Here is a 57,671-nt window from a genome sequence, read left to right as displayed (position 1 = left end):
CGGCCTGCGCTATGACTATGAGCGCCGCCAGGTGCTCGAAGCGCCGCCGATTCCGGACTTCCTGTTGCCGCTTCGCGTCAAGGTCGCCCTCTTCGCCGGCGTCCCGGCATCCGAATTCGCGCAGGCGCTGATCAATGAGTATCGCCCGGGCGCCGGCATAGGCTGGCACCGGGACAAGCCGCATTTCGAGCTCGTCGCGGGCGTTTCGCTGCTGGCGCCCTGCAGCTTCCGACTGCGCCGCAGRAAGGGCGCGGCATGGGACCGTGAAACGATCGAAGTCGAGCCCAGGTCCATCTATCTCATGGCCGGGCCGGCGCGGAACGAGTGGGAGCACTCCATCCCGCCTGTCGAACGCCATCGCTATTCGGTGACGTTCCGGACAATGCGGGCTCTTTAGGCAGTCGCACCGGCGACMATCCGGGAACCATCGCCGGGCCCCGGGGTTGTGTCGTCAGATTTCGAGATCGAAAGGAAAGACGATGCGTATGTTGACGATGGTCCTGACGCTGTCGGCAATGGCATTGGCGCAGGCGGCTTCCGCTCAACGCGCCGATCCGCAGCCGCCGCAAGCCCTGCCTCCCGCCCAGGAGCCCATCCCCGGCCAGCCCCAGCCCGGCCAGGACGATGCCGCCCAGAACGTCACCAATATCGTCGTGGTGGCGATGGAGGACCTGCCTTCGGAAGTGAAGGCGCAGGCCGAAGCCATAGTCACCAGGACGACCGCCAAGGAACTGGCCAAGCTGCAAAGCTCGGTCGACGCCTCCCCCGAGGCGACGTCGGTTCTGCATGCGAACGGGCTGAATTCCTCGCAGGTCGTCRCCGCCAACATCGACGGTGACGGCACRCTGACGCTGATCATTCAGACGACGGCCTGACTAAAGCATGTCTCCCGAAAGCGGGAACCGGTTTCGGGACTAAAGACATGCGTAGAATCAAGAACCTAAAGCGCAGGGAGCGAATCTGAAAGATCGCGACGCGCTTTAGGGGCATGACCCGGCCGAATGGCGCTGACGGCCGCGGTTCGTATTCGATCCTCACTCTTGCGGAGGCCGTCATGACCGAAGCCGCAGTCCGCAACTTCACGCTCAACTTCGGGCCGCAACACCCTTCGGCGCATGGTGTGCTCAGGCTGGTGCTGGAGCTGGACGGCGAGATCGTCGACCGCGCCGATCCGCATATCGGCCTGCTGCATCGCGGCACCGAGAAGCTCATCGAATACAAGAACTACCTGCAGGCCCTGCCCTATTTCGACCGGCTCGATTATGTCGCGCCGATGAATCAGGAGCATGCCTTCTGCCTCGCCGCCGAAAGGCTGCTCGAACTGTCCGTTCCGCGGCGTGGCCAATTGATCCGCGTGCTGTTTTGCGAGATCGGCCGGCTCTTGTCGCACCTTCTCAACGTCACCACGCAGGCCATGGACATCGGTGCGCTGACGCCGCCGCTCTGGGGTTTCATCGAGCGCGAGAAGCTGATGGTTTTCTATGAACGCGCATCCGGCGCCCGCATGCACGCGAATTATTTCCGCGTCGGCGGTGTGCATCAGGACCTGCCGGAGGATCTGCTCGACGACATCTGGGATTTCTGCGATCCGTTCCTGAAGGCATTGGGCGATCTCGATGAACTTTTGACCGAAAACCGTATCTTCAAGCAACGCAATGTCGATGTCGGCGTGATCTCGCTCGATGACGCCTGGGGCCTGGGTTTCTCCGGCCCCATGGTGCGCGGCTCGGGCGCCGCCTGGGACCTGCGCAAGGCGCAGCCCTACGAATGCTATCCGGAGATGGATTTCGACATCCCCATCGGCAAGCACGGCGACTGCTACGATCGCTATCTGGTGCGCATGGAAGAGATGCGCCAGTCGGTGCRCATCATGCGGCAATGCCTGGAAAAGCTGCGCTCGGYCGATGGCCGGGGTCCGGTCGCCGTGCCGAACCAGAAGATCACGCCSCCGCCGCGCGCCACCATGAAGCGCTCGATGGAAGCGACGATCCAGCATTTCAAGCTCTATACCGAAGGCCACCGCGTGCCCCCCGGCGAAGTCTATGCGGCGGTCGAAGCGCCGAAGGGCGAGTTCGGCGTCTATCTGGTCTCGGACGGCAGCAACGTTCCCTATCGCTGCAAGATACGCGCGCCCTCCTTCGCCCATCTCCAGGCGATGGATTTCCTCTCGCGCGGGCATATGGTGGCGGATGTCGCGGCGATCATCGGCTCGCTCGACATCGTCTTCGGCGAGATCGACCGCTAGAGCAATTCCAGGAAAAGCGCGCATCGGCTTTCCGTCGGGAATTTGCGTGAAAACAGGAGGCTCGGGCGGCTCTGCGCGAAACGCTGAACCACTCTGTTGAACCACTCCAGAGAGGGAGCGCGGAGAACCGGTCAGGACTCCACCGCTCCCATCAAGGTCTGATCGGTCGCGATTGCATGCATCGCGGCCGTCGCTAATGCATGAACACCGCTCTCAACCAGGCAAGAATACCCGCGCCCGGAGAGATCGCCGCGCGCACGCGCGATGCCGCCCAGCGGGCCGGCATGTTGGCGCCGACATGGCAATGGCAGACGACCTCGTGCAGCTGCCAGTCGCTCATCTCGAAGAAGCGCTTGGCTTCACCGTAAGTGTCGTCCTGCAGGCCTTGCGCGCGAAAGATCGGATCCTCGAAAGCGACGGTGATCGCCGATCCGTCCGTGCGCATCCTTTGACGCACATCGGGCGAAGCGTATTCGGTCCCCGTCAGCGCCGTGAGGCGGCGGCCGGGGTTTTGTTCGAGGAGTTGCGCCCAGCGCTCGAGGCGCTGGCCCCGATTGGCGATGAAAGCCGGCGCTTCGGCATGAACGTCGGCAACGGCGTTGATTTGGTCAAGGGTTTGGTGCTTCACGGCCGTCTCCTTGTACAGGCACAATTGGCCACCCGCTGACAATGGAACTAAGGCACGGCCAGTCGCCGGCAAGAGCTGAAACAGGCGCGCGGAATCATTTGATCGCCACTTGCCGTCGTGGCGCGGCGCGGTCGTGTTGGAACCATCCGTGGGCATGGCCGTTCTGCCAGCTTGCGCTGCCGCGCGCTCCCGACGAAGCGTCTGAATGCGGCGGCGACCGCACCATCGTTTCAGGGCGGGCAGCAGATTCCGGGTTTTGGATCGCAGCAAAGCTCGTCGGGCGCAGAGCGGAAGGAAAACGCGATGGCCATTCTCCCCAATCCGGACCCATCCCCCACCCCGGTGCCTACGCCGCCGCCGATCCCGGAGCCGAAGCCGATGCGCGAGCCGGATCCCGACCGGTTGCCCGACGAGGAGCCGATCCCCAATCCCGACGAGAATGACGCGCCCCCCAAGCATTCCGCAACCGGGCGGCGCCGGCGCTGACGGCCTTGCGGGAGGCGCGCCGATGCGCCTCCCGAGCCACCATCATTCCCCGCGCATCGTCGCCTGGAAGGCGGGCAGGTGCTTCTTCTGCGCCTCGATCATGCGCTCGCGGTAGACGCCGTAGATGACGTCGGTGTCGTGCAGCGTCACGCCCGCGATGGTCGGCGAGGCGAAGACCGGCAGCTCGATGCCGCGCTTCGACAATTGCTCGGCGGTGCGCGCGAGCAGCTCATGCGCCATGATCATCGCCAGCACCGTCGAGGACCCCGCCACCGGGCGGCTCCAGCCTTCGATCGGCACCACCGCGTCCTCGATCGGCGAGCAGGTGTCGATGACGAGGTCGGCGGCGTCCGCCAGCCTTTTGCCCGAGGAATGCGTGGCCGGCTTGTCGAGATTGTTCTTGCTGGTGACGGCGACGACGAAGATGCCGCGCTTCTTGGCATAGAGCGCGGTGTCAATGCCGGACGAATTGCGGCCGCTATGGCCGAAGATGATGATTGAATCGCCCTTGTTCAGCGGCTGGTGGTCCAAGAACTTCTCGGCGTATTTCTCCGTCCGCTCCAGCCACAAGAGCTCGCGCACGCCGCCGGCGCCGAGCACGTTGTGCCACATCACGCGCGGGTCGGTCAGCGGATTGAAGCCGACGAAGCTGCCATAGCGCGGGAACATCTCCTGCGCCGGCAGYACCGAATGGCCCGAGCCGTAGAGATGGACCAGCCCGCCATTTTGCAGCGTGTCGGCGAACCGGCTTGCCGCCTCGCCGAAGGCTTCCGAATTGGCCTTCGATGCCTGTTCGATGAGGGCGACGAGACGGGGGATGTAAAGATCGGACACTTCGGTACTCCTGTTTGATCGTGTCAGCTTCTGGTGTTCGGGAGGCGGCCGGCGCGCAGCGTCGAGCGTATCTCGTATCGGTCGCCGCGCATGACGGAGACGGTGAATTCGAACGGGCCGCGCTCGTCGATGGTGATGCGCTCGACGACGAAGGCGGGACTGCCCGCGGGTAGGTCGAGCAGCTCGGCGTCGGCGACGCTGACGGCGCCGACGCGATAATTCTCGCGCGCCTCGACCGGCACGATGCCGTATTGCCGCTCCAGCGCCTCGTAGAGCGAGCCCTTGAGCAGCCCGGCATCCAGGAAGCCCGGCACGCGCGCCGCCGAAAGCTGCGCGGTCTGAATGCCGATCGGTTCGTTGTTGCCCAGCCGCAGGCGCCGGATCCGCACGATGGGATCGCCCTCCTCGATCTCCAGCGCGCCGGCCGCAGCCGCATTGGCAGTGGTCAGGCTGCAATCGAGCAGGCGCGAGCCGGCGACCACGCCGATATTGCCCATTTCCTGCGTGAAGGAGGTGAGCTCGCGCGTGCCGGCGACCAGCGTGGCCGAGCGCACGAACGTGCCCCTGCCGTGCTCGCGCCTGAGCAGCCCGCTTTCCTCCAGGTTGCGCAGCGCGTGGCGCAAAGTGATGCGGCTGACGCCGAACAAGGCGCAGAGCCGGTCCTCGGCCGGGATCTGGTCGCCGGTTGCCCACTCGCCGCTCTTGACGATGGCGCGGATCGCCTCCTCGACCTGATACCAGAGCGGCTCGGGCCGCCTGCGGTCCGGCTGCTGAAAGCTCGCTTCGCTCATCGGATCTGCCTCCACCCGCTTCCCGCCTGCCCGGCAAGCGCGGCACCGACCAGGCCGGCGCGGGAGCCGAACAATCCAGGCTTGAGTTCGATGCCGCGCAGATGCGGCGGCAATTGACGCCGAAGCGCCGCAAGCAATGGCGGCGCGATCACATCCAGAGCATCGGCAAGGCCGCCCGAGACGAGGATGACGCCCGGATCGAGCAACCCCACGGCGCCGGCGAGCGCCGTGCCGAGCTGGCGCGCCGGCACCTCGAGCAGGGCCTGCGCGGCAAGCTGGCCTGCCTTGGCGGCTGCGATCAGCTGGCGGCTGTCGGCCAGTCCGATCTGCGCGGCAAGGGCGTCCAGCGCACGACCGGAGGCGACACGTTCCAGCCAGCCGCTGCGCTCCTCGCCGTGGTCCTTGATGTCGGCGCTGGCCCAGCCGAAGGAGCAGGCGCCGCCGTGCGCGCCGGCGACGATGCGACCGTTGGCCAGCACCGCCGAGCCGATGCCTGTGCCGATGGCCAGCAGGATTGCATCGGATACGTCCTTGGCCGCGCCTTGCGCCGCTTCCGCCAGAAGCGCGATCTGCGCGTCGTTGCCGACCGCCACGCTCATATCTCGGAACAGCGCCGCGATATCGACGCCATCGAGCCAGGGCAGGTTCGGGATCCAACGGCAGACCGACCCTTCAGTCAGGCCGGGCACCGCAAGCCCGAGCGCTTTGGCTTCGCCTGCGGCCGCAAGCGCGCCAACGCGCGCGGCGAACGCGTCAAGGCTTGCCGGCGCCGGCTCGCGGACCTGCGGCGCAAGGACGCCGATATCGCCGGTATGGACGGTGGCGCGCAGATTGGTGCCGCCGAGATCGATGGCGAGAATCGGTGTCATGTCTCGCGGCTCCGATCGGCGGGCGGCGCGAACAGTCCGCTGCCGGCATTCCAGGAATGCGAGGCCGCCGCGAAGGCCTGCGCATGGCGCGTGCCGCGCAGGCAGCCGCGCAGCCGGTAGAGTGCGCTGTAATAGTCGACATAGGGAAAGCTGCTCAGGCCCCGCGCCAGCTCATACTCCATCACCGCCTCCTGCCAGGCGTCGAAGCCGGCGCTGACGTCGACGAGATGCTCGGGGCGGAAACCTTCGTCGTCCTCCCAGTTCTCGCCGAAGAGCAGAAGCTGCGGCGTATGCGCGGGATGGGCACGCTTCAGCGTCGGCAGAGCAGAGAAGAAAATGCCGGTCTGCGTGAGCTGCGCCGCCGCGCGATGGTCCTTGTGCCAGCTGCCGTGCCAGTGCGTGATGACAATCTCCGGCTGCACCCCGCGGATGACGTCGCAGACCTRCAAGGCGGTCGCGTTGTCATTGGGCAGGAAGGCGTCGCGCAGCTTCATGTTGCGCATCGAAACACCGAGCCGCGCGGCGGCCTTCGCCGCCTCGTCCTCCTTCTGCGCCGAATAGTGCTCCGGAATCAGGCAGGGATGGCCCTGCTCGCCCATCGACAGATGCAGGAAGGTGACCTGGGCTCCATTCTTGGCGGCGGCCGCCGCAAGAGGCCCGGCGATGACCTCGGCGTCGAAGGCATGCGCCCCGACGACCAGGATCGAGCGCGCGGCATAGACCTTGTCCTCGATCATTTCATGCCTCCCCCGGCGCCGACGCCCTCGCGAATCTGGCGCGCCAGCAAACAATACATGATCAGGATCGGCGCCATGGAGATCGCCAGCGAAGCGAACACCAGGCCCCAATCGGTGCGGAACTGTCCGACGAACACGCTGATGGCCAGCGGCACGGTCTTGTAGCGGTCGTCGAAGATGAAGATCAGCGGGAAGAAGAAATCGTTCCACACCGCGATCGCCGTGAAGATGGCGACGATCGACACCGCCGGCTTCACCATGGGCAGCACGATCTGGAACAGGATGCGCGTCTCGCCGGCGCCGTCCATGCGCRCCGCCTCGTCGAGCTCGGACGGCAACACGCGCATGAAATTGGCGAAGATGAAGACGGCGAAGGGAATGCGGATCGCCGAATAGACGAGGATCAGCCCGGTGAGCGAGTCAAGCAGGCCGAGGGAGCRCATCAGCGTGAACAGCTCGACCGAGGCCAGCCGGATCGGCAGCATGATGCCGGACAGGAAAAGGCCAAGCATGATGCCGTTCCAGCCGAGCCTGTAGCGGCTGAGCGGATAGGCGGCCATGGCCGAGACGATGATGGTGAGGACCACCGCGCCGCCGGTGACGATCAGGCTGTTGACGAAGTTGTGGCCGAGATCGGCCCGCGTCCAGGCGCGGACGAAATTGTCGAACGCCCAGCTCTGCGGCAGGCCGAGCCGGTTGTCGTAGATCTCGGCTGTCGTCTTGAAGCAGGAAACGATGAGGATGTAGAGCGGCAGCAGCACCGCCGCCGTCCAGGCCAGCAGGATGGTCCAGCCGGGCAATTGCGCGAGCCTCTGCGGAATTGCCAATGTTTGCTGACTGGGCGGCGTGTTCATAGCTCGACCGTCCGCTTGTCGAAGAAGCGCAGCATCAACAGCGTGCCGATGCTGAGGATCAGGAACAGCATCGTGCCGAGCGCCAGCGCCAGTCCGATGTCGGTGATGCCGACCGCGCCTTCCGCGCCGAAGGCCAGACGGTAGAAATAGGTCACCAGCGTGTCGGTGGCGTAGCTCGGATTGCCCTGCACCCCCTGCATCACATAGACGATATCGAACTGGTTGAAGGTGTYGATGAAGGAGAGCGTCGTCAGCGTGCCGAGCGCCGGCATCAAGAGCGGCAGCGCTATCGCATAGAGCATGCGCGCATTGCCGGCGCCGTCGAGCTTCGCTGCTTCGAACACCTGCGGCGAGATTTGTCTCAAGCCCGCCGTGTAGATCAGCACCGGCAGGCCCATCCAGTTCCAGGCGTCGACGGCGATCAGCATGCCGAGCGCGGTGTGGCTGTTGCCGAGCACGGTCAGGCTGCCTTGATGCAGGCCAAGCCCGTTCAGCGCCCATTCGACGATGCCGCCCGGCGCCAAGAGCAGCCGCCACAGCGCGCCGACGATGACGGGGCTGAGCACCGCTGGGAAGAAGAACACCGACTGGAAGAAGGCAGCGCCCCTGCCACGCAGGAAAAGCAGCCAGGCGAACAAAAGGCCGAGCCCGTTCTGCAGCACCATGATGYCGAAGAACCACACGACGTTGTGCCAGAGCGCGCCGTAGAGCCGCGCCCCGCTCGGGAACACGAAGAGCCGCGAGAAGTTTGCCAGCCCCGCGAACTCCTGCATGCGCAGCCCCTTCCAGGTGAAAAAGCTGCCCCACAGCGACAACAGCAGCGGATAGAGCACGAACAGCCCGTAGACGGCCAAGGCCGGCAGGATGAACAGCACCGCCATGCGCTGCTGCGTGCGCTGAAGGCTGGTCGTGCGGCGGGGCTTGATCATGCGCTGCGTTCTGTGGGGCAGAGATGTCGGCCGTCTGACGGCCGGCCGGCACTCCCTACTGCTTYGGTTTGAACCAGGTGGCGACGGCGGCCTGCATGTCCGCCGCCAGCTTCTCCGGCGTGACATTGCCTTCGACCATGTCGATGATCTCGGATTGCAGCACCGAGGAAGCCGTCGGCGTCTGCCAGCGGAAGCCGACCAGCGTCAGATATGGCGTCGAGTTCTTCGCCATCTCCATCATCTTGGACAGAACCGGATCTTTCACCGTGACGTCGGTGCGGGCCGGCGGCCAGCCGARCTCGTYGGYGAAGGCCTGCGCGAATTCGGTCGAGGCCATGTAGTTCAGCACCTTGGTCGCCGCTTCCTTGTTCTGGCTCTCCGAGACCAGACCGTAGGAGCCGTCCGAGAAGGCCGAGGTGTAGAGCTTGGTCGAGGCGTCGTCGGCCGGGAACGGGAAGATCGAGAATTTCAGCTTCGGGTTCTGCGACTTGAAGCTGCCGTTCTCGAACGAGCCGCCGAAGAACATTGCCGCCTTGCCGCCGATGAACTGCTGCGTCGCGGTGGTGTAGTCGATGCCCGCGAAACCGTCGGAGTAGTAAGGCTTCAGCTCGGCGAAGCGCTTCAGCGCCGCGACATAACGCGGGTCCTCGAAGGTCGCCTTGCCGCTCATCATCTCGTCATAGAAGCCGGGACCGTAGAGCGTCGGCCCGATGACGCCGACGCCGATCTCCAGCTCCCAGGCCGAGCCGTTGGCGCCGCCATTGGCGATCGGCGTAATGCCGGCCGCCTTGAGTTTTTCGCAGGCGGCGACGAAGTCCTTGTAGGTTTTCGGGATCGCGATGCCTTGCGCGGCAAAAATCTCCTCGTTGTAGAAGACGCCCATCATCGGCACCGAATAGGGCACGCCGTAGAGCTTGCCGTCGGCGCGGCCGCGCGCGCCGCCAAGGGCCGCATCCGGCATGTTCTTCAGTTCGGTTACGCTGTCGTCGAGCGCGTCGACATAGCCGCCTTCGATGAAAGGCTGCAATTCGCCATAGGCCTTGAGCTGCGCGATATCGGGTCCGCGGCCGCCGCGCAGCGCCGTGCTCAGGCGGTTCTGGTAGTCRGCGTCGGGCGTGAACTGGATATCGACCTTGATATCGGGGTTCTTCTTCTCGAAGGCCTCGAAGATGCGATGCATCGCGGCCTCGTCCTCGGTGCRCCAACTCCACAGCGTCACCGTCGAGTCGGCGCGGGCCGGCAGCGTCGTAATGGCGCCGGCGCAAGCTACGGCAACGCCGCCGATCAGGCCGAGCGCRGCGCGCCGGTGGATGGAAAGCATGCTCATTACCAGTTCTCCCATTGTTTCGGTTTTGCGGCTCGAACGGCAAGCAGCCCGGAGGCGGTCGTCTGCTTTTTCGTAAAGTCATTATAACGACATGATGCCGTCCGCAAGAGCCATAACGACATCGATGATCGGGGGCGGCACGGGAGGCAACGGAATATATGATTGATTTATAACAACTATTTTATACCACCGATGCTATCCGCATTTTTGATCCACGAACATGCTCCGAGCCTTCGCATGCAAGGGGCTTGCGCCACTGCTCAAACTTGTCATAACGTCATTGCTCGTGCCGCTTTTTTGTGGAGGATGCCGATGTCGCTTGCCTGGATCTCGAAGCTGGCTCTCGCAGCGGGGCTCGTCGCGCTACCCGCGACCGGCTGGGCTCAATCGGTCAACATCTCCTACCTGACCCACTGGTCGCCGGAGACGGTGGCCTTGCTCGAAGCGGCGGCGAAGGATTTTTCCACCACTCATCCCGATGTCGCCATCACCGTGCGCGCGGTCCCCTTCGGCGACCTRCTGACCACGCTGCGCTCGCAGGGCGGCTCCTCCGACGGCCCGACGATCGGCGGCATCTACGACCTGTGGCTACCGGAACTGGCCAGGGACAAGCTCGTCGCCCCTGCTCCCGACGCTATTGCCAGCGAGGTGAAGAAAGCCTGGCCGGCGGGCATCGTCAGCGCCGCCTCCGTCRGCGGCGCGCTTTACGGCATCCCGAACGAGATCGACGTCTATGCGCTGAACTACAACAAGGAACTGTTCAAGGAAGCGGGCATCGCCGCGCCTCCGAAAACATGGGCCGAATTCAAGGATGCCGCAGTCAAGCTGACCAACAAGGACAAGGGCCAGCAGGGCTTCGGCATGATCAACTCATGGGCGGCGGGCGTGGTCCATCCCTTTGCGTCGCTGCTCGTCTCCAATGGTGGCAACCTGGTCAAGGACGGCAAGCCGGCGCTGGACAGTCCCCAGGCCGGCGAGACCTTCGCGCTCTATGAAGACTTGATAAAGTCCGGCGCGAGCAATCCGGCGATGGCGACCGCCGACGCCAACACCACCGGTCCGTTCCTCGACAATTTCGTCTCCGGCAAGACCGGCATGATCATCATGGCGAACTGGTGGGAAAGCGCGCTCAAGACCGGCATGGGCGACAAGTTCACGAACATCGCCACAGCGCCGATCCCGGTAGGCCCGGGCGGCGATAAACCGCATTCGATCTCCTATTCCTGGATGACCGTCGTCAACGCCAAGGCCGGCGAGGCCGAGCAGAAGGCGGCCTGGGAGTTCCTGGCCTGGCTGAACAGCCCGAAATCGGGCAAGAACGGCGCCTCGGCCATGTCCGACATATTGATGTCGATGGGCATCCTGCCGTCTCGCACTTCCGACATCGAGGCGCATAAGGACAAGCTCGGTTCCGAATTCCTGTCCGGCTATGTCAGCGTGCTTGCCGATGCGCGGCCATTTCCGGTCGTGCTCGGCGGCCAGGAATTCTCGGAATCCCTGCAGCAGACGCTCGAGGCGTTGCAGTATGGCCAGGTCTCGGCCAAGGATGCGCAGGCGAACGCTCAGGCCGACGCCACGTCGATCCTGGAGCGTGCCGCCAAATAGTTCGGGTCCCTGACCGGAAGCAGGTGAATGGCCAAAGCTTTCCGTGCCTCGGCGGGCATCATGCTTGCGCCCGCCGTGACATTGATCGGCGTGTTCGTGCTTGTGCCGATGCTGCTCACCGTCTGGCTGTCCTTCCAGGACTGGTCGACGCAGACGCCTTTTTCCGAGGCGAGCTTCGTCGGCCTCGGCAATTTCCACGAGATATTCGGCCCGACCTCGGTCGGCCGCGACTTCAAGACCGCGCTCCTCAACACGGCGATCTACACCGCGCTGTCAGTCGTCCTCATCCTGCCGCTGTCGGTCGTCTTCGGCCTGCTGGTCTATCAGCGCCAGGTCGCTGGCGGCACGGCGCTGCGCACGGTGCTGTTCTCCACCTACATGGTGCCGATGATCGCCGTCGCCCTGGTCTGGTCGAAGCTGTATGCGCCGAGCGAAGGCCCGCTCAACCAGTTGCTCGGCCTGATCGGGATTAGCCCGCAACCCTGGCTCTCCTCGCCGCGCTCGGCGCTGGTCTCGATCGTGTTGCTCAATGTCTGGCAGCAGGTCGGCTATTTCACCGTGCTCGCCATCGCCGGGCTGACGCAGATCCCGGGCAGCCTCTATGAGGCGGCGACGCTCGACGGCGCCAATGGCCGGGAGCAGTTCCGCTTCATCACCCTGCCGCTGCTTCGCCACACGCTTCTGTTCAGCGCCGTCATCGCCATCATCAACGCCGTGCAGGTGTTCGAGCCGGTCGCGTTGATCACGCAAGGCGGACCGGTCGGCTCGACCAATGTGCTCACCTACCATATCCRCCGCGTCGGCATCGAACGCGCGCAAGGCGGGCTGGGTTCGGCCATGGCGGTGATGTTGATGATCTCGCTGATCGTCTGTGTTTCGGCGCTGTTTGCGTTCGTCAACCRCAAGGACAGCGAATGAGCGCGGCAACCCGATCGCCCGCCMGCAAGCGCCCTTCGGGGCGCAAGGCGCTGCTTGCGACCGCAATGCTTCTGGTCGCCGTCGCCTCCGCCTTCCCGCTCGCCTGGATGGTGCTATCCAGCCTGAAGACGCCGGCCGAGACCATGCAGGTGCCGCCGGTCTGGATCCCGCACACGCCCACGCTCGATGCCTATGAAAAGGTCGCTGGCGTCATCAATGTCGGACGCTCGATGTGGAACTCCCTGGTCATCGCCTCGGTCACCACGGCGGGCATCCTGATCACCAGCATGATGGCCGGCTACGCCTTCGCCAAATACTCCTTCCCCGGCCGCTCGCTGCTCTTCTCGCTGCTGATCRCCACCATGTTCCTGCCGCCGATCGTGACGCTGATCCCGCTCTACCGCACGGTCGGCTCGATCGGGCTGAACGCTAGCCTCGCCGGCATCATCGTGCCCAACCTCGCCAACGCCTTCGGCATCTTCCTGATGCGCCAGTTCATCGCCGGCGTGCCCGACGACCTCATCGACGCTGCGCGCATGGACGGCGCCTCCGAGCTGCTCATCCTCTACAAGATCGTGGCGCCGAGCGTGGCGCCGGCAATCGCCGCRCTGGCTCTGTTCGCCTTCGTCTATCACTGGAACAGCTACCTCTGGCCGCTCACCGTTTTGCAGGGCAATGCCGACGCCTATCCGATCGTGATCAGCCTCAGCCGGCTGCTCAGCTACAATCGCGGCGCCGTCAACACCGGCCTGGTGATGGCCGGCGCCACGCTCGCCGTACTGCCGCCGCTGGTGCTGTTCGTCTTCCTGCAGCGCTTCTTCGTCGATTCGATCGTGGGATCGGCGATCAAGGGATAACAGTCGAAAGTGCCCTCACTAACACTTCAGTACGATAAGACATGGCGACTACGCTGCAAATTCTCCATATTACCAATCAGCTGACTTCGTAGCTTCGCCATAACATCCAAACCCATTCCAAGCCCCGCGTGTTGCGCGCTATAAACGCGCACACACGAAAAAGAGACATTAATGACCATCGTAATAGCGCTTCGTCGAGACGAAGAAATACTCCTTATGGCGGATACAAAGGTAACCGACGCTAACAGCACCGGGCCAAATATTATTCCAGGAAGACTTAAAATAGTCACTATCGGCCCTCGTGTGTCAGTCGCCTTCGCCGGCAACGCTGATCCCGCAGGCGTAGCGTTGAGGGAAGCTAGGAAGGAGCTCCAACATGACGGCTTGGTCCCTGCAGTCGAGGTCCTGAAACAATATTCTAGCGACGGCACTGTAGACTTCTTGGTTGCAGCCCATACCCCCGAGATATCGTTACTGCGTCTACGTCGCGGCGTATCACTTGAGGTTGCCGATGTCTGCACGCTACGRCATGACGATCCGTTCCGAGAAGACATCGACAGGGCAAGGGTGACACATGACAGTCAATCGCTTGCCAAAAGTGATCTACGTTCCCGATTTATAGATCGATTGATGACGAACCGATCCGATCTTGGACTCCACATTGGGGGCATTCCTATCTGCGTTAGTGCCGCTTCCTCAGGGCATCGATATCTTGGGCAAACTGGAATTTACACTTACAAGTTCCCACCATTGAAAGCTGGACAGGAAACTCATCAGCCCATCGAGCAAGTCTATACTGGGGACGGACATTTTCAACTAAGCGTGGTACCCAGCGACGCTGATGATGTACCTGTTGTTGGTGTTTGCCTCCTCCAAGCACGAACGGGATATGTCTTTTCGCCGATCGAACAGCCTGAGGCCTTCGTCATTCCTCTTGCACCCCCAACTTTGGAGTGGGAAGGACATGAGCAACAAATGTTTGGCACGCTGAAAGCAGCGATCGCGACGCACGTTGACACTGTTTCTGATGGATAACAGCTTATCTCGATCTCGCTCCTTCACCCAAACCGCGCCGGCGTCCAAGCTCCGGCCGCCGCATTCGACTCTACCGCGGYGGCGACGAACTTCACGCCGCGCGCGCCGTCGACCACGTCGRGCACCTGTGCCGCCCGGCCAGCATCGACCGCGCCGCCCGCGCGATGCGCGCGGATGATATCGGCGGCGTCACGGTAGAAATTGGCGAAGGCCTCGATATAGCCTTCCGGGTGGGCGGCCGGCATGCGCGAGACGCGCCGCGCTTCCGCGGTCGAGCCATGGCCGCCGCGCACCAGCGTGCGCGTTTCCTCGCCATAGGGCGAGAAGCGCAGTTCCTCGGGCCGTGATCCTGACCATTCGAGCCCGGCCTTCTCGCCATAGATGCGCACCGAGAGATCGTTGTAATGGCCGGGCGAGGTCTGGCTGGCGAGAATCGTGCCGCGTGCGCCGCCTGCCCAGCGCACGAGCACATGCGCGTTGTCGTCGAGCCGCCGCYCGGGCACGGCGGTGAAGAGGTCTGCCGAGACCGCCTCCGCCTCGAAACCRGAGACGAAGCTTGCGAGGTTGAAAGCATGCACGCCGATATCGGCGAGCACCGCCGATTGGCCGGCGCGCGCCGGATCGGTGCGCCATTCCGCCTGCTTCTGGCCCTCGGCGTCGATCGGCTTGGTCAGCCAGTCCTGGATATAGGCGCCGTGCACCGACACGATGCGGCCGAGCTCGCCCGCCGCCACCATTTCGCGCGCCTGGCGGACCATGGCGTAGCCGGTGTTGTTGAGCGTGACGACGAAACGGCGCTGCTTCGCTCGCGTCAGCGCCACCAGCGCTTCAGCCTCCTCAAGCGTCGTCGACAGCGGCTTGTCGCAGATGACGTCGATGCCGGCCTCGAGGAAGGCGGTCGCGATCGGCGCGTGCAGGTGGTTGGGCGTGACGATGACCACCGCCTCGATGCCATCGGCCCGCGCTGCTTCGGCCTTCGCCATGGCGCGGTAATCGGCATAGCTGCGCTCGGGCGCGATGCCGATCTCCGCGGCGGAGGCCGCGGCGTTCTCCGGATCCGAGGACAATGCGCCCGCGACCAGCGCGATCTGGTCGTCGAGCCGCATGGCGAGGCGATGCACGGCGCCGATGAAGGCATTGCGGCCACCTCCGACCATGCCGACCCGGAGACGTTGACGCGACGTACCATCGGCGGTTGCATAGACCATGATTGCGATTATTCTCCCAGGTTCGACATGCCGGCCGGTGCGGATACATGACCGGCGGCGGTTGTTTTCGAATGATATTTCTATTTTTCGTTTTGTAAAACGATTGTGCCGCGTTAGCTTTTTACCCTCGGTCCAGGCGATGGACCGCATCCGGAGGGCAGGGATCGGATGACGCATCCGATGGTTGGGGTCACGATGAGGCATATCCTATGAGCGGCCGCGGCAAGGCGGCCGACGAGCCGTCCACGCATAGCCTGGAGACGGCGGCGAGAAAGCGGAGTCGAGCACTGGCAGCACTTGGCTATACAAAGCCGCAAACCTATGAAGAGCTGCGGGCGGTGCTTGCGTCGGGAACCGTGCATTTCCCGAAACGGCTTCGCCAGGTGGCGATCTTCCTCTGGCAGCATCCGAGCGATGTGGCGCTTGGYACGATCGCGCAGGTGGCGGACCAGGCCRGCGTGCAGCCCTCGACCCTGGTGCGCTTCGCGCAGATCTTCGGCTATTCGGGCTTTTCCGATTTCCAGCTCCTCTTCAAGGACCGCATGAAGGGCTCCTGGCCGGATACGCAAGGCAGCCAGGAAAAGCCCGCGGAGCCGAATGCAAACCTGCATTTCCTCAACGGCATGGTCGGCGCCTGCCAGGCCTCGCTCGGCCGCATCGGCAATGATTTCGATAGCGCCGCTTTCGAGACGATGATCGATCACCTGGCGGCGGCGGAACTGATCTATGTCATCGGCAGCAAGCGTGCCTTCCCCGTCACCACCTATCTGTCGCTGACGCTCTCGCAGCAAGGCGTACGCAACGTGCTGGTCGACAATGTCGGCTCGACCGCGCTCGACCAGGTCGGCTGCATCACGCCGCGCGACGCGGTGCTCGCCGTCTCTTTCAGTCCCTACAATTCGATCACGCCCGACCTCGTCGCCGTCGCGCATGAGCGCAAGGCGCGCATCCTCACCATCACCGACAGCACCTTCTCGCCGCTGGCAAAGCTCTCCGACACCTGGCTGGAAGTGGTCGAGCAGGACTTCGGCGGTTTCCGCTCGCTCGCCGCCTCGCTTGCCGTCGGCATGGCCTTGGTCCACGGCGTCGTCGCGCGCCGGACAGGCTGACCGGYGTGGTTGACTAAAGAGAACTATCGTTCCATATTTGAAAAAATGGAAACTTTATTCCGGGAGGAGGAATGGAGGTTCGTCTCGACGGCAAGGTGGTGCTGGTCACCGGCGCGACGCAAGGCATCGGCCGGGCGATCGCCGAGATTGCCGCGCGTTCCGGCGCTGCCGGATTGCTGATCACTGGGCGAGACCAGAAGCGCGGCGACGCGGTGGCCGCCGAGCTTGCGGCCATGGGCACTCCTGCCGCCTTCGCTGCTGCCGATCTCGGCGATCCCGAAGCTCCGGCGCAGCTGGCGCAAGCCTGCATCGACCGCTTCGGCCGCATCGACGGCCTGGTCAACGCCGCCGGCCTGACCGACCGCGCTTCCTTCGCCGATGCAACGCTCGACGACTGGTCGTCGCTGTTTGCCGTCAACGCCCGCGCGCCGTTCTTCCTGATGCAGGCGACGATCGCCGATATGAGGAAACACGGTCAGGGCGGCTCGATCGTCAACATCCTGTCGATCAACGCGCATTGCGGCTCGCCGGAGCTGGCCGTCTATTCCGCCACCAAGGGCGCGCTGGCGACGCTGACCAAGAACGCCGCCAATGCCCACCGCTTCGACCGCATCCGCGTCAACGGCATCAATGTCGGCTGGACCGACACGCCGGCCGAACGCGTCATGCAGGCCGAGACGCTCGGCCAGGGTCCGGGCTGGCTCGACGCGGCCAATGCGACGCAACCCTTCGGCCGCCTGTTCTCCGTGACCGACATCGCCAACCTCGCCGTCTTCCTGCTTTCCGACGCGGCCGGCCCGATGACCGGCGCGCTGGTCGACCAGGAGCAATGGGTGATCGGAGCCAACCGGTGAGCGCCGAGACCCTCAGCCCTGCCCTGCTCGATCGCTTGYCGTCCGAAGTCCGCAGACCGGCTTACGATCGCGCGGCACTCAAGCCGGGAATCGCCCATATCGGCGTCGGCGCCTTCCACCGTTGCCACCAGGCCGAATACACCGACGATCTCCTGGCGAAGGATTTCGGCCGCTGGGGGCTGGTCGGCATCAACATACGCCCGCCTTTGCTGGCCGACACGCTGGGGCGCCAAGGTGGCCTTTACACACGGTTGATCCGTCAGAACGATGAGGTGGAAGCGCGCGTCATCGGCAGCATCGCGCGCGTCGTCGACAGCCAGGACAGTGYCGAGCCGGCGCTGGAGGCGCTCGCCTCGCCCGACATCGAAGTCGTCACCATGACGGTGACCGAAAAAGGTTATTGCCACATCCCCTCGAGCGGCGCGCTCGACCTCGACCACCCCGATATCGTCCACGACCYCACCAATCCCGAGGCGCCGCGCAGCGTGCCCGGAATCCTGGCACGGGCGCTGGAACGGCGCATGGCCTCGCATGGCCGGCCGGTGACGCTGCTCTCCTGCGACAACATCCCGACCAACGGCATCATCCTCGGCAATGTCGTGCGGACATTCGCGGAGCGGCGCGGCAGGCGGCTGGCGGACTGGATCGAGGCCAATGTCGCCTTCCCCTCGGCCATGGTCGACCGCATCGCGCCGGCGACGACCGAGGCCGATATCGATACGGTTGAGCAGCGTTTCGGCTACCGCGACAACGCCGTTGTCGTCGGCGAACGCTTCCGCCAATGGGTGATCGAGAACCGCTTCGCCGGACGCGTGCCGCGCTGGGACCTTGTCGGCGCAACCTTCGTCGACGACGTCACGCCGTTCGAGCACCTCAAGATGCGCGTGCTGAACGGCGCCCAGACGACGCTCAGCTATCTCGGCGTTCTGGGCGGCTTCGAGCACACCTTCGAAACGATCGCTGACCCGCTTCTGGCAAGCTTCGTCCGGCGCATGCTGACTGAGGAGACGCTGCCGACGCTGATGCCGGTGCCCGGCATCTCGCCCGCTGCCTATGTCGAGCAGAGCCTGTCGCGCCTCACTAACACCGCGATCCGCCATCGCAACCACCAGATCGCCACCGACGGCTCGCAGAAAATCGTGCAACGCCTGCTCAACCCTATCCGCGATCGTCTGGCGAAAGGCGGGAGCATCGCGCTTCTCTCGGTGCCGGTCGCCGGCTGGATGGCCTATCTGATCAAGGCTTCTGCCCGCTTCGGCCGCGCCTGGCAGGTGTCYGATCCGTTTGCCGACAAGATCGCAGCCATTGCCGATCGCATCGGCTCGAACAGCAACGCGCTTGTCGATTCGATCCTTGCGATCGACGCCATCTTCGATCCGCAACTGGCCGCGAACGCAACATTCCGCGCGCATGTCGTCGCCGACCTCGACGGCCTGCTCTCGAATGATCCGACGGGCTTTGTCAGACAAGTCTGTACTGGRCCAACAGATGCGCGGTTGAAGCAGCCGGCTCGATCTGCATAGTTAGCTATTGGGAGGCATCATGAAACTTGGACTGCTAACAGCACCGTTTCCGGATACGCCGCTCGGCGAGGTTGCCGACTGGGCGCGCTCGGCCGGCTTCGAGGCGCTGGAAATCGCCTGCTGGCCGAAGACTTCCGGYGCCAGCCGCCGCTATGCCGGCACCAGCCATATCGACGTCGATATCCCTGCCGCGCAGGCGAAGGACATCGCCGCCGAGCTTGCCGGCAAGGGCCTGGCCGTCTCCGGCCTCGGCTTTTATCCCAATCCGCTCCATCCCGACCAGGCGCATCGCGAGGCTGTGATCGATCACCTGAAGAAGGTGATCGTGCTGGCGAGCCGCATGGGGGTCTCGCTGGTCAACACCTTCTGCGGCGGCGACGCCTCGAAAAATGTCGACGCCAATTGGGAAGACGCGAAAAAAATCTGGCCGGCGATCATCGCCCATGCCCGGGAGCATGGCGTGAAGCTCGCCTTCGAGAACTGCCCGATGATCTTCAGCTATGACGAGTGGCCAGGCGGGCACAACATCGCCTACTCGCCTTACGTCTGGCGCCGCATCCTCGAAGCCTGGGGCGGCGATGTCGGCATGAACTTCGACCCCTCGCATCTCGTCTGGCAGATGATCGACAAGGAGCGCTTCATCCGCGAGTTCGGCGCAAACATGCTGCATGTGCATGCCAAGGACCTGATGATTGATCATGATGGTTTGTACGAGCGCGGAATCCTTTCCGCTGGCATAGGCTGGCAGGTGCCACGCATGCMGGGGCTTGGGGACATCGAGTGGAGCAGGATTTTTTCGGGCCTCTACCGGGCCGGTTACGACGGGCCCGTCATCATCGAGCATGAGGACCGGCGCTTCGAGGGGACGGATGAAAAGGTGAAGCGCGGCTTCCTGCTTGCCCGCGACGTGCTGCGCCYTTTCATCAAATGACGAAAGCTTGGCTCCGATCGCTTCGGCGCCCAGGAACTAAACTGAAAATCGAACTGAACTGAAAAGATCAATGTGGAGGAATACTGACATGAAAAGATATCTGACCGCCTCGCTGCTTGCCGGCGCCGCCCTGCTTGCCACGGTGGGCGTCTCGGCCGCCGCCGGCAAGTACACGATCGGCATTTCCAACACCGTGCAGGGCAATGGCTGGCGCGAGGAAATGATCTGCGCGATGAAGGCGCAGGCGCTCGCTTCCGGCGAGGTGGCGAAGCTCAACATCGCCCACCGCAACACCGACGCCGCCGGCCAGCTCGAGGACATCCGCAACCTGATCAGCGCCAAGGTCGACGCCATCGTCGTCAACCCGGCCGATCCGGCCGGCATCAAGGCTGGCCTGGAAGAAGCCACCAAGGCCGGCATCGTCGTCGTCGCCGTCGACCAGGCGGTGACGGAACCGTCCGCCTACATCATTTCCAACAACCAGGAACAATACGCCTATCTCGGCGCCAAGTGGCTGTTCCAGCAGATGGGCGGCAAGGGCGAGGTGTTCTACATGCGYGGCGCCGCCGGCGCTTCGGCCGACTCTGATCGCGACAAAGGCTTCAAGAAGGCGCTGGCCGAATTCCCTGACGTGAAGGTCGCGCAGGAAGTATTCACCGGCTGGCAGCAGGACCAGGCCAAGCAGCAGATCCTGTCCTTCCTCGCCACCGGCACGCCGATCAACGGCATCYGGACCTCGGGCATCGACAACGTCATCGTCGACGCGCTGGTCGARCAGCAGGCGCCGATGGTGCSTGTGGTCGGCGCCGACAATGCCGGCTTCGTCGGCCAGTTGAGCTCGGTCAAGGGCCTGGTGGGCGCTGCCGTCACCAATCCCGGTTCGATCGGCGGCGCCGGCGTGACCCTGGCGCTGCAGATCCTCGACGGCAAGAAGCCGGCGCAGCAGACCGTTCTGGTCGAGCCGCAGCTCTGGGAAAACGCCACCGACGAAGGCAAGGCCAAGCTGAAGCGCGTCGTCGACCCCTCGCTCAGCCCCGAATGGCCGGTGTCGATCTCTATTCCMGACTGGACGACCTACACCAAGGATCAGATCGTCGCCTGCAAGGGCCCGGGCGAGTAAGCGCCTGATCCGAACGCAAGCGTAAGGACGCCGGACCAAGGTCTGGCGTCCTTGCCATTTGATTTGGCACGCATAATTTGAGCCTTTAAATCGAGAACGCCTTGACCGCCAACCCTCTCCTCGACGCCACCGGCGTGGCCAAGAACTACGGCGCCGTTGCTGCGCTGCGCAACGCCTCGCTCTCGGTGCTGCCGGGCGAAGTCCATGCGCTGATGGGCGCCAACGGCGCCGGCAAGTCGACGCTGGTGAAGATCCTGACTGGCGCGATCAAGGCCGATGCCGGGCGCATCCTGATCCGCGGCAAGCAGCTCGATGTCCGCTCGCCGGCCGCCGCCCGCCGCGCCGGCCTGCTGCCGGTCTACCAGGAACCTTCGCTGATCCCCGACCTCGATGTCCTGTCCAACCTGCGGCTGACCGGCACGCCGGTCGAGCCCTTCCGGGCCTGGGTGCGCGAGCTCGGCATTCCCGACCTCGATATTCGCGAGACCGCCCGCCATATCCCGCTGGCCATCCTGCGCGTGCTCGACCTTGCCCGAGCGCTTGCCGTGGAGCCCGACGTGCTTCTGCTCGACGAGATGACCGCGGCGCTGCCGGCGAACCTCGCCGAGAAGGTCCTGGAAGTCGTGCGCCGCCAGGGCGACGCCGGCCGCTCGGTCATTTTCATCTCGCACCGTTTCGTCGAGATCTCCGCGCTCTGCGACCGCGCCACCGTGCTGCGCGACGGCTCCACGGTCGGTGTCGTCGACATCGAGCCGGGCATCGAGGAAAGAATAGTCGAGATGATGCTCGGCACCCGCATCGAGAAGACACGCGTTGCCGCGCGCGCGGCAAACGATGTAGCGATTGCCGGTGGTGGCCGCCCGCGCCTGTCGGTCCGCAACCTGCAGCTCGGCACCAAGCTCAACGACGTCTCCTTCGATCTCGCCAATGGCGAGGTAGCCGGCGTCTTTGCGCTCGAGGGCCAGGGCCAGGACGAGCTCTTCGCCGCTCTTGCCGGCTCGATCCGCCCGACCGGCGGCAGCATCGACGTCGACGGCGCGCCGGTGAAATTCTCGCATCCGAGCGACGCCATCCAGGCTGGCATCGCCTATGTGCCGGGCGACCGCACCGAGGCTTTGGCCATGCAGCGTTCGGTGCGTGAGAACATCGCCCTGCCCTTCAGCGCCGCGCTGCGCAAATGGGGGCCGATCCGCATGCGCCGCGAGCAGGTGGTGGTTTCCGGCGCCATCGGCAGGTTGCAGATCGACACCCGTGCGCAGGGCGAGGTGCAGCGCCTTTCCGGCGGCAACCAGCAGAAGGTGACCATCGCCCGCTGGATCGCGGCCAACRCCCGCACCATCCTTTGCTTCGACCCGACGCGCGGCATCGATGTCGGCACCAAGCAGGAGATCTACAAGCTGCTGCGCGAGCTCGCCGGCCAGGGCAAGTCGGTGCTGTTCTACACATCCGAGATGGAAGAGGTGCAGCGTGTCTGCGACCGCGTCATCGTCATCTTCGGCGGCCGCGTCGTCGATACTTTCCCGGTCGAAGAGGCCGACGAGCCGGCCTTGATGCGGGCCGCCTACGGCCTGCCGCGCGGCGCCAATGCCGATGTCGGCATCCTTGCCGAGGTCAAACCCGGTTCCAATGCGGAGGCCGCGTCATGAGCCGCTTTCTCCGCAACCAGGGCTGGGTGGCAGGCCTCTTCGCCCTGCTGATCTTCCTCTTCGTCGTCACCAAGCTGATCCAGCCGGGCTATGGCAGCGGCGATTTCGGCTCGCTCGCGCGGGCGGTTCTGCCTTACGCTTTCGCCGTCGCGGCCCAGACGGTCGTCGTCATCGCCGGCGGCATCGACCTTTCGGTCGCCGCCATGATGGCGCTCACCAGCGTCACCGCAGCCTCGATGATGAACGGCGCCAGCGAGGAATATGCGCTCTTCGTCGTGCCCTTCGTGCTGGCGATGGGGCTGGCGCTCGGCGCGCTGAACGGCATCCTCATCGTTGTCACCCGTGTGCCCGACATCGTCGTCACTTTGGCCATGCTGTTCGTGCTGCAGGGCGCGGCGCTGYTCGTGCTTGAAGCGCCCGGCGGCGGCGCCGCCGAATGGCTGAAGGCAAGCGTCGTCGGCACCGTACCGATCCCCGGCCTTCCCGATTGGGCCGACGCCTGGGTGCCGAAGGCGCTGGTGCTGCTCCTCGTCTGCCTCTGCATCGTCTGGATTCCGCTCAGGCGCTCGCGCCTTGGCCTTTCCATATACGCCATCGGCAGCAACGAGCTTGCCGCCTTCCGCAGCGGCGTGCCGGTGGCGCGCACCAGGATCGTCGCCTATGCGCTGTCCGGCCTGTTCGCCGCGCTCGGCGGCCTGTCGCTCACCATCAGCACCGGCATCGGCGCGCCCATCCCCGGGCCTTACCTGCTCGCCAGCGTCGCCGCGGTGGTGCTGGGCGGCGTCGCCCTCGGCGGCGGCAAGGGCGGCCTGCTCGGGCCGATCATCGCCGTCTTCGTGCTGAGGCTGGTGCGCACCGACCTGACGCTCTTGGCCATCGATCCGAATGTCACCGCCATCATAGAGGGCTTGATCATGGTCGCGGTCGTGATGTTCGGCGCCTTCATCACCATGCGCAGCCGCCCGGCGGGAGCAACGCCATGACCGACATCGCGACCATGCCCCAGCCTGTCTCGTTCGGCCGGCGCCTGAAGCGCTTCATGGCGGACCGGCCGCTCATTCCGCTGATCATCCTTTTGATCATCCTCGTGGTGATCCTGCAGGTGCTGCGCCCGGGGATCGTCAACGAGCGCTGGCTCGCCAACACGGCGAAGTTCGCCATTCCGCTGGCGATCCTCGCCGGCTGCCAGACCATGACCATGCTGACCGGCGGCATCGACCTTTCCGTCGGCACGGTGGCGACGATGAGCGCCTTCATCATGGCCACCCAGATCGTCAACCAGGACCCGGCGGTGGCGTTTCTGCTCGCCATGCTGCCCGCCGTGCTGATCGGCTTCGTCAACGGCATCGGCGTCGGCGTGTTCCGTGTCCATCCGCTGATCATGACGCTCGGCACCAGCCTGATCGGCACCGGCTTCCTGCAGGTCTACCAGCGCACCGTGATCGCGTCCGGCGCCAAGATCCCCGATTTCCTCAACTGGCTGGGCACCGGCGTCACCTACGGCTTCCCCAACGCGCTTCTCCTGTTCGTGCCGGTGGCCGTGCTGATCGTCTTCATGCTGAACCGCACCGGCTTCGGGCGTCTGCTCTATGCCGTCGGCGACAATGAGCGCGCCGCACGCCTGTCAGGCGTGCGCTATTGGCAGGTGATCACGGCGCTCTACGTGCTTTCCAGCCTGCTCGCCGGCATCACCGGCCTGCTCTATATCGGCCTGATCAAGGCGCCATCGCTCTCGCTCGCCGAACCGCTGGTGCTGCCTTCGGTGGCCGCCGCCGTCATCGGCGGCACMTCGATCTTCGGCGGTCGCGGCGGCTACACGGGCACCATCATCGGCGCGCTGATCCTGACCGTGCTGACGACGCTGCTCACCATCCTGCAGATGCCGGAAGGCGGCCGCCGCATCTTGTTCGGCTTCATCGTGCTATTCGTGACGGCGGCGTATCTGCGGATCGTCGAGGACCGCTGAAAATCGGCAGTGACAGGAACGGTTCACTCCGCCGCCTGCATCGGGCGGGCATCGATCATCGCCTTGATCTCCGACCGGCATGAGCCGCAATTGGTGCCGGCGCGCAGCTTCGCACCGATCGCTTCCAGACTGTCGCATCCGGCGGCGATCGCGGAAGCGAGCTGGTTGGCGCCAACATGGAAGCACGCGCACACGACGCGGCCGATGGCAGGCATGGGCACCGGCGAGCGTCCCGACAGAAGCGCGTGACGATCGGCCGTGGACAGCGGCTGGCGCGTGGCAAGCAACGACACCAGCCAATCCCGCGCCGGCAATTGGTCCGGAGCGGCGGCAAGCAAGGCTTCCGCCATGACGCCGCCATCGTCGATCGCCGCGGCGCGATAAGCAAGGCCGCGCCGATCGGTGTACTCCAGGAGCTGATCCCGTCGCTGCACGCCAAGCAGCTTGCGCGCCAGGAGGATGCCCTGGTCCGGCGGCTCGGTTCCGGTCAGCTCGTAGACCCAGCCGCCGTCGACCGCATGCCGGCTCCAGTGGACGAAGCCCGTTGGCCTCAGATCGCGGCGCGTGATGAGGACGCCGGTCCATCCGGTGTTTTCGCGCACGATCCTGGCCGGGACATGCTTGAGCTCCGGCTGGCCGGAATGCGGATCGGTGACGGGTGAGGACAAAAGGCCCGCTGCGGCCCTAGCCGCGAACTGGCCGCTCCAATGCATGGGCATGAAGGCCTGGCCACGCCGCTGCGCCTCCGTCACGCGCACCCTGGCGCGGACGAAGCCGAAGYGGGTCGACAGATGGGCGAGATCGCCATCCTTGAGACGGTGCGCGGCCGCATCCGCCGGATGGAGCTCGACCGCCGGTTCCGGCGCATTCGCCATCAAACGCGGCACGTTGCCGGTGCGCGTCATGGTGTGCCACTGATCGCGCAGCCGGCCGGTGTTGAGGGCAAGCGGGTAGTCCGCGTCGACCGCGAAAGCCGTTGCCTCCTGCCGCACCGGCACGAAACGCGCGCGGCCATCGGGCGTCGGGAAGCGGCCATCGCCGAACAATCGTGTCTGCTGCTCRCCTCGCTCCAACACGGGCCAATGACGCGGCGCGAAGGCGGAATAGTCTTCATCGCTGAAGTCAGCCATGCCGCCGATACCGAACAGGCGCCCGCCCCCGTTCTCGAAGGCGGAAAGCGCCGCATGCTCGCGAAAAATCTCGGCCGGCGTCTGGTAGGCGAAGGCATCACCAAAGCCCATGCGGGCCGCGACCTCGCAGACGATGCGCCAGTCGGCCCTCGCCGCGCCCGGCGGCGGCAGGAACGGCCGCTGGCGCGAGAGCCGCCGTTCCGAATTGGTGACCGTGCCATCCTTTTCGCCCCAGGCGGCAGCCGGCAGCAGCACGTCGGCATAGCGCGTGGTGTCGGTGCGGGTCACGTCCGAGACCACCACGAACTCGCATTTGGCTAGCGCCGCGCGCACGCGCGACGCATCCGGCATCGAGACGGCGGGATTGGTGCCCATCACCCACAGCGCCTTGATGCGGCCGTCGGCGACCGCCTGGAACATGTCGACAGCCTTCAGGCCGCCGCGCCGCGCGATGTTGGGCGCGTTCCAGAAGCGCGAGACACGGTCGATGTTGGCCTCATCCGCAAAGTCCATATGCGCGGCAAGCTGGTTGGCCAGACCGCCGACCTCGCGGCCGCCCATGGCGTTCGGCTGGCCGGTGACCGAGAACGGCCCCATGCCGGGCTTGCCGATGCGGCCGGTGGCGAGATGGCAGTTGATGATGGCGTTGACCTTGTCGGTTCCATGCGCCGACTGGTTGACGCCCTGGCTGTAGACCGTGACGGTCCGCTCGGTGCCGGCGAAGAGATCGTAGAAGGCCCGGACATCGGCGGCCGCCAGCCCACAACCTTTCGCGACACGCGCGATCGTCGGTGCATCGGCGCCGGCCAGCCCGGCTGCGGCGTCGAAACCCGACGTATGCTCGCGGATAAATCCGGTATCGATCTTCTCGGCCTGGACGAGATATGCGAGCAGCCCGTTGAACATAAGCACGTCCGTGCCGGGGTCGAGCGCCAGATGCAGGTCGCATTCGTCGGCAGTCGCGGTGYGGCGCGGATCGATGACGACGATCTTCGTCCCACGCTTCCTGCGCGCCGCTAGCATGCGCTGGTAGAGCACGGGATGGCACCATGCAGTGTTGGAGCCGGTGAGCACGATGAGATCGGCGCACTCGAAATCCTCATAGACGCCGGGGACGATGTCCTCGCCAAAGGCGCGGCGGTGGCCTGCGACGGACGATGCCATGCAGAGCCGCGAATTGGTGTCGATATTGGCCGAGCCGATAAAACCCTTCATCAGCTTGTTGGCGACGTAATAGTCCTCGGTGAGCAACTGGCCGGAGACGTAGAACGCGACCGCGTCCGGCCCATGCTCGGCAATCGCCTGCGAGAATTTTGAGGCCACGCGGTCGGACGCTTCGTCCCAGCTCGCCGGCTTGCCGAGCACCTCCGGCTGAAGCAGACGGCCTTCGAGGCCGAGCGTCTCGCCGAGGGCGGACCCCTTCGAGCAGAGCCGGCCGAAATTGGCCGGATGCTCGGGATCGCCGCGGACGGTCGCCTTGCCGTCCGCGGCGATCTCGGCCAGCACGCCGCATCCCACCCCGCAATAGGGGCAGGTGGTCCTCACCTTGCGTGCTTCTGCCATGCCTCAGGCCGCTTTCGAGACCAGCGCTTCGAGCGCGATGAACAGCCGGTCTCCCTCGACCTTGACGGGAAGCGTCGTGACCGCGCCTTCGTCGGCGCCGAGCGCTTTGCCCGTCTCCAGCGAGATCACCCAATTGTGCAACGGGCAGGTCACCGCCGCGCCGTGGACGATGCCTTGGCTCAGTGGCCCGCCCTTGTGCGGGCAATGATCGTCTATGGCATAGACCTGGTCGTCCGCAGTGCGGAAGACGGCGATCTTGCCTTGCGGAGTGGCCACGCAACGCGCGCCGCGCGGCGGGATGTCAATGATGGAGCCGATGGCGATCCAGTTCATGCCGTCTCTTTCCTGTCGACTCACTCCGCCGCCTCCGCGAACCCGACGGAGGCCATCGGGCGGAACTCATGCTTGTCCTTGCCGGAGACCCGCTCCGACCACGGATCGACCTGCGCGAATTTCTGGCTGAAGACGAAGCGCTCGAAATAGGCGCGGCGCTTTTCGGTGTCGTTCAGGATCTGCTTCTTGATCTCGGCGGTGCCGATGCGCTTGGCCCATTTGTAGATGCGCTCGAGATAGCGGGCCTGCTCGCGATACATCTGGAYGAGCGCCACGATCACCTCCAGCGCCTCGTCCTCGGTCTTCGCCAGGCCAAGCACTTCGGTGCCCCTGATGTCGAGGCCGGCCGCGCCGGCGAAGTGGATCTCGTAGCCGGAGTCGACACACACCACGCCGACATCCTTGCAGGTCGCTTCGGCGCAATTGCGCGGGCATCCCGACACCGCCATCTTCACCTTGGCCGGCGTCCAGGAACCCCACATGAACTTCTCGATGCGGATRCCGAGCCCCGTCGAATCCTGCGTGCCGAAACGGCACCAGTCGGAGCCGACGCAGGTCTTCACCGTGCRCAGGCCCTTGGCATAGGCATGGCCGGAGACGAAGCCGGCCTTGCCGAGATCGGCCCACACCGCCGGAAGATCCTCCTTGCGGATGCCCAGCATGTCGATGCGCTGGCCGCCGGTCACCTTGACCATCGGGATCTCGAACTTGTCGACCACGTCGGCGATGGCGCGCAATTCGCCGGCGCTGGTCACGCCGCCCCACATGCGCGGCACGACCGAATAGGTGCCGTCCTTCTGGATGTTGGCGTGCACGCGCTCATTGATGAAGCGCGACTGATAGTCGTCGGCATATTGGTCGGGCCAGTCGCAGACGAGATAATAGTTGAGCGCCGGCCGGCATTTTGCGCAGCCGCAGGAGGTCTTCCATTCGAGCTCCTGCATGATGGCGGGGATCGTCTTCAGGCCCTTCGCCTTGATCAGGCGCCGCACGTCGTCATGGCCAAGGCTCGTGCAGCCGCATATCGGCTGCACTGCCGCCGGATTATAGGCATCGCCCAACGTGAGCTTTAGCAGCTGTTCGACCAGACCGGTGCACGAGCCGCAGGAGGCCGAAGCCTTCGTATGCGCGCGCACATCGTCGAGGCCGGTCAGCCCCTTGGCCGTAATGGCGCCGGTGATCTTGCCCTTGCAGACGCCGTTGCAGCCRCAGATTTCCGCATCATCCGCCAGTGCCGCAACGGCCGCCAAAGGGTCCGAGGAAGCGCCTCCCTGGAACGCCTGGCCGAAGATCAGCGTGTCGCGCATCTCGGAAATGTCGGTCGCCTTCTTCTTGAGGTCGTTGAACCAGGCGCCGTCGGCCGTCTCGCCGAACAGCACCGTGCCGATGATGCGGTTGTCCTGCAGCACGACGCGCTTGTAGATGCCRGCCGATGCGTYGCGCAGGATGATCTCCTCGCGGTCCTCGCCATCGGCGAAGTCGCCCAGCGAATAGAGGTCGATGCCGGTGACCTTGAGCTTGGTCGGCGTGTCGGAGTGAACGAAGCGCCTGTCCTCGCCATCCGCGAGCCCGGCCGCCGCGACCCGCGCCATCTCGTAGAGCGGGGCGACCAGACCGTAGACATGACCGCCGACCTCGGCGCATTCGCCGAGCGCCATGATTGCCGGATCGGATGTCCGCATGCGGTCGTCGACGACGATGCCGCGATTGACCTCGAGCCCGGCCTCCTTGGCAAGCGCGGTGCTCGGGCGGATGCCGACCGCCATCACCACCAGCGTCGCCGGGATGATCGTGCCGTCCATCAGCTCGACGCCTTCGACCTTGCCGTTGCCGACAATCGCCTTGGTGTTGGCCTTGGTCATGACCTTGATGCCGCGCGCCTCGACGGCCTTCTGCAGCAGGTAGCCGGCGGCCGGGTCGAGCTGGCGCTCCATCAGCGTCGGCATGACGTGCAGCACGGTGACGTCCATGCCGCGTTCCTTGAGCCCTGCCGCGGCTTCGAGGCCGAGCAGGCCGCCGCCGATGACGACCGCCTTGGCGCGCGACTGCGCYGCAAGCAGCATGGCGTTGACGTCGTCGAGGTCGCGGTAGGTGAGCACGCCGGGCAAGTCCTTGCCGGGCACCGGAATGATGAAGGGCACTGAGCCGGTGGCGATGACCAGCCGGTCGTAGCTCTCGGTCACGCCATGGTCCGAGGTGACGGTCTTGGCGTCCCGGTCGATGGCGACGATCCGATGGCCCTTGTAGAGGGTGATGCCGTGCTTGATGTACCAGCCGTCGCCATGGATGACGATTTCCTCGAACGCCTTCTCGCCCGACAGCACCGGCGACAGCATGATGCGGTCGTAGTTCACGCGCGGCTCGGCGTTGAAGATGGTAACGACGTAGCGGTCGGGCGCTRCTTCCAGCAGGTGCTCCAGCATCCTGCCCGGCGCCATGCCGTTGCCGATGATAACGAGTTTCTCGCTCATGTCGGTCTGCTCCGATCTATTCGGCGGCGTAGGATAGGGACGGGCTCTCGACCTCGGCCGCGCGCTCCATCCGGCGGATGGTGACGTGCATCCAGACGAGGCAGGAGACGACGATCAGGAACAGCAGCATGAAACAGCTCGACCAGACCCCGGTGAGGTCGTTCAGCGCGCCGAAGGCGATCGGCAGGATGAAGCCGCCAAGGCCGCCTATCATGCCGACGACGCCGCCGACCGCGCCGACGTTCTGCGGATAATAGACGGGGATGTGCTTGTAGACGGCGGCCTTGCCGAGGCTCATGAAGAAGCCGAGCACTGAGGCGACGGCGATGAAGGCGAGCGGGCCGATCTCGACATGGAAGGGGATCGGCCCGCTGATGCCGCGCACGACATAGTCTGCCGAGGGGAGCGACAGAACAAGCGTCGCGACGGCAGAGACGCTGAAGGTCCAGTAGAGCACGGTGCGGGCGCCGATGCGGTCGGACAACACGCCGCCATAGGCGCGGAAGATGCTGGCGGGAATCGAATAGGCGGCGCCGATCATGCCTGCGGTGGCGATGCCGAAGCCATAGACCCCGATCAGGTAGCGCGGCAGCCAGAGCGACAGCGCCACGAACGCGCCGAAGGCGAAGAAATAGTAGAAAGCAAAGCGCCAGACCTGGAGGTTCTTCAGCGGCGCGAATTCCTGCCAGAAGCTCCTCGCGGGTGCTGCTTTGCCGGCGCGGCGCTCGCGGATGACCGGATCGTCGTCGGTCGTGAACCAGAAGACGATGGCCATGACGACCAAAGCCGCCGCCCAGATCAGCGCCACCGACTGCCAGCCCCAGGCAAGCAGCACGAGCGGCGCCAGGAACTTGGTGACCGCGGCGCCGACATTGCCGACGCCGAAGATGCCGAGCGCCGTGCCCTGTTTTCCAGCGGGGAAGAAGCGTGAGACATAGGCGACGCCGACGGCGAAGGAGCCGCCGGCAAGCCCGACGCCGAGCGCGGCAAGCAGCATCTGCTCGTAGCTATGCGCGAAAGCGAGCAGGAAGGTCGCGACCGCCGCCGCGAGCATGGTCATGGTGTAGACCAGCCGCCCGCCATAACGGTCGGTCCAGACGCCGAGCACGGTGCGCACGAGCGAGCCGGTGAGGATCGGCGTGCCGACGAGGAGGCCGAACTCGGTCTCGTTCAGCCCAAGCTCCTGCTTGATGCGCACGCCGATGATGGAAAAGATCGTCCACACCGCGAAGCAGACGGTGAAGGCGATGGTGGATATGACAAGCGCCTGCCGGGAGCTGCTGTCCTGGCTTTGCGCGGCTGGGAGATTGGCGGTCATGACTGGCTCCGGTTTGCGGCGTCGGAGGCACCGCGTGTTGTGTCGATTATGATCAGCGCAACGGGACTTGCGCGGTCACTTGCGCACCCTTGTCCTCGGTTTCGTGATTGGCTGGGAACAGCAGCAACGCTGCGACGAACAGCGCCGCCGTCAGCGCGCTGCTCGCCACGACATCGCGGCGGGTGAAATCCTTGAGCGAGGGTCCGATCCGTCTGGTCATCGTGGTCTCCGGTCCAAAACGAAAAAAGCTGCCGTCCAGGCCCTCTCGCGTCCGTACATCCGGGATCGCGTGATGACCTGAGCGGCAGCTTTGCCTGTGGCGCCCACCATTGGACGCCTGTTCCATTGCCCGCGAACGGGCTTGATTATGTCAAAGCACGAAGCGTGCCAGTTTCACGCAGAGAGAGAAATTCAAGGAAAATCAATGTTGTAGGAATTTTGACCTTCGACCRCGCCGAGCGGCAAGCCGGTCAAACATTGATCAATGGCTTAGWCATGCCGCATAAATTTTGTGCAATGCACAAGATTGACGCGCAAATGATCAGACGCGTTTCTGGCCGGCGATGTAGGCATCGATCCGGTCCGGATCGAAGGTCTGGCCGTCGAAAAATCCGTCCGGGCCGAGYACGAGGCTTGCCCCCGCCGAGCCGACCGGTGTCGCGACCTTCAGCGCCCCTTCGACCTTGGCATTGGCGCCGGGCAACGCCACGCCGAGGGGCTTCAGCGCCGAGCGATAAAGGTCGGGCCGGTAGCAGTCGCGCGCGATGGCGAGATTTTGCGGCGTGTGCGGCAACTGTCCCCAGCGCACCATCTGCGTGTAGAACCAGAGCGCGTGGCTCTTCCAGGGAAAGTTCGCCGCCTTGTCGAAGGGCAGGAAGAAATCCTCCACGCTCCGCTCCGCGCCRCCGCCGAGCTGAAGGCGTCCGGTGAGCGCCGGCATCTGGATCGCCTCCGGCTGCCCGAGGAAAGCGGACCTCGCCATCAGCGCGGCCTGCTCGCCGCGGTTCGCCGGATCCTGGCACCAGCGCGCCGAATGATGCAACGCCCTCAAGAGCGCCGCCAGCGCCTCCGGGTTCTGCTCGGCCCACGCTCTGCGCGCGCCGATGACCTTTTCCGGGCTGTTGCGCCACAAAAGCGCCTTGACGGTGACGATGTGGCCGGTGCCGGCTGCGACGGCGGCGCTGTTCCAGGGCTCGCCGACGCAATAGCCATCGATGYGGCCGGCGGAGAGCGCATCGGCCATGAACGGCGGCGGCACGATGACGATCTCGATGTCGCGGTCGGGATCGATGCCGCAGGCGGCGAGCCAATAGCGCAGCTCGTAATTGTGCCCGGAATGGGGGTGCACGACGGCGAAACGCAGAGGTTCGCGGCGGCCGGCGGCCGCCCGCTCGCGGATCAGCGCGCCGAGCGCAGCGCCGGCGCGCGCCGGGTCGAGGTCGGGCGCAGCCCCTTGCGCCGCCATGCCTTGCCACACCGTGTTGGATACGGTGACGCAGTTGCCGCCGAGCCCGAGCGAGAAGGGCACGATGGTTTCCGACGCAAGCGGCGTGAGGCCAAGGCTGCAGGCAAGCGGCATCGGGCCGAGCATATGCGCGACATCGAAATGGCCGATGGCGATGCGGTCGCGGATATTCGCCCAAGAGGTCTCGCGCTGCAGCTTGAGATCGATGCCCTCATGCGCGGCAAAGCCCATCTCGGCGGCGGCGACCAGGACGCCGCTATCGAAGAGCGGYATGAAGCCGGCGGTGATCTGATGCGCGACCGTCATGCTCATTCGCCCTCCAGCGGGCCCAGCAGCCCTGCCGCCGTCACCAGGCTCTGGGCGATCTCGGCGATCTTGCGGTTCTGGTTCATGGCGGTCTTGCGCAGGAGCGCGTAGGCCGCCTCTTCGCTTAAGCCCCGCGACTTCATCAAGATGCCCTTGGCCCGATCGACGACCTTGCGGTTCTCGAGTTCGCTGCGCGCCTCCTCCAATTCGCGCGCCATGCGCGAGAAAGCGTTGAAGCGGCTGATCGCCATGTCCAGGATCGGCTTGATGCGCTCCTTCTTAAGCCCGTCGACCACATAGGCGGACACCCCGGCATCGACGGCCGCCTCGATCGAGGCCCGGTCGGAGCGGTCGACAAACATGGCGATCGGCCGTTTCACCGCGCGCGAAAGCTGGAACATGTTCTCCAGCATGTCGCGGTTCGGATTTTCGAGATCGATGACGATGACGTCCGGCTCCAGCGCGGCGATGCGCTTGGCTATGCCTGCCACGTCATGGACCACGGTGACGTGACGATGGCCGGCATCCCGCAATCCGGCCTCGATAATCGAGGCGCGGATGCGGTTCTCGTCGATAACAAGGATGGTCAACGAACCGGCCAGCATGCCTCTATTGTGCAGGCGGCCCGGAATTGTGCAATCCGCAGTCGATGGAAGATGGATCCAGCCCCACGCTTGCATTTTCGCGCCTTGGATCAAGCGTCGGCGCAGTCCGTGTCCATCCGCCGATCATGACGCTCGGCACCGGTCGAGCACAGCCAAGAAAGGCAGCTTCGTCGGGCCAGCGCGGGCTGCGACGCTATCGCGCCCCCGGGGCGCGTTGCTGGCGGACGGCGGGAACACTATACCTGTTCCATCGTGCGCGAAGATATTCACACGACAGGCATACCGGTTCTCTGCGCTTCATGCGAGGCGCGGCACCGCGGCATATGCGGCGCGCTCAACGCCGAGCAGCTCCTGGCGCTTRCCAAATCGACAAAGCGACAGAAGGCCGAGGCCGGCAAGGAACTGGTGGGCGATTCCACGAGCGTCGAGCGCTTTTCCAACGTGCTTTCAGGCGTCGCGAAGCTGACCAAGACGCTTTCCGACGGCCGCCAGCAGATCGTCGGCCTGCAATTCGCTCCCGATTTCCTCGGCAGGCCCTTCCAGAGCGAGAGCACGCTCACCGTCGAGGCCGCCACCGAGGTCGAGCTGTGCTCGTTCCCGCGGCAGGCGCTGGAGCGCATGATGAAGGAGCAGCCGGATCTCGAGCATCGCCTGCTCGAGCAGAAGCTGCGCGAGCTCGACCAGGCGCGCGACTGGATGGTGGCGCTCGGCCGCAAGACCGCGGCCGAGAAGATCGCGAGCTTCCTTTTGATGATCGCGCGCAACATCGATCCGGCAGCCGGACCGGAGCGTCGGGACTCCACTTTCGAGCTGCCGCTGTCACGTGCCGAGATCGCCGCTTTTCTCGGCCTTACCATTGAGACGGTAAGCCGGCAGATCACGCGGCTGCGCGGCGAAAACGTGATCCGTATCGAGAACAACCGCCACGTCATCGTCGGCGACATCGGGCGTCTGGCGGCGCGGGCCGGAGACTGATCCTCGTCTGGCCGCCCAAGACAAGCCGGTACGGCAGCCGCTACGAAGTCCTGCCGRAACCGCTGCCGTGAGCGCGGACAATCTCAGGCAGCACATGCTCGCGCTCGAAGGCGATGTGGCGGCGCATCGATTCGAAAAAGGCGCGCAGCATGTAGCCGAATGCCTCGGGATTCTCGATCAGCCGCCCATGGCTGTAGGCTAGAAGCGCCTCGCCGAGATCCRCTGCCGCGCTTTCGTCCTCCATATGCTCGAGCTTCAGTCGCGCGACGGTGTCTTCCTCGCCGGTCTGCTGCACAAAGGCGGGGAAGACGACCTCTTCCTCGAAGCGGTGGCACTCGCGCAGCAATGGCAGGAGGTCGGCCGCCACCGCGAGACACTGAAGCCGATCGACGCGCGACGGCAGATCGTCGGCAATGCCTTCGAGCATGTGGCAGAGCGCGAGTTTCTGCACATGAGCCCGCCTCATATCCGCCKGGCTGTGCAGCGGCTCCTCCGGCTTGACGCCCGTCATGATCGCTCCTCCGTCGCGCCCGGCTCAAGGTGTGGGCAAGGCGACGGTGTCCTCGACCGGTTGTTCGCGGACGGTGCGCAACTCGTACCAGAGCGCGTTGAGGATGCCGACGGATGCGGCCAGTCCGAGGCCGAGCATCCAGGAAAAATACCACATGGCTTGTTTCTCCTATTCAGTTCGATCAGTAGGCCGACGAGCCCGCCTTCTCGACGCTCTTTTCGCCGACCTTGCCCCAMAGCACGCGGTAGACCCAGGCGGTATAGGCAAGGATCAGCGGCATGAAGATCACCGTGGCGATCAGCATGTTGCGCAGCGTCGCGCGGCTCGATGAGGCGTCGAAGACCGCAAGCGAATGGCCGGGGTTGCTGCTCGACGGMAACAGGATCGGGAACATTGCCAGCCCCACTGTCGCGATGATCGTCACGACGCCGAGATTCGAGGCAATGAAGGTCCAGCCTTCCAGCCGCGCCCGGAAGCCGGCGGCCGCAAGCAGCGGCGCAGCGACGCCGAGCGCGGGCACGATCCAGAGCATGGGATGGGCATGGAAGTTCGCCAGCCAGGCGCCGCCGTCCGCCACTACGGTCTTGATCAGCGGATTGGACGGCCCGTCCCAAACGATCGGCGATGTCACCCGGTAGCCGCCGAGCAGGCCAAACCAGACCAGCACGCCGCCGCCGGCAAAGAGCACTGCCGTGACGATGGCTGAACGGGCGCCGACGGCGCGGGCGCGCTTGGCGACCATCCCTTCCGCCTTGAAGGTCAGCCAGGYCGCGCCATGCGTCACCAGCATGGCAAGCGACACCAGGCCGCAATAGAGCGCCAGCGGGTTGAGCAAACCGAAGAGACTGCCCTCATAGATCGGGCGCAAGTCCGGCGTGAAGTGGAACGGCACGCCCTGCAAGGTGTTGCCGATGGCAACGCCGAAGATCAACGCCGGCACCGCGCCGCCCACGAACAGCGCCCAATCCCAACGCGTGCGCCACGCCTGATCCGGCCGCTTCGAGCGGTACTTGAAGGCCACGGGGCGCATGATCAGCGCCAAAAGCACAAGGAACATGGCAAGATAGAAGCCGGAAAAGCTTATCGCATAGAGCGCCGGCCATGCCGCGAAGATGGCGCCGCCGCCAAGGATGAACCATACTTGGTTGCCTTCCCAGACTGGGCCAATTGTGTTGATCGCCACGCGGCGCTCGGCGTCCGTCTTGGCGACAAAGGGCAGCAGCGTGCCGACGCCCATGTCGAACCCGTCGGTCGCCGCGAAACCGATCAGGAGCACGCCGAGCAGTATCCACCAGGTCACGCGCAGCGTTTCATAGTTCAAGAGAAATTCGATCATCGTCGTGATCCCTGTCACTTTGCCGGTTGCATCGCTGGGTCGGCGTTCGCGGCGAGATCGTCGATGACCTTCGCAACCTCGGGCCCCTTGCGGATGGCGGCCAGCATCAGCCTGACCTCGATGACGGCGAGCACGCCGTAGACGAGCGTGAAACCGGCGATGGTGAGCAGCAGGTCGCTCACGCCAAGTTCCGACGTGGCGAGAAAGGTCGGCAGCACGCCGTCGATGATCCAGGGCTGGCGACCGAACTCGGCCACGAACCAGCCGACCTCGATGGCGATCCAGGGCAGCGGCATGGCGATGAGCGCCGCGCGCAACAGCCAGCGTGGCGCCTCGGTCTCGCGCGTCGTGTGCCACAGCGAGACGGCGAACAGCGCCAGCAGCGCAAAGCCRCAGGCCACCATCAGGCGGAAGCCGAAGAAGAGCAGCGGCACGTAAGGCACCGTCGACCAGGYGGCGTCCTTGATCTGCTGTTCGCTCGCCTGCCGCGGATCGGGCAGGTACCGCTTGAGCAGCAGCGCATAGCCGAGATCCTTGGAGCTGGCGTCGAACACGGCGCGGGCGGCGGTATCGTTGCGGTCGGCCTTGATCTTCTCCAGCGCGTCATAGGCGACGATGCCATTGCGGATGCGGGCTTCTGCATGGGCGACGAGCTCGTCGATGCCGGGTATCGGCCTGTCGATCGAGCGCGTGCCGATGATGCCCATCACCCATGGAATGCGGATGGCGAAATGCGTCTCGCGATCGCTCTGGCTCGGGATGCCGAACGCCGTGAACGACGCCGGCGCCGGCTCCGTCTCCCACATGGCCTCGATGGCCGCGAGCTTCATTTTCTGGTTGTCGGTCAGCGCGTAACCGCTCTCGTCGCCGAGCACGATCACCGACAGCGCCGATGCCACGCCGAAGGCCGAGGCGATCACGAAAGAGCGCTTGGCGAGTTGGACATGGCGCCCCCTGAGCAGATACCAGGCCGATACGCCAAGCACGAAAGTGGCGGCGCAGACATAGCCGGCCGAAACGGTGTGGACGAATTTCGCCTGCGCCACCGGATTGAAGATCACAGCCATGAAGTCGGTGACCTCCATGCGCATCGTATCGGGGTTGAAGGCGGAGCCGACCGGATTCTGCATCCAGCCATTGGCGATCAGGATCCAGAGCGCGGAGAAGTTGGTGCCGAGCGCCATCAGCCAGGTCACGATCATATGCGCGCGCGGCGAGAGCCGATCCCAGCCGAAGAAGAAAAGGCCAACGAAGGTGGCTTCGAGGAAAAAGGCCATCAGCCCCTCAATGGCCAAAGGCGCCCCGAACACGTCGCCGACATAGTGCGAGTAGTAGGCCCAGTTCATGCCGAACTGGAATTCCATGGTGATGCCGGTGGCGACGCCCAGCGCGAAGTTTATGCCGAACAGCACGCCCCAGAACTTCGTCATGTCGCGCCAGATGGTGCGGCGGGTCATCACATAGACGGTTTCCATCATGGCGATCAGGATGGAGAGGCCGAGCGTCAGCGKGACGAACAGAAAATGATAGAGGGCCGTCAGCGCGAATTGCAGTCGGGAAAGATCTACGAGGAGAACGTCGGCCATGGAAGCATCCTTTCTGGGTGCGCCTCATAACGCGGAAAGGATATACTCGGGTTGACATGGATCAATTCGTTTTGTCTCTCCGGGTGACAAAAGGAGTGCATGAAAATAGCCGCCGTTCCCGCATCGCCCTCTGATCCTGGCGTCTCGGCGGCTGCCGCATTCGAGACGCTCTCCACCGCCGGGCGGCTGGCAAGGCACGGATTCCACGGTCTTCTCGCATTGCAGGCAATCCGCGCGGCTCTGCGGCTTGGCTTCGCCGCCACGGCGGCGATGGCCGCCGGCCGGCTCGTGATGGACGCAGCGGTCGATCCGTGGCTGATCGCCGCGGCATTGGCGCTTCTGGCCGCCGCCTGCTTCGCCGGATTCGCCGCCRACAGCGTGCAGGCGTCCGCGGAAAACGCCGTGTCGACGCGGCTGCGGACGCTGGCGGGCGAGCGACTGAGCGAAATGCCGGCGCGCCAGCTGCAATCGCTCTCGATAGGCAGCTTGGTCGTTTCGATGCAGCGCCATCCGGAATCGATCGCCGCGCTGCAGGTCGGCCATCGTGCCGCCACGGCCATGATGGCCGCCGGCCCATTGCTCTCGGCCCTGGTGCTTTGCTTCGTCTCCTGGCAGGCGGCCCTGCTGATCATCTGCCTGACGCCGGTGATGGTCCTGTTCTTCGCATTGATAGGCAATGCCATCCGCCGCCGCGCCGATGCCCAGGAACGCGCCTTCGGCCGGCTGGCCGGCCAGTTCGCCGACCGCATCCGCACCTTGCCCACGATCCTCGCCAACCATGCGATGGCCGGCGAGGAGGCAAAGCTTGCCCGGCGCCTCGAAGCCTATGCGGACAAGACGATGAGCGTGCTGCGCATCGCCTTCGCCAATGCCGGTATCATCGACTTCTTCGCCTCGCTCTCGATTGCGCTCCTCGCGGTCTTCCTTGGCCTCGGCCATCTGAAGCTTGCGACGATCCCGGGCTTCTCCGGTCTCGAGCTCTGGCAAAGCCTGTTCATCCTGATGATCRCACCCGAATATTTCGCGCCCTTCCGGCGCTTTTCGGAGCAATACCACGCCAAGGCGGAAGGACAGGCTGCAGCCGCCGCGCTGGACCGGCTGCTCGACGCCGAGCCCGTCGCGGCGAAGACCTTGCCGGCGCTCGACCGATTGCGCCTGACTCTGCCGGCGCATGGCCTGATCGCTATCGTCGGCCCCAGCGGATCAGGCAAATCGACCTTGCTGCGCCGTCTCGCCGGGCTCGAATCGGGCGCAATGCCGGCGCCGGAAACCCATCCCCTGGCCACTGGAGAAATCGCCTGGGTTTCGACGGACGCGTATGTGCCCGAAGGATCGCTGGCCGAAGCCATTTCGTGGAACGCCGGTGCGGTAGACCGGAACCGGCTGGAGGACGTCGCAAGCGCGATCGGGCTGCTCGACGACGCCCTGTTGCCAGGCGGCCTCGATGTCAGGCTGGACAAGGGCGGCGCCAACCTTTCGGGGGGCCAGCGGCTGCGCATCGCGGTTGCCCGTGCGCTGCTTTGCGGACGAGCCGTGCTGGCCGACGAACCGACTGCAAAGCTCGACCGCGACACGGCCGAGGCCGTGCGGCGCATGCTGGTCGAAATCTCAACGACGCGGCTGGTCGTTGTGGCGACACATGACCGGGACCTTTCCGCGGCCGCCGACACCATCGTCGATCTCGCTCAGGGCGACACGGTCGAGGTGGCGGCATGAGCGCTGCGTTTCAGCCATCGAGCCGGAAGTCGTGGCGGCTGGCGACGGGCTTCGCCTTCGCCGCGCTGGCCTGCGCCACATTGCTGGGCGGCGTTTCCGCCTGGCTGCTGGGATCGGTGGCGATCGCCGGCCTTTCCGCCGCCGCCCTTACCTTCAACTTCCATATCCCGGCGGCGTTCATCAGGCTGTTCGCGATCGGTCGCACCGCGGCCCGCTATGGCGAGCGCTTGACCGGCCACAAGGCGGCGCTTGCCGACCAGGTATCGCGTCGCGTCGGGCTCTTCGCTGCCATGGCGGCGGCGCCGGCGGTTCGCCGGGCGGGCTGGCAATTCGGCGACGACGCGCGCCTTGCCGACTATCTCGACGACGTCGAGGACCTCGACTATGCCAGGCTGCGCGCCGGATTGCCGGCGCTGACGCTCGCCTGCGGCCTAGCGGTCCTCATCGTGGGCTCAGCGGCGCTGGCGCCCTTGTCCCTCCTGCCGATCGGCCTTTTGCTACTTGCCATCCTGTTCATGGGGAACCGGGTAGCCAAGGCCGGCGCCCTGGCGTTGGGGCGGACCAGATCGCTGCGTCGCGGAGGCGCAAGCCGGCTTGGCGCGGCCATGGCGTCGTCCGTCCCGCTCAAGGCCGAGCGCGCCTGGAGCCACGAATGCGCCGAAGCGCTTGCGGCGCTCTCCGGCGCCGACGGCGAATTGCTTGCGCTCCGTCGGCTCCAGGCCCGGCTGGATATGATAGGCGCGGCCTTCGGCCCGGTCGCCGGCATCGGCGTCATGGCCGCCGCCTGGCATGCGGGACGGCTAGGCTCGGAACTCCTCCTGCCCATGCTGCTTGCCTTCTCCTGGCTGGCGCTGGGCGAAGCGGTGAACGGCGCATCGCGCATGCTCGTGGCCGTGCTGCGCCGCAATGCGGCGCGGGCGGAGGTCGATCAATGGGCGCGAGGCGCTTCGCGCGACAGGCATGTGCCCACGCCCCGGCCGTTCGAGCCGCGCATGCTGCTCCATGGCGGGCTGCAGCGTCGCGCGCCCGACGGGAGGCCCATTGGAGCGCTGCTCGCGTTGCACCTTGAAAAGGGCCGGCCGACGATGCTTGCCGGGGCAAGCGGCTCGGGCAAGACCAGTCTGCTCAAGCAGATCGCCGGCTGGATCGGCGAGGATGGTTTTGCCGCAGGCGACCRCATCCTGTCGGCAGCTGAGCGGCGGGCGCTCGCGGCGCTCGTCCTGCACGACGCGGTCATCCTCGAGGACACCGTCCGCGCCAGCCTCTTCGCCGGCGATGTCCCGGACGCAGCACTCTGGCGGGCGCTGGAAGCCGTCGAGATGGACAGCCGCATCCGCGAGGCCGGCGGGCTGGATGCCTGGATCAGGCAGGACAGGTTCTCGCTCGGCGAGGTGCAGCGCATCAATCTCGCGCGCGCCTGGCTGTCGTCCCGCCCGCTGATGCTGCTCGACGAGCCGACCGAGCATCTCGATGACGAGCAGGGCCAGCGCATTCTTGAGCGGCTGCTCGCCCACCTCGATGACCAGATCGTCGTCGTCTCGATCCATCGCGCGCCGCCGCTTCGCGATCTCCGCACCGTCGAGCTGYAACCGTAATCACGCCGCCGAGCTGTCCTGCTCCGCGGCATTGGGATCGCCCGGYGCCGTCGCCCAGGCGAGCTCGACCAGCGTCACGGTGCGCCGTCCGGCGCCGTCGACCTGGCAGACGATGAGCCCCTGCTCCTCGATATAGTCGAGCAATCGCCGTGCACGGCGCAGCGAATGCGAGCCATACGCGCGGGCGATGGCAGCATCACTAGGGCATGGCCAGCCCTCCTTCGCGGCGCGGGCGATCATCATGAACACGCCTTGCATGTCCTCCGGGAGCAGCGAGGCGCGCACGGAAACGTCCCGCCACGCATCGTCCTCGGCCATGTCGGAGCCGACGCCGGCGCGGGCCCGCGTCAGCATGCGGCGGAATTCCGCGAGGTCGGGCACGACCGAAGCCAGGCCCTCGATGCGGCAGCGGACCACGAACTCCTGGTAGAGCACGCCGATGACGCGGAAGCCCGCATCCGGCTCGGCCAGGATGGCGCGCAGGATGCGGTCCATCCGCTCGCGCCGCTCGGCGAGGTCCTCGGCGCTGGGCTGCGGCTCCGCCGGCTCGGGGCGGATGTCCAGCGGCGCGGCCTTGGCCGCCATCAGTTGGTCGAGCAGGTCGGGCGAAGGCCGGCGCTGCGGCCTGACCGTCTCCGGCGGCGGCGCAGCAAGAATGATGGAGCGCGCATCCTCGAGCGCGGCTTCTGGCAGCGGCATCAGCCGCGGCGTGCCGTTGCGCGGGCTGGTTTCGGTCTGGCCGATGCGCACACTGAGCGGACGGCGCGACAAGGCAGGCCCAAGCGCCATGAAATGCCCGCGCTCCAGGTCGCGAAATGCTTCGGCCTGCCGCCGCTCCATGCCGAGCAGGTCGGCCGCGCGCGCCATGTCGATATCGAGGAAGGTGCGGCCCATCAGGAAGTTGGAGGCTTCCGCCGCGACGTTCTTGGCAAGCTTCGCCAGCCGCTGCGTGGCGATGATGCCGGCAAGGCCGCGCTTGCGGCCGCGGCACATCAGATTGGTCATGGCGCCCAGCGAAAGCTTGCGTGCCTCATCCGAAACCTCGCCGGCGGCGGCCGGCGCGAAGAGCTGCGCCTCGTCGACCACGACGAGCATCGGGTACCAATGGTCGCGCGCGACCTCGAACAGCCCGCCGAGAAAAGCCGCGGCGCGCCGCATCTGGTTCTCGGCGTCGAGCCCTTCGAGGTTGAGCACTGTCGAGACGCGATGGATGCGCGCCCGCTCGCCGGCCGCCTGCAGGCCGCGCTCGGTATGCTCCTCCGCGTCGATCACCAGATGGCCAAAGCGTTCGCCCAGCGACACGAAGTCGCCTTCGGGATCGATGATCGTCTGCTGCACCCAAGGCGCGCTCTGTTCGAGCAGCCGACGCAGCAGATGCGACTTGCCGGAGCCCGAATTGCCCTGCACCAGCAGGCGGGTCGCCAGCAATTCCTCAAGGTCGAGGGCCGCCGGCGCGCCTGCCRTGGTCTGCCCCATCTCGATTGCAACGGTCATATTTCGATTCGGATCGTCTCCCTGCGCGCGACGGGCTTACCAACCGGAGCGCCGCGCGTCGAGCACGGCCGGCGCCCGGTAACGCAATGTTCCACACCTATGGGCGAGCGTTAGCTCGTCTCAATAGGCGAGCATTAGCTCGCGAGCGGCGGTAGACTGTCGGCAATCGCACTGGTCGGACCACCATTTCGCTGGCGCAATTCCACCATTGGCGTATCATCTTTCCAAAGAGGGTTCACGGCGGGAGGAGGCTGATGAACGTCGCTTCAGAACTGCCCGACGTGGATCCGACGGTGCAAGATGTTGTTTCGTCCGCCCTTTCGAAATTTCGCGCCGGCGACACGATCTCGACCCGCGCGATGATCGACGCCATCCGCCAATCGGACCCCGCCTGCGAGGACAGCGACGATCATCTGGTCGAGCTGATCGTCATGGCCGCCGTTGGTAAGACCATGGGCGTCGTCTTCGACCATCGCTCGCCCGACGAGCGRTTGCCGCGACTGTCATAGCGAGCCCGTCGGCCGAAGCCTTCATCCACCGGGCGGAGCAAGGAGCGGGTTTGCCAACGCAGTCGCCGCCCCATAAGCCTAGCTTCCCAGTGGGTGCGGCATAWAGCCGACAAAGCCGGCGATCTTCCAGCGCCCGTCGACCTTGCGGCAGAAGTACAAGGTCTGCCACTTCAGCCGGTCGACGCCGCCATCGGCCTTGGCGACCGAGCCGTCGAACTTCTTGTGCAGCACCGCGCGATCGCCGTCGACGTCGATGTCGCGCATGTTGGTGACACGGAACAGCGCCTCGCGCAGCGGCTCGGCGAATTTCGTCGCCGCGGTTTCCTTGGCCTGCCGCAGCCATTCGTCGCGATAGATTTCGAGCCTTGGGAACTGCAGCCGCCAGGCATCGGCGTTGCTGAGGAAATGCGCATGCATGCCGAAGAAGCTCTCGGCGATGAAATCGTCCTCGACCATCGACCAGTCCTGTCCGAGGAAGGCATCGATGTCGCGCCGCACCAGCATTTCCCACAGCGCGTGACGGTCGGCATCGCCTTCCGGAAACGGGTTCTTGTCGAAGGTCATGCTGGATCTCCCCTCTTTTCGCGCCTGATCGCAAGCGGCATCGGGCGCAAGATGCTCAGGCTTCTGTAATAAAGCAACATAGATTTCGAAAAAATGTTGCTTTCCGACATTGGCTCTAGGAGGATCGTGCCGACAAGGGTAGACGGCTATATGACCGGTCCCGTTCATTCGCCAAGAGGAGGCTCACTTGCCCAAGCAATGTTTTGGAAAATCGCATGTTCCGCTCTCGCCCGCCGTGCGCGCCGGYGATTTCGTCTATGTCTCCGGCCAGGTGCCGGTGGGCAGCGACGGGCTGGTGGTGAAGGGYGGCATCGCCGAGCAGACCGAGCAGGTGCTGCAGAACGTCAAGGCGGCGCTGGCGCTGGCCGGCTGCACCATGGACGATGTGGTGAAGACCACCGTCTGGCTGGAGGACGCCCGCGATTTCGGCACGTTCAACACCGTCTATGCGAAGCATTTCCCGAAGGATCCGCCGGCGCGGACCACGGTCGAGTCCCGCCTGATGATCGACATCAAGATCGAGATCGAGGCCGTCGCCTACCGGCCGGTCTGATCGCCCCGGGTCTGATCGCTTGGAGYAATTCCAGGAAAAGTGCTTAGCGGTTTTCCGTCCGGAATTGCGCGAAACAAAGGGAGGGCATCGATGCAGTTCGATTTCCTGATCAAGGGCGGGCGTGTCATCGATCCCGCATCGGGCCTGGACGCGCAGCGCGACGTCGCCATCGCCGGTGGCCGCGTCGCCGCGATCGACGTCGCCATCGATGCCGGAGCGGCGGGCGAAGTGGTCGATGCCAGGGACTGCATCGTCACGCCCGGCCTTATCGATCTGCACAGCCACGTCTATTGGGGCGGCACCTCGCTCGGCGTCGATGCCGACCGGCTCGCCGCCAAGAGCGGCACCACCACCTTCATCGACGCCGGCAGCGCCGGGGCCGGCAATTTCCTGGGCTTCCGCCGCCATGTCATCGAGCGCTCGAAGGTCCGCATCCTGGCTTATGTCAACATTTCCTTCGCCGGCATATTCGGCTTCGCCAAGACCGTGTCCGTCGGCGAATGCAGCGATCTCAGGCTTTGCGAGCCGCGCGAGACGGTGGCCGCGGTGCGCGAGCACGCCGATGTCGTCGTCGGCGTCAAAGTCCGCTCCGGCAAGCATGCCGGCGGCACGAGCGGCATCGCGCCGGTCGACCTCGCGCTCGAAGCTGCCGACAAGGCCGGCCTGCCGCTGATGGCGCATATCGATGAGCCGCCGCCCGGCCGCTCGGAGGTGCTGCCCAGGCTACGGCGCGGCGACATCCTCACACACTGCTTCCGGCCGTTCCCCAACGCGCCGGTCTTCGCCTCCGGCGCGGTGCGGCCCGACATGCGCCTGGCGCGCGAACGCGGCGTCATCTTCGACATCGGCCACGGCATGGGCTCCTTCGACTTCGATGTGGCGAAGGCGATGCTCGCCGAGGGTCTCGCGCCAGACGTCATCTCGAGCGACGTGCATCTCTACTGCGTCGACGGCCCGGCCTTCGACATGCTGGTCTGCATGTCGAAGCTCATGRCGCTCGGCATGCCGCTGGTCGAGGTGCTGCGCGCGGCGACGGTGAACCCCGCTGAAGCGATTGCCCGGCCCGAGCTCGGTGCGCTGAAGGTCGGCGGCATCGGCGATGTCGCGGTGCTCAGGCTTCAGCAGGGCCGTTTCACCTTCGTCGACGCGGTCGGTGCATCATTGGTCGCGGACCAGCGCCTGGTCTCCAACGGCATCGTCATCGGCGGCAAATGGTGGCCGAACGAAGCGCCCGACCACAATGAGACGGAGCGTTTCGAAGCGCATGCGCACCATACGCATGTGGATATGGCGGCCAGACATTTTGGGCGGGGGTGATCTCCCCCCTCGAGGGGGAGATGTCGCCGAAGGCGACAGAGGGGGTCGCCTCGCGTGGAGCGCCAACTTTCAGACGCAGCAAAGAGACCGAGCCCAGTCGGACCGACCCCCTCTGGCCTGCCGGCCATCTCCCCCTCAGGGGGGGAGATCGCAGCTTCACCGCCGCGCATTGCTCGGCTCGCCGTAAACCGGCGTCGCAATCCCCTCCATCCGCGCCTTGAGCTGCAGCGCCACATACTTCGAATAGAACCGCGATAAGGCCAGATTGCCGCCGTGGAACCACAGCGCTTCCTGCGCCGTCGGCTTCCACATGTTGCGCAGCTCGCCCTGCCACGGACCGGGATCGCCCTTCACGCCGGAGCCGAGGCCCCAGCACGGGCCGACCTTGTCGGCGACCTCACGCGAGACGATCCCTGCCACCGTCTCGTTCATCGACTGGTAGCCGGTGCARCAGACGATGGCGTCGACGGCGAGCTCGCTGYCGTCCTCGAACAGGATACCGTCCGGCGTCAGCGACTTGATGCCGACGCCGCTTTTCACCGCGATCTCGCCGTTCAGGATCAGCTCGCAGGYGCCGACGTCGATGTAATAGCCCGAGCCGGTGCGATAGGCCTTCATCAACAGTCCGGTTTCGTCCTCGCCGAAGTCGATGGCGAAGCCGCTGTCGCTGAGACGCTTGTAGAAATCCGCGTCGCGCGCCCTGATCACGTCGTAGAGCGCTCGCTGGCCCTTCGGCACCAGCGCGAACGGCGTCGAGGCGACGATCATGTCGGCCTTGTCGGTGGTGATGCCGCGCGCCAGCGCCTTTTCCGAGAAGATCTCGAAGCCGACATCCATCAGCGTGTTGGATTTCACCACTGTGGTCGGCGAGCGCTGGATCATGGTGACCTTGGCGCCCGCTTCCCAGAGGTCGACGCTGACATCGTGGCCCGAGCTTGCCGCGCCAATAACGGCGACGYGCTTGCCGCGGAATTTCTCGCCCGTGGAATACTGGCTGGAATGCAGGAGCTCGCCTTTGAAGCTGTCGGCGCCCGGCAATTCGATCTGTCGCGGCGGCCCGTAAGCGCCGGTGGCGAAGACGATGTGCTTCGGCYTCAGCGTGATGCGCTGGYCGACGCGATCGACCACGACGGTCCAGACCTTTTCGGCCTCGTCATAGGCGGCGCTGATGCATCTGGTGGCGACCCAATAGTTCAGCTCCATCACGCGGGCATACATTTCCAGCCAGTCGCCCATCTTGTCCTTGGGCGTGAAGACCGGCCAGTTTTCCGGGAATGGAATATAGGGCAGATGGTCGTACCAGACCGGATCGTGCAGCACGAGCGAGCGATAGCGGTTGCGCCAGGAATCACCGGCGCGCGCGTTCTTCTCGATGACAAGGGTGGGCACGCCGAGCTGCCGCAGGCGGGCGCCGAGCATGATGCCGCCCTGCCCRCCGCCGATCACCAGGCAATAGGGCTGTTCATGCACACCCAGATCGCGCGCCTCGCGCGCCCGCGCTTCCGCCCAGGTCTCGCGCTTCGGGTCGGCCTTGGGGCGGATGCCGAGCGGYCGCGCCGGACCCTTCTGCTCCTCGAAACCCTTGAGCTCRCTCATCGCCGTGAACAGCGTGCGGCAGCGGCCGTCCTTGAGCCGCAGGATGCCCTCGCCGCGCGCCACCGTCRTCTCGAACGTGAACCAGGCCTCGACGGTGCCGTCCTCGACGCTTGGCTCTCCGGACAGATGCCAATGCGACGGCCGCGCCAGATGGAGTGTGGTCTGCAGCATCTCGCGGATCGCGGCCTGCCCCTCCATGGTCTTGATGTTCCATGTGAAGGTCAAAAGATCGCGCCAGTAGCAATCCTCCACGAAAAGGCCGGTCGCCGCCTCGATATCGCCGGCCTCGAGCGCCCGACCGAAGGCGCCGAGCCAGGTAGCCGCCTGTTGCGATGGTGCGATGTCGAGCATTCTCTTCGGTCCTTTTTCAGTTCGAAAGCCGGCGCCGCCTTCCCCTTCTCCCCTTGTGGGAGAAGGTGTCGCCGAAGGCGACGGATGAGGGGTGCTCCAGGGAAAGCCAGCGTCTCACTCTGCTGGAACACCCCTCATCCGTCTCGGCGCTATCGCGCCGATCCACCTTCTCCCACAAGGGGAGAAGGAACAGTCGCTAATCTCCCAGCGGCTCCATCTCCTTACCTGTCCGATGGATCTGGGCGTTGTATTTGATGCGGCGCACCGTCTCGCGCGCCGGACCGTCGATCCTGTAGGCGGTCGCCACCGCCAGAAGATCGATGGCCGTCAGGAATGCGTAGCGTGACGCGGTCGGCTTCAGCGTGTCGGGATATTCGGGCACGGCAACCGTCAGCCGCACGTCGCAGACCCGCGTCAGTTCGGTGTCCGGCGCCGTCACGCAGATCGCGTTGGCGCGGTAATGCTTGGCGAGTTCCACCGCTTCGATCACCTCGCGCGTGCGGCCGGTGGCCGAGATCGCGATGACCAGATCGCCCGGCTTCAACGTCGAGGCGGTCATGCGCATCAAATAGGGATCGCATTGCGCGCTGATGGTGATGCCGTAGCGGAACAGGCGGTATTGCGTTTCCTGCGCCAGCGCCGACGAACTGCCGCCGAGGCCGAACACCGTCACCTGCCGCGCCGTGGCGATCAGCTCCGCCGCCCTCTGCAACTGTCCCGGATCGATCTGTCGCTCCGCTTCCTGCAGCGCGCGCCGCGCCTCGCCGAAGACGGCGTTCCAGAACGGCATGCCGCTGTCGCTGTTCGTGGGTTGCGGCTTGGTGGCGAGATAAAGCGCGCCGACGACAAGGCTCTGCGCCAGCTTCAGCTTGAAGTCGCGCACGCCGTCGCAGCCGATGGCGCGGCAGAAACGGGTCACCGTCGGCTCGCTGACTCCGGCGCGCTGCGCAAGCGCGGCATTGGAAGCATCGACCGCATATTTGACGTCGTCGAGCACGACATCGGCGACGCGGCGCTCGGCCGGCCGCAGCTCCGCATAGCTGTCCTTCACCTGCGAGATGATATCGGGAATGCGCCTGACATGGTCGTGCCGGCCGCCGTCTTCGTCGGTCGTTCGCAACACCTGGCTGTCAGCTTCGGTCATTGGCCAGTCCTCCCCAGCCCGCTTCGGGACCTGTCATCTTCGCGATTATCCGCCTGCTGGCCATAGGCAATCAACCGAAGCGAGTATGTAGGAAAGTAACACACATCGCAAGGGATCATAAAGGCGGTAAAAATCAAATATTTAGATAAAATCTGATGGAAGCTGATTGCTTCCGCCATCCGTCGCCGCTTGACAGTAAAGTAGGATAGTTACAGACTGATTTTGCGGACAGATGGGGCCTCCGGCAACCCATCGCGCAGTCTCCGAGGGGGAGCATGAGTACGGCAAGCGGAAGAACGCCGAAGCTCGGCGTGCAGGCAGCAACGAAGGTCTATCAGACGGGCTCCGGCGATCTGCTGGCGCTGGATCGCTGCAGCCTCGATGTGCAATCCAACGAGATCGTTTCGATCGTCGGTCCCTCCGGCTGCGGCAAGACCACGCTGTTGTGGTCGATGTCGGGCCTGCATCGGCTGACAGGCGGCTCCATCCTGCTCGACGGCAAGGAGATCACCGGACCGCGCCCCGAAATCGGCATCGTCTTCCAGGAAGCGAACCTGCTTCCGTGGCGCAATCTCGACGCCAACATCAACTTCCCCTTCGAGATCAAGGGCGAGAAGCCCGACCGCGCCTGGATCGCGCATCTGTTGAACCGCGTCGGGCTCGACGGCTTCGGCGGCAAGTTCCCGCGCGAGCTTTCCGGCGGCATGCAGCAGCGCGCCGCGATCGTGCGCGCGCTGGCGCTGAAGCCTTCGGTCCTCCTGATGGACGAGCCCTTCGGCGCGCTCGACAGCTTTACCCGCGAGGAGATGAACCGCCTCGTCGAGGAGATCTGGCTCGACACCAAGACCACCATCGTCTTCATCACCCACAGCATCGAGGAAGCGATCTTCCTCTCCGACCGCGTGGTGGTGCTGRCGACACGGCCCGGCCGCGTCGCCAAGATCTACGACGTGCCGTTCCAGCGGCCGCGTTCGCTGGAGATCATGGCGACGAAGGAAGTCTTCGATCTCACCAACAAGATCAAGATGGACATCGTCGGCGAGCGCGTCCGGCCAAAGACGCCGGAACGGCCATCAGCCGAAATCGTGAGGATCAGGCCGTGAGCGGAGGCGACGCCATTCCGGAATTCTCCAAGTCGAAGTCGGGCGACGGCCAGGATGTCAGCCTGACCAATCTTTCGGCCTTCGCCAGCGGCCCCGGTATCAAGTCCGGAGCCGAAGTGGCGGCTATCCTCGCCGTTGCGGTTGTGATCATCGGCGGCATCGAGCTGGCGTTGCGCGTCTTCCATGTGCCGCAATACATCATGCCGCCGCCGAGCTCGATCGTTTACGCTCTCTTCGACGAGTTTCCGCTGATCGCGCCGCATCTCGGCTACACGCTGGTCGAGCTTGTCTCGGGCTTCGCCATCGGCGCCGTCGTCGGCCTGGTGATGGYCGCGGTGATTACCCAGTTTCCCTTCGCCGAAAAGATCGTCGCGCCCTACATCCTGATCCTCGTCACCACGCCGATGCTGGCGCTGGTGCCACTGCTCATCCTGCGTYTCGGCTTCGGCTACACGCCGCGCATCATCGCCGTGGCCCTGGCAGCCGGTCCGATGGTGATGATCAACGCCGCGACCGGCTTCCGCCGCGTCGACAGCGCCAAGATCGCCTTGGCCCGCTCCTATGGCGCGAGCACGCTGCAGATCTTCTGGAAGATCCGCGCGCCGATGGCGCTGCCGATGATCCTGGTCGGCCTGATGATCGGCGCGATCTTCGGGCTGCTCACCGCCGTCGGCGCCGAGATGGTCGGCGGCGGCTTCGGCCTCGGCAACCGGCTGACCTCCTATTCGTCGATGATCCAGATGCCGCAATTCTTCGCGGTGGTGCTGATCCTGTCGACGCTCGGCATCCTGATCTACGTGCTGTTCTTCCTGATCGGCAAGAAATGGGCGAGCTGGGAGACATAAGCGAAAAGACGGGGTCGCCCGGGAGGCGGGCGAAGGCAAGCAATCAACAAAGGGGAATGCCATGACCAACGAAAGCTCATTCGACACAGCGACAAGAGCGGGCATCAGCCGCCGCTACTTCCTGCAGGTGACGGCGGCGGGCGTCGTGACCGCCACCGCGCTCGGCGCGTCCGGCCTTAAGGCCAGGGCGGCGGGCTATGAGAAATTCACCTGGATCTCGCCGCGCGGCACGCTCGAAGTGCTGGACGACTATCCCTACTGGTCGGCCAAGAAGGCGGGCTATTTCGGCGACCTCGCCACCGACATGCAGCCCGGCCCGTCGGACGGCACCGCGACGGTGAAGTTCGTCGATGTCGGCCAGGCCGACATGGGCTTCCCCTCGCCCGGTGTCTTCTCCTTCGCCATCCAGAACGGCATGAAGCTGAAGTCCGTCTTCCACATGGGCGCGCGCGACACCTTCAGCATCGCCTTCCGCAAGGGCCAGGGCACCAAGAACCTCAAGGACCTCGAAGGCAAGACTATCCTGCTCGGCTCCGCCGCCTGGCAGGCGATCGTCGATCCGCTGCTGGCAGCCCAGGGTGTCGACATCAAGAAGGTGAAATATGTCGAGGCCGGCTGGCCGACCTGGGGTACCGCGCTTGCCGGTGGCCAGGGTGATGCGGCGCTCTCCTGGGAGGGCCTGCGCGCCGAATGGATCGCCAAGGGCCTCGACTTCGAGTACTGGCTGGGCGTGCAGAATTCCAAGCTGCCCGCCAATACTTTCGTCGTGCGCGCCGCCGACCTCGAGGACGCCGACAAGAAGGCCTTCCTGGAAAAATATCTGCGCGGCTGGGCGATGGGCCTCGAATTCGGCTATCAGAACCCGCGCGCCGCGGTCGAAGCGGTGTTCGAGCAGTTCCCGACCCTGGCCAAGAACCTCGGCCCCGAGCTCGGCACGACGTCGATCCTGCAGCAGATCAACGTCTTCCGCGGCGACATGGACAAGCGCGGCGGCTGGGGCTCGCACGACATGGCGAGCTGGCAGGGCTTCTTCGACGAGATCCTGAAAATTGGCCAGATCACCGCGCCGGTGAAGGCGGAAGATGTCTGCACCAACGACCTGATCCCGGCCGCCAACGATTTCGACAAAGCCAAGGTCAAGGCTGACGCCGACGGCGTGAAACTGTCGGAAGGCTTCGCCGCGCTCGACGTCGACAAGATCAAGGCGCACCTGTTCGATTCCGCCGTCAAATAAGACGGACCGATCGACCAACGGGCGGCGCATGGCGCCGCCCGAATATCGTTCAAAGCATCGAGGAGGCTGACATGGCCGGCAAAGTAAGAATCCTGGTGGTTGGTCTGGGCAACATGGGCGCCTCCCATGCCAGCGCCTACCACCGCTCCGACGGCTTCGAGATCGTCGGCATCATGAGCCGCAACATCAAGAGCAACAAGAAGATCCCGAAAGAACTCGCAGGCTACCCGCTCTACGAGGATTTCGACCTGGCCCTGAAGGAGACCAAGCCGGACGCGGTCTCAATCAACAGCTGGCCGAACACGCATGCCGAATATGCGCTGAAGGCGATCGCCGCCAACTGCCATGTGTTCATGGAGAAGCCACTGGCTACCAACATCGCGGACGCCGAGAAGGTGGTGGCCGCGGCGCGCGCCAGGAACCGCAAGCTGGTGCTGGGCTATATCCTGCGGGTGCACCCGTCCTGGATCAAATTCATCGAGGTCGGCAAGACGCTCGGCAAGCCGCTGGTGATGCGCCTCAACCTCAACCAGCAGAGCAGCGGCACCGCCTGGCACTGGCACAAGAACCTGATCGACTCGCTGATCCCGATCGTCGACTGCGGCGTCCATTATGTCGACGTCATGTGCCAGCTGACCGGCGCCAAGCCGGTGCGCGTGCATGGCATCGGCGCAAAACTCTGGGCCGAGGCCGACAAGCAGAATTACGGCCATTTGCACGTCACCTTCGATGACGGCTCGGTCGGCTGGTACGAAGCAGGCTGGGGCCCGATGATGAGCGAGACCGCCTATTTCGTGAAGGACGTGGTTGGCCCGAAGGGCGCGGTCTCGATCGTTGCCGGCCAGGGGGCAAGCAGCGCCAAGGACGCCGAGGAGGTGTCCGACTCCGCCGACATCGACCGCCACACCAAGACCGACGCGCTGAAGATCCACTATGCGCAGGTCGACGGCGACAAGAATTTTGCCAAGCCGGACGAGATCGTCAGCATGGAGGACGAGCCMGGGCACCAGGAACTCTGCGACCGCGAGCAGGCCTTCTTCCTGCGCGCCATCCGCGAGGACCTCGACTTGACCGAGCAGATGGATGCCGCGGTCAACAGCCTGCGCATCGTGCTGGCCGCCGAGCAGAGCATCGCGGAAAAACGCACCGTCGAGTTGGCGTGAAGACTCACAGCCACGGTCACGCCACGCCCCCTCATCCGGCCTCTGCGCGGCCACCTTCTCCCCAGCAGGGAGAAGAGGGAAGCGCCGGCGCTGACAATCTCCTCTCCCCGCCGGGGAGAGGTCAGCCGAGCGAAGCGGAGGCTGGGTGAGGGGGGAGCCACWCTCAGCCTTCAGCGAGAACCTAACGGGAGGAACACATGGCCGCGATTTCGGAGAGCCTGCTCGAAACCTACACCAATTCCGATGCACTGGGTCTGGCCGATCTGGTGAAGCGCGGCGAGGTTTCTCCGGCCGAGCTGGTCGAGGCGGCGATCACCGTGATCGAGCGCCTGAACCCGGAACTCAACGCTGTCGTCCATCGTCTCTACGACATGGCGCGCACCCAGGCGGCGACGGTGGACAAGAACGCGCCCTTCGCCGGCGTGCCCTATCTGCTCAAGGAGCTCGCCTCGTCCTGGAAGGGCGCGCCCAACACCAACTCCTGCCGCTACCTCAAGGACTTCGTCGCCGATTCCGACAGCGAGGTGGTACGCCGCATAAAGGCCGCCGGCCTGGTGCTCGTCGGCAAATCCAACGCGCCCGAGAATGGCTGGTCTATCACAACCGAGCCAAAGCTTTACGGCACGACGAAGAACCCGTGGAAGCAAGGCATCACGCCGGGCGGCTCGAGCGGCGGCGCCGCGGCCGCGATCGCGTCGCGCATGGTGCCGATCGCCGAAGCGAGCGACGGCGCCGGCTCGATCCGCGTGCCGGCATCCTGCTGCGGCATCGTCGGTCTGAAACCGTCGCGCGGCCGCGTCAGCCTCGCCCCCTTCGGCGACTATTGGTATGGCGGCGCCTATTTCCTCTGCTGCTCGCGCACCGTGCGCGACACCGCCGCCTATCTCGACGCGGTGGCCGGCGCCCTGCCCGGCGACGCCTACACGCCGCCGGTTCCCACCGACAGTTGGCTGAACCTTTCCGCGCGTGCGCCGAAGAAACTGCGCATCGGCTTCACCATCACRCCACCGAACGGCACGGCGATCGATCCCGAAGTCAAGGCGACCGTGCTCTCCACGGTCGCCGCTCTCGAACGCCTCGGCCACGCCATCGAGGAGCATGACATGCCGCTCGATGCCGACGCGGTATGGAGGACCTACACCGATATGACCTGCGTGCAGACGGCGGCGACTTTCGATTTCCTGGAGACGCTGGTCGGCCGCCCCGTAACCACGAACGATGTCGAACCGCTGACCTGGGCGATCATCCAGCGCGGTCGCGCGACCAGCGGCATCAAGCATATCTCCGATGTAGAGCAACTGAGGTTGATCGGCCGCGACATTGTCGGCGACCTCAACGCCTACGACATCTTCATCACCCCGACGCTGACGCAGCTGCCGCGCCCGCTCGGCTATTACGACATGTCGGAAACTGATCTCGACCGCTACAACGCCAAATGGGGCGACGCGGTCTTCAACTTCCCGTTCAACATCTCCGGCCTGCCGGCGATCTCGCTGCCGCTCGGGCAGTCGGCCGGCGGCGTGCCGATCGGCGTGCAGCTCGTCGGCCGCTACGGCGACGAGGCGACGGTGCTGGCGCTATCATCGCAGCTGGAAGACGCCGTGCCGTGGAAGGATCGGCGGCCGACGCTGTAAACAGAGCAGCTCGATCGGGATCAGCGCACCAATAAACGGGCCTTGCCCGGCAGGGCAATGAGGGGCAGCACTAACCTGTGGCATTTGGCCGTAACGCACGCTTCCTAAGCAGCTGAGCTTTCGTCGATCAAGCCGAGCTGTCTGGCACAACGCATAAGCCTGCCAACCTGTCCACGTCGGATCGAGTGGTGCCCATTCGCGTAAAGCTCAGTGATCCAATCTTCGTCATCTTCACTCAGATCCAATCGCGCTTCATAGCAATTTCGCAGCAAGCGGCTGATGCTAAAACCACGGTACTCAGCCACCAGGACTAGGCTGTCTCTCACCTCGAGCAGTTTCTCGACCTGTCGAGTAGTCAGCTCGTCGTCAACATAGCCAATTATGCTTTCGACGAACCCCGTCTCCCATTCGGTCAGTGCTTCACGCTCGGATGCAAACAATAATCTTGCAATAGATCGCGCAGCGGCGGTGTCTTTGCGGATACGCTCAATCTCACTCCAAGATGCCATATGCCATCTCCGACTATCCGGTCGCAGCACAACAAGGACAAACTGTGGATAATTGCGGGGATAATATTTAGGTGAGTCGTCGCCTAAGGGAAAGAGCAACTGCGGATAGCTCACCTTGGCAAACGCGTTCAACGACCGAATAGTCAGGCCAAAACTCCTATAAAATTCCTATATCTTTCCCATCCGCCCCGTCTCGAACCTTTATGGCGATCGGGTCCATATTTCCTTCGAAAACGCTTTGATCGCCGTCGCCACCAAGGTGACGCGCGCCCCGCGTGCAGTTTCGAGCTCGCCACAGCGGGCCCGCAAACACAAAGTGGAAACAAGGAATACCTGCAATGGACCTCATAGTTCTCGGGATCGGGATTTTGTTCTTCRCCCTGTCCTTAGCTTACGTCAAAGCCTGCGACATCATCTGAGCGGAGGGCCGGATCATGCTTCTCGATTATATCCTCGGCGGCGCGGTGACCTTGTTCCTGCTCGCCTATCTCACCTACGCCCTCATCCGCCCAGAGCGCTTCTGATCGACGCACGGAAGGTCACATCATGACAATCAACGGCTGGATACAGATCCTCGTCTATTGCGGGATCTTGGCTTTGCTCGTGAAGCCGCTCGGCTTCTATATGTACCGCGTCTTCAGCGGCGACCGCACCTTGCTGTCGCCGGTGCTCGTCCCGATCGAGCGCGGGCTCTATCGTCTCGCCGGAACGAGCGAAAAGGAAGAACAGCACTGGGCGGTCTACGCGACCGGCATGCTGCTCTTCAATCTCGCCGGTTTCCTCGTCCTTTACGCGCTGCAGCGGCTGCAGGGCGCCCTGCCCTACAACCCCGCCGGCATGACCGCGGTCGAGCCTGGCCTGGCCTTCAACACGGCGGTCAGCTTCGTCACCAACACCAACTGGCAGAATTACGGCGGCGAAAGCACGATGTCCTATCTCGTGCAGATGGCCGGCCTTACCGTCCAGAACTTCGTTTCGGCCGCCACCGGCGTTGCCATCGCCATTGCGCTCATCCGCGGCTTTGCCCGCGCTTCCGGCAAATCGATCGGCAATTTCTGGGTCGATCTCACCCGCTGCATGCTCTACGTGCTCCTGCCGATATGCATCTTGTTGACGCTCGCCTATGTCTGGCTGGGCGTCCCGCAGACCCTTGGTCCTTATGCCGACGCCACCACGCTGGAAGGCGCCAAGCAGACCATCGCGCTTGGCCCGGTTGCCTCGCAGCTCGCCATCAAGATGCTCGGCACCAATGGCGGCGGCTTCTTCAACGCCAACTCGGCGCATCCGTTCGAGAACCCGAACGCAATCTCCAACCTGATCCAGATGCTGTCGATCTTCGCGATCGGCGCCGCGCTCACCAACGTCTTCGGCCGCATGGTCGGCAGTGAGCGCAAGGGCTGGGCGATCCTGGCCTCTATGGGCGTGCTGTTTCTCGTCGGCGTCACCGTCTGCTACTGGGCCGAGGCCGCCGGCAACCCGCTGGTCCATGCGCTCGGCATCGACGGCGGCAACATGGAAGGCAAGGAGACGCGCTTCGGCATCGCTGCGTCGGCGCTGTTCGCCGTCATCACCACGGCCGCCTCCTGCGGCGCCGTCAACGCCATGCACGACAGCTTCACCGCGCTCGGCGGCATGATTCCCCTCATCAACATGCAGCTCGGCGAGGTCATAGTCGGCGGCGTCGGCGCCGGTTTCTATGGCATCCTGATGTTCGTCGTCGTCGCCGTCTTCGTCGCCGGTTTGATGGTCGGCCGCACGCCGGAATATCTCGGCAAGAAGATCGAGGCCAAGGAGGTCAAGATGGCGATGCTCGCCATCCTCTGCCTGCCGCTGGCGATGCTGATCTTCACGGCCATCGCCGTGGTCCTGCCGAGCGCCGTGGCTTCGATGGCCAATGGCGGCCCGCACGGCTTCGCCGAGGTGCTTTACGCCTATACCTCGGCGGCCGCGAACAACGGCTCGGCCTTCGGCGGCCTCTCGGGCAACACGCCCTGGTACAACATAACGCTGGGCATCGGCATGCTGATGGGCCGCTTCCTGGTCATCATCCCGGCTTTGGCCATCGCCGGCTCGTTGGCCGCCAAGAAGACCGTCCCCGCTTCGGCCGGCACCTTCCCGACCGACGGCATGCTGTTCGTCGGGCTGCTGGTCGGCGTCATAATCAWCGTCGGCGGCCTCACCTTCTTCCCGTCGCTCGCCGTCGGTCCGATCGTCGAGCATCTGGCGATGATCCATGGACAGACCTTCTGAGATGACCATGCCCCGCTTCAACG

General features: G+C 64.9%; 54 protein-coding genes (1 of these 54 only partly in view). 29 read left to right on the top strand and 25 right to left on the bottom strand.

The window, feature by feature from the left end:
* From LCM4576_RS14945 to LCM4576_RS14935, 3 genes are all read left to right on the top strand, one after another.
* Positions 1 to 397 carry the 3' portion of an alpha-ketoglutarate-dependent dioxygenase AlkB gene (locus LCM4576_RS14945; RefSeq protein WP_071032801.1) on the top strand. It extends 215 nt beyond the left edge of the window, so only the last 397 of its 612 coding nucleotides appear in the window; its start codon lies off the left edge, out of view; the stop codon is at positions 395 to 397.
* 82 nt (positions 398 to 479) lie between these two features.
* Positions 480 to 875 carry a hypothetical protein gene (locus LCM4576_RS14940; RefSeq protein ID WP_071032799.1) on the top strand — a complete coding sequence of 132 codons (396 nt, stop codon included), beginning with the start codon at positions 480 to 482 and terminating at the stop codon, positions 873 to 875.
* A gap of 179 nt (positions 876 to 1,054) precedes the next feature.
* Positions 1,055 to 2,245: an NADH-quinone oxidoreductase subunit D gene (locus LCM4576_RS14935; protein ID WP_071033150.1), complete on the top strand. Its 1,191-nt coding sequence runs from the start codon at positions 1,055 to 1,057 to the stop codon at positions 2,243 to 2,245.
* A gap of 193 nt (positions 2,246 to 2,438) precedes the next feature.
* On the opposite strand, the gene LCM4576_RS14930 is transcribed toward LCM4576_RS14935, so the two are convergent.
* On the bottom strand, positions 2,439 to 2,873 hold the full coding sequence (locus LCM4576_RS14930; RefSeq protein ID WP_071033149.1) for a hypothetical protein: 435 nt from the start codon (positions 2,871 to 2,873) through the stop codon (positions 2,439 to 2,441).
* A 303-nt stretch (positions 2,874 to 3,176) separates the two neighbouring features.
* Between LCM4576_RS14930 and LCM4576_RS14925 the strand changes: the two genes are divergently transcribed.
* Positions 3,177 to 3,359, top strand: a complete 183-nt coding sequence (locus LCM4576_RS14925) for a hypothetical protein (RefSeq protein ID WP_040990423.1) — start codon at positions 3,177 to 3,179, stop codon at positions 3,357 to 3,359.
* Positions 3,360 to 3,401: 42 nt separating this feature from the next.
* Here LCM4576_RS14925 and LCM4576_RS14920 read toward each other — a convergent pair whose 3' ends face one another.
* From LCM4576_RS14920 to LCM4576_RS14890, 7 genes are read right to left on the bottom strand one after another with little or no spacing between them, the layout of a single operon-like run.
* Positions 3,402 to 4,193, bottom strand: a complete 792-nt coding sequence (locus LCM4576_RS14920; protein ID WP_071032796.1) for a sugar isomerase domain-containing protein — start codon at positions 4,191 to 4,193, stop codon at positions 3,402 to 3,404.
* 23 nt (positions 4,194 to 4,216) lie between these two features.
* The gene (locus LCM4576_RS14915; protein WP_071032795.1) at positions 4,217 to 4,984 is read right to left on the bottom strand and encodes a GntR family transcriptional regulator; all 768 of its coding nucleotides are present in this window, start codon (positions 4,982 to 4,984) and stop codon (positions 4,217 to 4,219) included.
* Positions 4,981 to 5,853 carry an ROK family protein gene (locus LCM4576_RS14910; protein ID WP_071032792.1) on the bottom strand — a complete coding sequence of 291 codons (873 nt, stop codon included), beginning with the start codon at positions 5,851 to 5,853 and terminating at the stop codon, positions 4,981 to 4,983. The genes LCM4576_RS14915 and LCM4576_RS14910 overlap by 4 nt, the downstream gene beginning before the upstream one ends.
* Positions 5,850 to 6,590: a PIG-L deacetylase family protein gene (locus tag LCM4576_RS14905; RefSeq protein ID WP_071032791.1), complete on the bottom strand. Its 741-nt coding sequence runs from the start codon at positions 6,588 to 6,590 to the stop codon at positions 5,850 to 5,852. Before LCM4576_RS14905 ends, LCM4576_RS14910 begins: the two co-directional genes overlap by 4 nt.
* Positions 6,587 to 7,444: a carbohydrate ABC transporter permease gene (locus tag LCM4576_RS14900; protein ID WP_071032789.1), complete on the bottom strand. Its 858-nt coding sequence runs from the start codon at positions 7,442 to 7,444 to the stop codon at positions 6,587 to 6,589. The genes LCM4576_RS14905 and LCM4576_RS14900 overlap by 4 nt, the downstream gene beginning before the upstream one ends.
* Positions 7,441 to 8,373, bottom strand: a complete 933-nt coding sequence (locus LCM4576_RS14895; protein WP_071032787.1) for a carbohydrate ABC transporter permease — start codon at positions 8,371 to 8,373, stop codon at positions 7,441 to 7,443. The genes LCM4576_RS14900 and LCM4576_RS14895 overlap by 4 nt, the downstream gene beginning before the upstream one ends.
* Before the next feature lie 55 nt (positions 8,374 to 8,428).
* Positions 8,429 to 9,700, bottom strand: a complete 1,272-nt coding sequence (locus tag LCM4576_RS14890; protein ID WP_071032786.1) for an extracellular solute-binding protein — start codon at positions 9,698 to 9,700, stop codon at positions 8,429 to 8,431.
* 312 nt (positions 9,701 to 10,012) lie between these two features.
* Here LCM4576_RS14890 and LCM4576_RS14885 point away from each other — a divergent pair, with 312 nt between their 5' ends.
* From LCM4576_RS14885 to LCM4576_RS36310, 4 genes are all read left to right on the top strand, one after another.
* Positions 10,013 to 11,305 carry an ABC transporter substrate-binding protein gene (locus LCM4576_RS14885; RefSeq protein WP_071033148.1) on the top strand — a complete coding sequence of 431 codons (1,293 nt, stop codon included), beginning with the start codon at positions 10,013 to 10,015 and terminating at the stop codon, positions 11,303 to 11,305.
* Between the two features lie 27 nt (positions 11,306 to 11,332).
* Positions 11,333 to 12,223, top strand: a complete 891-nt coding sequence (locus LCM4576_RS14880; RefSeq protein ID WP_071032784.1) for a carbohydrate ABC transporter permease — start codon at positions 11,333 to 11,335, stop codon at positions 12,221 to 12,223.
* The gene (locus LCM4576_RS14875; protein ID WP_071032783.1) at positions 12,220 to 13,080 is read left to right on the top strand and encodes a carbohydrate ABC transporter permease; all 861 of its coding nucleotides are present in this window, start codon (positions 12,220 to 12,222) and stop codon (positions 13,078 to 13,080) included. The genes LCM4576_RS14880 and LCM4576_RS14875 overlap by 4 nt, the downstream gene beginning before the upstream one ends.
* Positions 13,081 to 13,251: 171 nt before the next feature.
* A complete protein-coding gene (locus tag LCM4576_RS36310; RefSeq protein ID WP_131803251.1) occupies positions 13,252 to 14,115 on the top strand; it encodes a hypothetical protein in 864 nt (287 codons plus the stop codon).
* A 23-nt stretch (positions 14,116 to 14,138) separates the two neighbouring features.
* On the opposite strand, the gene LCM4576_RS14870 is transcribed toward LCM4576_RS36310, so the two are convergent.
* Positions 14,139 to 15,323, bottom strand: a complete 1,185-nt coding sequence (locus LCM4576_RS14870; RefSeq protein ID WP_071032781.1) for a Gfo/Idh/MocA family protein — start codon at positions 15,321 to 15,323, stop codon at positions 14,139 to 14,141.
* Positions 15,324 to 15,532: 209 nt separating this feature from the next.
* On the opposite strand from LCM4576_RS14870, the gene LCM4576_RS14865 reads away from it, so the two are divergent.
* The 8 genes from LCM4576_RS14865 (at position 15,533) to LCM4576_RS14830 (ending at position 24,472) form a co-directional block, all read left to right on the top strand.
* The gene (locus LCM4576_RS14865; protein ID WP_071032779.1) at positions 15,533 to 16,432 is read left to right on the top strand and encodes a MurR/RpiR family transcriptional regulator; all 900 of its coding nucleotides are present in this window, start codon (positions 15,533 to 15,535) and stop codon (positions 16,430 to 16,432) included.
* A gap of 71 nt (positions 16,433 to 16,503) precedes the next feature.
* A complete protein-coding gene (locus LCM4576_RS14860; protein WP_041004872.1) occupies positions 16,504 to 17,286 on the top strand; it encodes an SDR family oxidoreductase in 783 nt (260 codons plus the stop codon).
* The gene (locus tag LCM4576_RS14855) at positions 17,283 to 18,809 is read left to right on the top strand and encodes a mannitol dehydrogenase family protein (protein ID WP_244510806.1); all 1,527 of its coding nucleotides are present in this window, start codon (positions 17,283 to 17,285) and stop codon (positions 18,807 to 18,809) included. Before LCM4576_RS14860 ends, LCM4576_RS14855 begins: the two co-directional genes overlap by 4 nt.
* Before the next feature lie 19 nt (positions 18,810 to 18,828).
* Positions 18,829 to 19,740 (top strand): sugar phosphate isomerase/epimerase, encoded by a 912-nt coding sequence (locus tag LCM4576_RS14850; protein WP_071032777.1) that lies wholly within the window; start codon positions 18,829 to 18,831, stop codon positions 19,738 to 19,740.
* An 88-nt stretch (positions 19,741 to 19,828) separates the two neighbouring features.
* A complete protein-coding gene (locus tag LCM4576_RS14845; RefSeq protein WP_071032775.1) occupies positions 19,829 to 20,860 on the top strand; it encodes an ABC transporter substrate-binding protein in 1,032 nt (343 codons plus the stop codon).
* Between the two features lie 101 nt (positions 20,861 to 20,961).
* On the top strand, positions 20,962 to 22,506 hold the full coding sequence (locus LCM4576_RS14840) for a sugar ABC transporter ATP-binding protein (RefSeq protein ID WP_071032773.1): 1,545 nt from the start codon (positions 20,962 to 20,964) through the stop codon (positions 22,504 to 22,506).
* Positions 22,503 to 23,489 (top strand): ABC transporter permease, encoded by a 987-nt coding sequence (locus LCM4576_RS14835; RefSeq protein ID WP_071032771.1) that lies wholly within the window; start codon positions 22,503 to 22,505, stop codon positions 23,487 to 23,489. The genes LCM4576_RS14840 and LCM4576_RS14835 overlap by 4 nt, the downstream gene beginning before the upstream one ends.
* Positions 23,486 to 24,472, top strand: coding sequence for an ABC transporter permease (locus tag LCM4576_RS14830; protein WP_071032768.1), 987 nt, complete (start codon positions 23,486 to 23,488; stop codon positions 24,470 to 24,472). The genes LCM4576_RS14835 and LCM4576_RS14830 overlap by 4 nt, the downstream gene beginning before the upstream one ends.
* A 23-nt stretch (positions 24,473 to 24,495) precedes the next feature.
* Here the strand turns inward: LCM4576_RS14830 and LCM4576_RS14825 are convergent, their stop codons facing one another.
* The 7 genes from LCM4576_RS14825 to LCM4576_RS14800 form a co-directional block, all read right to left on the bottom strand.
* A complete protein-coding gene (locus LCM4576_RS14825) occupies positions 24,496 to 27,165 on the bottom strand; it encodes a nitrate reductase (protein WP_071032766.1) in 2,670 nt (889 codons plus the stop codon).
* 3 nt (positions 27,166 to 27,168) lie between these two features.
* Positions 27,169 to 27,498, bottom strand: a complete 330-nt coding sequence (nirD, locus tag LCM4576_RS14820) for a nitrite reductase small subunit NirD (protein ID WP_071032765.1) — start codon at positions 27,496 to 27,498, stop codon at positions 27,169 to 27,171.
* Between the two features lie 20 nt (positions 27,499 to 27,518).
* Positions 27,519 to 29,969, bottom strand: a complete 2,451-nt coding sequence (nirB, locus tag LCM4576_RS14815) for a nitrite reductase large subunit NirB (protein WP_071032763.1) — start codon at positions 29,967 to 29,969, stop codon at positions 27,519 to 27,521.
* 16 nt (positions 29,970 to 29,985) lie between these two features.
* Positions 29,986 to 31,287, bottom strand: coding sequence for a nitrate/nitrite transporter (locus tag LCM4576_RS14810; RefSeq protein ID WP_071032761.1), 1,302 nt, complete (start codon positions 31,285 to 31,287; stop codon positions 29,986 to 29,988).
* A gap of 52 nt (positions 31,288 to 31,339) precedes the next feature.
* The gene (locus tag LCM4576_RS36815; RefSeq protein WP_198540249.1) at positions 31,340 to 31,507 is read right to left on the bottom strand and encodes a hypothetical protein; all 168 of its coding nucleotides are present in this window, start codon (positions 31,505 to 31,507) and stop codon (positions 31,340 to 31,342) included.
* Positions 31,508 to 31,828: 321 nt separating this feature from the next.
* A complete protein-coding gene (locus LCM4576_RS14805) occupies positions 31,829 to 33,058 on the bottom strand; it encodes a CmpA/NrtA family ABC transporter substrate-binding protein (RefSeq protein ID WP_071032759.1) in 1,230 nt (409 codons plus the stop codon).
* Between the two features lie 2 nt (positions 33,059 to 33,060).
* Positions 33,061 to 33,663 (bottom strand): ANTAR domain-containing response regulator, encoded by a 603-nt coding sequence (locus tag LCM4576_RS14800; protein ID WP_041004883.1) that lies wholly within the window; start codon positions 33,661 to 33,663, stop codon positions 33,061 to 33,063.
* A 249-nt stretch (positions 33,664 to 33,912) separates the two neighbouring features.
* Between LCM4576_RS14800 and LCM4576_RS14795 the strand changes: the two genes are divergently transcribed.
* Positions 33,913 to 34,638, top strand: coding sequence for a Crp/Fnr family transcriptional regulator (locus LCM4576_RS14795; protein ID WP_071032757.1), 726 nt, complete (start codon positions 33,913 to 33,915; stop codon positions 34,636 to 34,638).
* Positions 34,639 to 34,678: 40 nt separating this feature from the next.
* Here the strand turns inward: LCM4576_RS14795 and LCM4576_RS14790 are convergent, their stop codons facing one another.
* Genes LCM4576_RS14790 through LCM4576_RS14775 form a run of 4 tightly spaced genes read right to left on the bottom strand, consistent with a single transcriptional unit; the run spans position 34,679 to position 38,071 of the window.
* Positions 34,679 to 35,149, bottom strand: coding sequence for a hemerythrin domain-containing protein (locus tag LCM4576_RS14790; RefSeq protein ID WP_244510805.1), 471 nt, complete (start codon positions 35,147 to 35,149; stop codon positions 34,679 to 34,681).
* A 24-nt stretch (positions 35,150 to 35,173) separates the two neighbouring features.
* A complete protein-coding gene (gene cydX, locus LCM4576_RS14785) occupies positions 35,174 to 35,305 on the bottom strand; it encodes a cytochrome bd-I oxidase subunit CydX (protein WP_071032755.1) in 132 nt (43 codons plus the stop codon).
* Between the two features lie 25 nt (positions 35,306 to 35,330).
* Complete coding sequence (gene cydB, locus LCM4576_RS14780; protein ID WP_071032753.1) at positions 35,331 to 36,485, bottom strand: cytochrome d ubiquinol oxidase subunit II; 1,155 nt, start codon at positions 36,483 to 36,485, stop codon at positions 35,331 to 35,333.
* A gap of 14 nt (positions 36,486 to 36,499) precedes the next feature.
* Positions 36,500 to 38,071: a cytochrome ubiquinol oxidase subunit I gene (locus LCM4576_RS14775; protein WP_071032751.1), complete on the bottom strand. Its 1,572-nt coding sequence runs from the start codon at positions 38,069 to 38,071 to the stop codon at positions 36,500 to 36,502.
* A gap of 99 nt (positions 38,072 to 38,170) precedes the next feature.
* On the opposite strand from LCM4576_RS14775, the gene LCM4576_RS14770 reads away from it, so the two are divergent.
* Together LCM4576_RS14770 and LCM4576_RS14765 are read left to right on the top strand one after the other, a co-directional pair.
* Positions 38,171 to 39,787: an ATP-binding cassette domain-containing protein gene (locus LCM4576_RS14770; RefSeq protein ID WP_071032749.1), complete on the top strand. Its 1,617-nt coding sequence runs from the start codon at positions 38,171 to 38,173 to the stop codon at positions 39,785 to 39,787.
* Positions 39,784 to 41,382, top strand: a complete 1,599-nt coding sequence (locus LCM4576_RS14765; protein ID WP_071032747.1) for an ATP-binding cassette domain-containing protein — start codon at positions 39,784 to 39,786, stop codon at positions 41,380 to 41,382. The genes LCM4576_RS14770 and LCM4576_RS14765 overlap by 4 nt, the downstream gene beginning before the upstream one ends.
* Here the strand turns inward: LCM4576_RS14765 and LCM4576_RS14760 are convergent, their stop codons facing one another.
* Positions 41,383 to 42,876 (bottom strand): ATP-binding protein, encoded by a 1,494-nt coding sequence (locus LCM4576_RS14760; protein WP_071032745.1) that lies wholly within the window; start codon positions 42,874 to 42,876, stop codon positions 41,383 to 41,385.
* A 254-nt stretch (positions 42,877 to 43,130) separates the two neighbouring features.
* On the opposite strand from LCM4576_RS14760, the gene LCM4576_RS14755 reads away from it, so the two are divergent.
* Positions 43,131 to 43,385, top strand: a complete 255-nt coding sequence (locus LCM4576_RS14755) for a hypothetical protein (protein WP_041004886.1) — start codon at positions 43,131 to 43,133, stop codon at positions 43,383 to 43,385.
* 78 nt (positions 43,386 to 43,463) lie between these two features.
* Here LCM4576_RS14755 and LCM4576_RS14750 read toward each other — a convergent pair whose 3' ends face one another.
* Positions 43,464 to 43,949 (bottom strand): hypothetical protein, encoded by a 486-nt coding sequence (locus tag LCM4576_RS14750; protein WP_071032743.1) that lies wholly within the window; start codon positions 43,947 to 43,949, stop codon positions 43,464 to 43,466.
* A gap of 187 nt (positions 43,950 to 44,136) precedes the next feature.
* Between LCM4576_RS14750 and LCM4576_RS14745 the strand changes: the two genes are divergently transcribed.
* Both LCM4576_RS14745 and LCM4576_RS14740 read left to right on the top strand, forming a co-directional pair.
* A complete protein-coding gene (locus LCM4576_RS14745) occupies positions 44,137 to 44,502 on the top strand; it encodes a RidA family protein (protein ID WP_071032741.1) in 366 nt (121 codons plus the stop codon).
* Positions 44,503 to 44,592: 90 nt separating this feature from the next.
* Positions 44,593 to 45,819 carry an amidohydrolase/deacetylase family metallohydrolase gene (locus LCM4576_RS14740; protein WP_071032740.1) on the top strand — a complete coding sequence of 409 codons (1,227 nt, stop codon included), beginning with the start codon at positions 44,593 to 44,595 and terminating at the stop codon, positions 45,817 to 45,819.
* Positions 45,820 to 45,975: 156 nt separating this feature from the next.
* Here LCM4576_RS14740 and LCM4576_RS14735 read toward each other — a convergent pair whose 3' ends face one another.
* Together LCM4576_RS14735 and LCM4576_RS14730 are read right to left on the bottom strand one after the other, a co-directional pair.
* Positions 45,976 to 47,766, bottom strand: coding sequence for an NAD(P)/FAD-dependent oxidoreductase (locus LCM4576_RS14735; protein ID WP_071032739.1), 1,791 nt, complete (start codon positions 47,764 to 47,766; stop codon positions 45,976 to 45,978).
* Between the two features lie 196 nt (positions 47,767 to 47,962).
* On the bottom strand, positions 47,963 to 48,910 hold the full coding sequence (locus tag LCM4576_RS14730) for a MurR/RpiR family transcriptional regulator (RefSeq protein ID WP_071032737.1): 948 nt from the start codon (positions 48,908 to 48,910) through the stop codon (positions 47,963 to 47,965).
* 275 nt (positions 48,911 to 49,185) lie between these two features.
* On the opposite strand from LCM4576_RS14730, the gene LCM4576_RS14725 reads away from it, so the two are divergent.
* From LCM4576_RS14725 to LCM4576_RS14705, 5 genes are all read left to right on the top strand, one after another.
* Positions 49,186 to 50,013 (top strand): ABC transporter ATP-binding protein, encoded by an 828-nt coding sequence (locus tag LCM4576_RS14725; protein ID WP_071032735.1) that lies wholly within the window; start codon positions 49,186 to 49,188, stop codon positions 50,011 to 50,013.
* Positions 50,010 to 50,858 (top strand): ABC transporter permease, encoded by an 849-nt coding sequence (locus tag LCM4576_RS14720; RefSeq protein ID WP_071032733.1) that lies wholly within the window; start codon positions 50,010 to 50,012, stop codon positions 50,856 to 50,858. The genes LCM4576_RS14725 and LCM4576_RS14720 overlap by 4 nt, the downstream gene beginning before the upstream one ends.
* A 61-nt stretch (positions 50,859 to 50,919) precedes the next feature.
* Positions 50,920 to 52,092, top strand: coding sequence for an ABC transporter substrate-binding protein (locus tag LCM4576_RS14715; protein ID WP_071032731.1), 1,173 nt, complete (start codon positions 50,920 to 50,922; stop codon positions 52,090 to 52,092).
* Positions 52,093 to 52,163: 71 nt separating this feature from the next.
* Positions 52,164 to 53,255 (top strand): Gfo/Idh/MocA family protein, encoded by a 1,092-nt coding sequence (locus LCM4576_RS14710; protein WP_071032729.1) that lies wholly within the window; start codon positions 52,164 to 52,166, stop codon positions 53,253 to 53,255.
* Positions 53,256 to 53,452: 197 nt separating this feature from the next.
* Positions 53,453 to 54,889 carry an amidase gene (locus tag LCM4576_RS14705; RefSeq protein WP_071032728.1) on the top strand — a complete coding sequence of 479 codons (1,437 nt, stop codon included), beginning with the start codon at positions 53,453 to 53,455 and terminating at the stop codon, positions 54,887 to 54,889.
* Between the two features lie 104 nt (positions 54,890 to 54,993).
* Here LCM4576_RS14705 and LCM4576_RS14700 read toward each other — a convergent pair whose 3' ends face one another.
* Positions 54,994 to 55,398: a hypothetical protein gene (locus LCM4576_RS14700; RefSeq protein WP_071032726.1), complete on the bottom strand. Its 405-nt coding sequence runs from the start codon at positions 55,396 to 55,398 to the stop codon at positions 54,994 to 54,996.
* A 434-nt stretch (positions 55,399 to 55,832) separates the two neighbouring features.
* On the opposite strand from LCM4576_RS14700, the gene LCM4576_RS14695 reads away from it, so the two are divergent.
* Both LCM4576_RS14695 and kdpA read left to right on the top strand, forming a co-directional pair.
* A complete protein-coding gene (locus LCM4576_RS14695) occupies positions 55,833 to 55,922 on the top strand; it encodes a K(+)-transporting ATPase subunit F (protein WP_040990279.1) in 90 nt (29 codons plus the stop codon).
* Positions 55,923 to 55,944: 22 nt separating this feature from the next.
* Positions 55,945 to 57,648, top strand: a complete 1,704-nt coding sequence (gene kdpA, locus LCM4576_RS14690; RefSeq protein ID WP_071032724.1) for a potassium-transporting ATPase subunit KdpA — start codon at positions 55,945 to 55,947, stop codon at positions 57,646 to 57,648.
* Positions 57,649 to 57,671 lie beyond the last annotated feature (23 nt).

The organism is Mesorhizobium sp. LCM 4576 (genome assembly GCF_001854815.1).
Classification (GTDB): domain Bacteria; phylum Pseudomonadota; class Alphaproteobacteria; order Rhizobiales; family Rhizobiaceae; genus Mesorhizobium; species Mesorhizobium plurifarium.
The sequence above is the reverse complement of the archived record's forward strand: the minus strand, read 5'-3'. Positions and strand labels throughout refer to the sequence as shown.

Coding starts and splice junctions, on each gene's coding strand:
- LCM4576_RS14925 (WP_040990423.1), top strand. CDS start 3,177: ATGGCCATTCTCCCCAATCCGGACCCATCCCCCACCCCGGTGCCTACG.
- LCM4576_RS14915 (WP_071032795.1), bottom strand. CDS start 4,984: ATGAGCGAAGCGAGCTTTCAGCAGCCGGACCGCAGGCGGCCCGAGCCG.
- LCM4576_RS14910 (WP_071032792.1), bottom strand. CDS start 5,853: ATGACACCGATTCTCGCCATCGATCTCGGCGGCACCAATCTGCGCGCC.
- LCM4576_RS14860 (WP_041004872.1), top strand. CDS start 16,504: ATGGAGGTTCGTCTCGACGGCAAGGTGGTGCTGGTCACCGGCGCGACG.
- nirD (WP_071032765.1), bottom strand. CDS start 27,498: ATGAACTGGATCGCCATCGGCTCCATCATTGACATCCCGCCGCGCGGC.
- LCM4576_RS14810 (WP_071032761.1), bottom strand. CDS start 31,287: ATGACCGCCAATCTCCCAGCCGCGCAAAGCCAGGACAGCAGCTCCCGG.
- LCM4576_RS36815 (WP_198540249.1), bottom strand. CDS start 31,507: ATGACCAGACGGATCGGACCCTCGCTCAAGGATTTCACCCGCCGCGAT.
- LCM4576_RS14800 (WP_041004883.1), bottom strand. CDS start 33,663: ATGCTGGCCGGTTCGTTGACCATCCTTGTTATCGACGAGAACCGCATC.
- cydX (WP_071032755.1), bottom strand. CDS start 35,305: ATGTGGTATTTTTCCTGGATGCTCGGCCTCGGACTGGCCGCATCCGTC.
- LCM4576_RS14730 (WP_071032737.1), bottom strand. CDS start 48,910: ATGACCGAAGCTGACAGCCAGGTGTTGCGAACGACCGACGAAGACGGC.
- LCM4576_RS14715 (WP_071032731.1), top strand. CDS start 50,920: ATGACCAACGAAAGCTCATTCGACACAGCGACAAGAGCGGGCATCAGC.
- LCM4576_RS14700 (WP_071032726.1), bottom strand. CDS start 55,398: ATGGCATCTTGGAGTGAGATTGAGCGTATCCGCAAAGACACCGCCGCT.
- LCM4576_RS14695 (WP_040990279.1), top strand. CDS start 55,833: ATGCTTCTCGATTATATCCTCGGCGGCGCGGTGACCTTGTTCCTGCTC.